61 protein-coding genes and 1 riboswitch (1 of these 62 running past the window's edge) are annotated in these 54,686 nt (G+C 75.5%); of the genes, 30 read left to right on the top strand and 31 right to left on the bottom strand.

What is annotated here, in order from left to right; genetic code table 11:
- The 3 genes in view from ACI797_RS16160 to ACI797_RS16150 are tightly spaced (at most 51 nt apart) and all read left to right on the top strand, a layout consistent with a single transcriptional unit that may run on beyond the window.
- Positions 1-898: the 3' portion of an acyl-CoA dehydrogenase family protein gene (locus ACI797_RS16160; RefSeq protein ID WP_456859744.1), read on the top strand. The gene continues 257 nt to the left of window position 1, outside the view; only the last 898 of its 1,155 coding nucleotides appear in the window; the start codon falls outside the window, past its left edge; its stop codon occupies positions 896-898.
- A complete protein-coding gene (locus ACI797_RS16155) occupies positions 891-1,586 on the top strand; it encodes a PaaI family thioesterase (protein WP_456859743.1) in 696 nt (231 codons plus the stop codon). Before ACI797_RS16160 ends, ACI797_RS16155 begins: the two co-directional genes overlap by 8 nt.
- Before the next feature lie 51 nt (positions 1,587-1,637).
- Positions 1,638-3,122 carry an AAA family ATPase gene (locus ACI797_RS16150; protein WP_456859741.1) on the top strand — a complete coding sequence of 495 codons (1,485 nt, stop codon included), beginning with the start codon at positions 1,638-1,640 and terminating at the stop codon, positions 3,120-3,122.
- Positions 3,123-3,128: 6 nt separating this feature from the next.
- Here ACI797_RS16150 and ACI797_RS16145 read toward each other — a convergent pair whose 3' ends face one another.
- The 8 genes from ACI797_RS16145 to ACI797_RS16110 are packed head-to-tail and all read right to left on the bottom strand — an operon-like array spanning position 3,129 to position 8,441.
- Positions 3,129-3,671: a DinB family protein gene (locus ACI797_RS16145; RefSeq protein ID WP_456859740.1), complete on the bottom strand. Its 543-nt coding sequence runs from the start codon at positions 3,669-3,671 to the stop codon at positions 3,129-3,131.
- Positions 3,672-3,704: 33 nt separating this feature from the next.
- Entirely contained in the window at positions 3,705-4,817 is a 1,113-nt protein-coding gene (locus tag ACI797_RS16140) for an NAD-dependent epimerase/dehydratase family protein (protein WP_456859738.1), read from the bottom strand.
- A 39-nt stretch (positions 4,818-4,856) separates the two neighbouring features.
- Positions 4,857-5,066 (bottom strand): hypothetical protein, encoded by a 210-nt coding sequence (locus tag ACI797_RS16135; RefSeq protein ID WP_456859737.1) that lies wholly within the window; start codon positions 5,064-5,066, stop codon positions 4,857-4,859.
- A 6-nt stretch (positions 5,067-5,072) separates the two neighbouring features.
- Positions 5,073-5,504, bottom strand: a complete 432-nt coding sequence (gene merB, locus ACI797_RS16130) for an organomercurial lyase (protein WP_456859736.1) — start codon at positions 5,502-5,504, stop codon at positions 5,073-5,075.
- Positions 5,505-5,508: 4 nt separating this feature from the next.
- Positions 5,509-5,841, bottom strand: a complete 333-nt coding sequence (locus tag ACI797_RS16125; RefSeq protein ID WP_456859735.1) for a cupin domain-containing protein — start codon at positions 5,839-5,841, stop codon at positions 5,509-5,511.
- A 41-nt stretch (positions 5,842-5,882) separates the two neighbouring features.
- The gene (locus tag ACI797_RS16120; RefSeq protein ID WP_456859733.1) at positions 5,883-6,272 is read right to left on the bottom strand and encodes an ester cyclase; all 390 of its coding nucleotides are present in this window, start codon (positions 6,270-6,272) and stop codon (positions 5,883-5,885) included.
- On the bottom strand, positions 6,269-7,588 hold the full coding sequence (locus tag ACI797_RS16115) for an MFS transporter (RefSeq protein WP_456859732.1): 1,320 nt from the start codon (positions 7,586-7,588) through the stop codon (positions 6,269-6,271). The genes ACI797_RS16120 and ACI797_RS16115 overlap by 4 nt, the downstream gene beginning before the upstream one ends.
- A 19-nt stretch (positions 7,589-7,607) precedes the next feature.
- The gene (locus ACI797_RS16110) at positions 7,608-8,441 is read right to left on the bottom strand and encodes an alpha/beta fold hydrolase (RefSeq protein ID WP_456859730.1); all 834 of its coding nucleotides are present in this window, start codon (positions 8,439-8,441) and stop codon (positions 7,608-7,610) included.
- A 113-nt stretch (positions 8,442-8,554) separates the two neighbouring features.
- On the opposite strand from ACI797_RS16110, the gene idi reads away from it, so the two are divergent.
- From idi to ACI797_RS16090, 4 genes are all read left to right on the top strand, one after another.
- Positions 8,555-9,085: an isopentenyl-diphosphate Delta-isomerase gene (gene idi / locus ACI797_RS16105; RefSeq protein WP_456859729.1), complete on the top strand. Its 531-nt coding sequence runs from the start codon at positions 8,555-8,557 to the stop codon at positions 9,083-9,085.
- 95 nt (positions 9,086-9,180) lie between these two features.
- On the top strand, positions 9,181-10,032 hold the full coding sequence (locus ACI797_RS16100; RefSeq protein WP_456859728.1) for a polysaccharide deacetylase family protein: 852 nt from the start codon (positions 9,181-9,183) through the stop codon (positions 10,030-10,032).
- Between the two features lie 73 nt (positions 10,033-10,105).
- The gene (locus ACI797_RS16095; RefSeq protein ID WP_456859727.1) at positions 10,106-10,885 is read left to right on the top strand and encodes an SDR family NAD(P)-dependent oxidoreductase; all 780 of its coding nucleotides are present in this window, start codon (positions 10,106-10,108) and stop codon (positions 10,883-10,885) included.
- A 10-nt stretch (positions 10,886-10,895) separates the two neighbouring features.
- On the top strand, positions 10,896-11,165 hold the full coding sequence (locus ACI797_RS16090; protein ID WP_456540110.1) for a hypothetical protein: 270 nt from the start codon (positions 10,896-10,898) through the stop codon (positions 11,163-11,165).
- 1 nt (position 11,166) lies between these two features.
- Here ACI797_RS16090 and ACI797_RS16085 read toward each other — a convergent pair whose 3' ends face one another.
- Together ACI797_RS16085 and ACI797_RS16080 are read right to left on the bottom strand one after the other, a co-directional pair.
- Positions 11,167-13,521: a SpoIIE family protein phosphatase gene (locus tag ACI797_RS16085; protein ID WP_456859726.1), complete on the bottom strand. Its 2,355-nt coding sequence runs from the start codon at positions 13,519-13,521 to the stop codon at positions 11,167-11,169.
- Positions 13,518-14,114 (bottom strand): biliverdin-producing heme oxygenase, encoded by a 597-nt coding sequence (locus tag ACI797_RS16080; protein ID WP_456859724.1) that lies wholly within the window; start codon positions 14,112-14,114, stop codon positions 13,518-13,520. Before ACI797_RS16080 ends, ACI797_RS16085 begins: the two co-directional genes overlap by 4 nt.
- Positions 14,115-14,224: 110 nt before the next feature.
- On the opposite strand from ACI797_RS16080, the gene ACI797_RS16075 reads away from it, so the two are divergent.
- The 3 genes from ACI797_RS16075 to ACI797_RS16065 are packed head-to-tail and all read left to right on the top strand — an operon-like array spanning position 14,225 to position 17,581.
- Positions 14,225-15,148 (top strand): proline dehydrogenase family protein, encoded by a 924-nt coding sequence (locus tag ACI797_RS16075; protein WP_456859722.1) that lies wholly within the window; start codon positions 14,225-14,227, stop codon positions 15,146-15,148.
- Between the two features lie 7 nt (positions 15,149-15,155).
- Positions 15,156-16,781 (top strand): L-glutamate gamma-semialdehyde dehydrogenase, encoded by a 1,626-nt coding sequence (gene pruA / locus ACI797_RS16070; protein ID WP_456859721.1) that lies wholly within the window; start codon positions 15,156-15,158, stop codon positions 16,779-16,781.
- The gene (locus ACI797_RS16065; protein ID WP_456859719.1) at positions 16,778-17,581 is read left to right on the top strand and encodes a PIG-L deacetylase family protein; all 804 of its coding nucleotides are present in this window, start codon (positions 16,778-16,780) and stop codon (positions 17,579-17,581) included. The genes pruA and ACI797_RS16065 overlap by 4 nt, the downstream gene beginning before the upstream one ends.
- Here the strand turns inward: ACI797_RS16065 and ACI797_RS16060 are convergent.
- Positions 17,578-18,099, bottom strand: a complete 522-nt coding sequence (locus ACI797_RS16060; RefSeq protein WP_456859718.1) for a DUF488 domain-containing protein — start codon at positions 18,097-18,099, stop codon at positions 17,578-17,580. The genes ACI797_RS16065 and ACI797_RS16060 overlap by 4 nt on opposite strands.
- Before the next feature lie 22 nt (positions 18,100-18,121).
- Here ACI797_RS16060 and ACI797_RS16055 point away from each other — a divergent pair, with 22 nt between their 5' ends.
- Positions 18,122-19,270 (top strand): MFS transporter, encoded by a 1,149-nt coding sequence (locus ACI797_RS16055; protein ID WP_456859716.1) that lies wholly within the window; start codon positions 18,122-18,124, stop codon positions 19,268-19,270.
- Between the two features lie 76 nt (positions 19,271-19,346).
- On the opposite strand, the gene ACI797_RS16050 is transcribed toward ACI797_RS16055, so the two are convergent.
- The 3 genes from ACI797_RS16050 to ACI797_RS16040 are packed head-to-tail and all read right to left on the bottom strand — an operon-like array spanning position 19,347 to position 23,157.
- Entirely contained in the window at positions 19,347-19,688 is a 342-nt protein-coding gene (locus ACI797_RS16050; protein ID WP_456859715.1) for a hypothetical protein, read from the bottom strand.
- A 17-nt stretch (positions 19,689-19,705) separates the two neighbouring features.
- Positions 19,706-20,764, bottom strand: a complete 1,059-nt coding sequence (locus ACI797_RS16045; RefSeq protein WP_456859713.1) for a substrate-binding domain-containing protein — start codon at positions 20,762-20,764, stop codon at positions 19,706-19,708.
- Positions 20,755-23,157 carry a beta-glucosidase gene (locus ACI797_RS16040; protein WP_456859712.1) on the bottom strand — a complete coding sequence of 801 codons (2,403 nt, stop codon included), beginning with the start codon at positions 23,155-23,157 and terminating at the stop codon, positions 20,755-20,757. Before ACI797_RS16040 ends, ACI797_RS16045 begins: the two co-directional genes overlap by 10 nt.
- 323 nt (positions 23,158-23,480) lie before the next feature.
- On the opposite strand from ACI797_RS16040, the gene ACI797_RS16035 reads away from it, so the two are divergent.
- The 8 genes from ACI797_RS16035 (at position 23,481) to ACI797_RS16000 (ending at position 30,520) form a co-directional block, all read left to right on the top strand.
- On the top strand, positions 23,481-24,809 hold the full coding sequence (locus tag ACI797_RS16035; protein WP_456859711.1) for a substrate-binding domain-containing protein: 1,329 nt from the start codon (positions 23,481-23,483) through the stop codon (positions 24,807-24,809).
- A complete protein-coding gene (locus ACI797_RS16030; protein WP_456859710.1) occupies positions 24,806-25,747 on the top strand; it encodes a carbohydrate ABC transporter permease in 942 nt (313 codons plus the stop codon). Before ACI797_RS16035 ends, ACI797_RS16030 begins: the two co-directional genes overlap by 4 nt.
- A 2-nt stretch (positions 25,748-25,749) precedes the next feature.
- Positions 25,750-26,655, top strand: coding sequence for a carbohydrate ABC transporter permease (locus tag ACI797_RS16025; RefSeq protein WP_456859709.1), 906 nt, complete (start codon positions 25,750-25,752; stop codon positions 26,653-26,655).
- A gap of 9 nt (positions 26,656-26,664) precedes the next feature.
- Positions 26,665-26,874 carry a twin-arginine translocase TatA/TatE family subunit gene (locus ACI797_RS16020; RefSeq protein ID WP_456542189.1) on the top strand — a complete coding sequence of 70 codons (210 nt, stop codon included), beginning with the start codon at positions 26,665-26,667 and terminating at the stop codon, positions 26,872-26,874.
- 22 nt (positions 26,875-26,896) lie between these two features.
- Positions 26,897-27,775, top strand: a complete 879-nt coding sequence (gene tatC, locus ACI797_RS16015) for a twin-arginine translocase subunit TatC (protein ID WP_456859707.1) — start codon at positions 26,897-26,899, stop codon at positions 27,773-27,775.
- 12 nt (positions 27,776-27,787) lie between these two features.
- Complete coding sequence (locus ACI797_RS16010) at positions 27,788-28,051, top strand: twin-arginine translocase TatA/TatE family subunit (RefSeq protein WP_456859706.1); 264 nt, start codon at positions 27,788-27,790, stop codon at positions 28,049-28,051.
- Positions 28,052-28,125: 74 nt separating this feature from the next.
- Positions 28,126-29,484 carry a GH1 family beta-glucosidase gene (locus ACI797_RS16005; RefSeq protein ID WP_456859704.1) on the top strand — a complete coding sequence of 453 codons (1,359 nt, stop codon included), beginning with the start codon at positions 28,126-28,128 and terminating at the stop codon, positions 29,482-29,484.
- A gap of 16 nt (positions 29,485-29,500) precedes the next feature.
- Positions 29,501-30,520: a LacI family DNA-binding transcriptional regulator gene (locus tag ACI797_RS16000; RefSeq protein ID WP_456859703.1), complete on the top strand. Its 1,020-nt coding sequence runs from the start codon at positions 29,501-29,503 to the stop codon at positions 30,518-30,520.
- Here ACI797_RS16000 and ACI797_RS15995 read toward each other — a convergent pair.
- From ACI797_RS15995 to ACI797_RS15955, 9 genes are all read right to left on the bottom strand, one after another.
- Entirely contained in the window at positions 30,517-30,747 is a 231-nt protein-coding gene (locus ACI797_RS15995; protein ID WP_456859702.1) for a hypothetical protein, read from the bottom strand. The genes ACI797_RS16000 and ACI797_RS15995 overlap by 4 nt on opposite strands.
- 71 nt (positions 30,748-30,818) lie before the next feature.
- Complete coding sequence (atzF, locus tag ACI797_RS15990) at positions 30,819-32,480, bottom strand: allophanate hydrolase (RefSeq protein ID WP_456859701.1); 1,662 nt, start codon at positions 32,478-32,480, stop codon at positions 30,819-30,821.
- Positions 32,477-34,480: a 5-oxoprolinase/urea amidolyase family protein gene (locus tag ACI797_RS15985; protein WP_456859700.1), complete on the bottom strand. Its 2,004-nt coding sequence runs from the start codon at positions 34,478-34,480 to the stop codon at positions 32,477-32,479. The genes atzF and ACI797_RS15985 overlap by 4 nt, the downstream gene beginning before the upstream one ends.
- Positions 34,477-35,124, bottom strand: coding sequence for an urea amidolyase associated protein UAAP2 (locus ACI797_RS15980; protein ID WP_456859699.1), 648 nt, complete (start codon positions 35,122-35,124; stop codon positions 34,477-34,479). Before ACI797_RS15980 ends, ACI797_RS15985 begins: the two co-directional genes overlap by 4 nt.
- Positions 35,121-35,828 carry a DUF1989 domain-containing protein gene (locus ACI797_RS15975; RefSeq protein ID WP_456859698.1) on the bottom strand — a complete coding sequence of 236 codons (708 nt, stop codon included), beginning with the start codon at positions 35,826-35,828 and terminating at the stop codon, positions 35,121-35,123. The genes ACI797_RS15980 and ACI797_RS15975 overlap by 4 nt, the downstream gene beginning before the upstream one ends.
- Positions 35,829-35,885: 57 nt before the next feature.
- Positions 35,886-36,000, bottom strand: a riboswitch (guanidine-I (ykkC/yxkD leader).
- A 26-nt stretch (positions 36,001-36,026) separates the two neighbouring features.
- A complete protein-coding gene (locus ACI797_RS15970; RefSeq protein ID WP_456859697.1) occupies positions 36,027-36,662 on the bottom strand; it encodes a hypothetical protein in 636 nt (211 codons plus the stop codon).
- A gap of 15 nt (positions 36,663-36,677) precedes the next feature.
- Entirely contained in the window at positions 36,678-36,872 is a 195-nt protein-coding gene (locus tag ACI797_RS15965; protein ID WP_456859696.1) for a hypothetical protein, read from the bottom strand.
- Positions 36,873-36,955: 83 nt separating this feature from the next.
- Positions 36,956-37,465 carry an RDD family protein gene (locus ACI797_RS15960; protein ID WP_456859695.1) on the bottom strand — a complete coding sequence of 170 codons (510 nt, stop codon included), beginning with the start codon at positions 37,463-37,465 and terminating at the stop codon, positions 36,956-36,958.
- Positions 37,452-38,366, bottom strand: coding sequence for a hypothetical protein (locus ACI797_RS15955; protein WP_456859694.1), 915 nt, complete (start codon positions 38,364-38,366; stop codon positions 37,452-37,454). The genes ACI797_RS15960 and ACI797_RS15955 overlap by 14 nt, the downstream gene beginning before the upstream one ends.
- Positions 38,367-38,652: 286 nt before the next feature.
- On the opposite strand from ACI797_RS15955, the gene ACI797_RS15950 reads away from it, so the two are divergent.
- From ACI797_RS15950 to ACI797_RS15935, 4 genes are all read left to right on the top strand, one after another.
- Positions 38,653-41,319 (top strand): LuxR C-terminal-related transcriptional regulator, encoded by a 2,667-nt coding sequence (locus ACI797_RS15950; RefSeq protein ID WP_456859693.1) that lies wholly within the window; start codon positions 38,653-38,655, stop codon positions 41,317-41,319.
- Positions 41,320-41,420: 101 nt separating this feature from the next.
- Positions 41,421-41,807 carry a hypothetical protein gene (locus tag ACI797_RS15945; protein ID WP_456859692.1) on the top strand — a complete coding sequence of 129 codons (387 nt, stop codon included), beginning with the start codon at positions 41,421-41,423 and terminating at the stop codon, positions 41,805-41,807.
- Positions 41,807-42,253 carry a DUF7144 family membrane protein gene (locus ACI797_RS15940; protein WP_456859691.1) on the top strand — a complete coding sequence of 149 codons (447 nt, stop codon included), beginning with the start codon at positions 41,807-41,809 and terminating at the stop codon, positions 42,251-42,253. Before ACI797_RS15945 ends, ACI797_RS15940 begins: the two co-directional genes overlap by 1 nt.
- Positions 42,254-42,401: 148 nt before the next feature.
- Positions 42,402-42,896 (top strand): DUF6325 family protein, encoded by a 495-nt coding sequence (locus ACI797_RS15935; RefSeq protein ID WP_456859690.1) that lies wholly within the window; start codon positions 42,402-42,404, stop codon positions 42,894-42,896.
- 4 nt (positions 42,897-42,900) lie between these two features.
- Here ACI797_RS15935 and ACI797_RS15930 read toward each other — a convergent pair whose 3' ends face one another.
- Positions 42,901-43,515, bottom strand: coding sequence for an Rv1733c family protein (locus ACI797_RS15930; protein WP_456859689.1), 615 nt, complete (start codon positions 43,513-43,515; stop codon positions 42,901-42,903).
- A 5-nt stretch (positions 43,516-43,520) separates the two neighbouring features.
- Positions 43,521-43,895, bottom strand: coding sequence for an SHOCT domain-containing protein (locus ACI797_RS15925; RefSeq protein WP_456859688.1), 375 nt, complete (start codon positions 43,893-43,895; stop codon positions 43,521-43,523).
- Between the two features lie 135 nt (positions 43,896-44,030).
- Here ACI797_RS15925 and ACI797_RS15920 point away from each other — a divergent pair, with 135 nt between their 5' ends.
- From ACI797_RS15920 to ACI797_RS15910, 3 genes are read left to right on the top strand one after another with little or no spacing between them, the layout of a single operon-like run.
- Positions 44,031-44,264: a hypothetical protein gene (locus ACI797_RS15920; RefSeq protein ID WP_456859687.1), complete on the top strand. Its 234-nt coding sequence runs from the start codon at positions 44,031-44,033 to the stop codon at positions 44,262-44,264.
- 16 nt (positions 44,265-44,280) lie between these two features.
- Entirely contained in the window at positions 44,281-44,727 is a 447-nt protein-coding gene (locus tag ACI797_RS15915; RefSeq protein ID WP_456859686.1) for a hypothetical protein, read from the top strand.
- 32 nt (positions 44,728-44,759) lie between these two features.
- On the top strand, positions 44,760-45,134 hold the full coding sequence (locus ACI797_RS15910) for an SHOCT domain-containing protein (protein WP_456859685.1): 375 nt from the start codon (positions 44,760-44,762) through the stop codon (positions 45,132-45,134).
- Between the two features lie 3 nt (positions 45,135-45,137).
- Here ACI797_RS15910 and ACI797_RS15905 read toward each other — a convergent pair whose 3' ends face one another.
- From ACI797_RS15905 to ACI797_RS15895, 3 genes are all read right to left on the bottom strand, one after another.
- Positions 45,138-46,544 (bottom strand): MFS transporter, encoded by a 1,407-nt coding sequence (locus ACI797_RS15905; RefSeq protein WP_456859684.1) that lies wholly within the window; start codon positions 46,542-46,544, stop codon positions 45,138-45,140.
- 43 nt (positions 46,545-46,587) lie between these two features.
- Positions 46,588-46,950, bottom strand: a complete 363-nt coding sequence (locus ACI797_RS15900) for a carboxymuconolactone decarboxylase family protein (protein ID WP_456859683.1) — start codon at positions 46,948-46,950, stop codon at positions 46,588-46,590.
- An 89-nt stretch (positions 46,951-47,039) separates the two neighbouring features.
- Complete coding sequence (locus tag ACI797_RS15895; RefSeq protein WP_456859682.1) at positions 47,040-48,887, bottom strand: glycoside hydrolase family 15 protein; 1,848 nt, start codon at positions 48,885-48,887, stop codon at positions 47,040-47,042.
- Between the two features lie 85 nt (positions 48,888-48,972).
- Here ACI797_RS15895 and ACI797_RS15890 point away from each other — a divergent pair, with 85 nt between their 5' ends.
- Entirely contained in the window at positions 48,973-50,487 is a 1,515-nt protein-coding gene (locus ACI797_RS15890; protein WP_456859680.1) for an SHOCT domain-containing protein, read from the top strand.
- Positions 50,488-50,491: 4 nt separating this feature from the next.
- On the opposite strand, the gene ACI797_RS15885 is transcribed toward ACI797_RS15890, so the two are convergent.
- The 3 genes from ACI797_RS15885 to ACI797_RS15875 are packed head-to-tail and all read right to left on the bottom strand — an operon-like array spanning position 50,492 to position 52,958.
- Positions 50,492-51,010: a potassium channel family protein gene (locus ACI797_RS15885; protein ID WP_456859679.1), complete on the bottom strand. Its 519-nt coding sequence runs from the start codon at positions 51,008-51,010 to the stop codon at positions 50,492-50,494.
- A 20-nt stretch (positions 51,011-51,030) separates the two neighbouring features.
- Complete coding sequence (locus ACI797_RS15880) at positions 51,031-52,455, bottom strand: DUF2252 domain-containing protein (protein WP_456859788.1); 1,425 nt, start codon at positions 52,453-52,455, stop codon at positions 51,031-51,033.
- A gap of 2 nt (positions 52,456-52,457) precedes the next feature.
- Positions 52,458-52,958 carry a hypothetical protein gene (locus ACI797_RS15875; protein WP_456859678.1) on the bottom strand — a complete coding sequence of 167 codons (501 nt, stop codon included), beginning with the start codon at positions 52,956-52,958 and terminating at the stop codon, positions 52,458-52,460.
- A 114-nt stretch (positions 52,959-53,072) separates the two neighbouring features.
- Here ACI797_RS15875 and ACI797_RS15870 point away from each other — a divergent pair, with 114 nt between their 5' ends.
- The 3 genes from ACI797_RS15870 to ACI797_RS15860 are packed head-to-tail and all read left to right on the top strand — an operon-like array spanning position 53,073 to position 54,545.
- On the top strand, positions 53,073-53,651 hold the full coding sequence (locus tag ACI797_RS15870; protein WP_456859677.1) for an HdeD family acid-resistance protein: 579 nt from the start codon (positions 53,073-53,075) through the stop codon (positions 53,649-53,651).
- Between the two features lie 53 nt (positions 53,652-53,704).
- Positions 53,705-53,989, top strand: a complete 285-nt coding sequence (locus ACI797_RS15865; protein ID WP_456859676.1) for an SHOCT domain-containing protein — start codon at positions 53,705-53,707, stop codon at positions 53,987-53,989.
- A gap of 46 nt (positions 53,990-54,035) precedes the next feature.
- The gene (locus tag ACI797_RS15860) at positions 54,036-54,545 is read left to right on the top strand and encodes a DUF1269 domain-containing protein (protein ID WP_456859675.1); all 510 of its coding nucleotides are present in this window, start codon (positions 54,036-54,038) and stop codon (positions 54,543-54,545) included.
- The last annotated feature ends 141 nt before the right edge of the window (positions 54,546-54,686 follow it).

Below are 54,686 nucleotides of genomic sequence, written 5' to 3'. Positions count from 1 at the left end.
CAACAACGGCATCGCCGGCCAGGTGATCGCCCGGTTCGGCAGCGAGGAGCAGAAGAAGGCCTACCTGCCCCGGCTGGCCGCCGGCGAGCTGATCGGCTCCTTCGCCCTCACCGAGGCCGAGGCCGGCTCCGACCCGGCCGGGCTGCGCACCACCGCCCGCCGCGAGGGCGACGGCTGGGTGGTCAACGGGTCCAAGCGCTACATCACCAACGCGCCGATCGCCGACGTCTTCATGGTGTTCGCGCGCACGAACCCCGAGGAGAAGGGCGGCCGCGGCATCTCGTCCTTCGTCGTCGACGCCGCGACACCCGGGGTCACCGTCGGCCCCAAGGACCGGAAGATGGGCCAGGCCGGCGCCTGGACCGCCGAGGTGTTCTTCGACGACGTGCACGTGCCGGCCGAGGCGCTGATCGGGGAGGAGGGGCGCGGCTACGCCAAGGCGCTCACCGTGCTCTCCCGCGGCCGGCTGCACATCGCCGCCCTCTGCGTCGGCATGGCCCAGCGCGTGCTCGACGAGTCGGTGGCCTACGCCGCGTCGGCGAAGCAGGGCGGGGCGCCGATCGGCCGGTTCCAGCTGGTGCAGGCGATGCTCGCCGACATGCACGCCGAGCTGCTGGCCGGCCGGAGCCTCGTGCTGGACGTCGCGGCGCGCTACGACTCCGGTGAGGACACCTCGGTCGGGCCGTCGTCGGCGAAGCTGTTCTGCACCGAGATGGTCGGCCGCGCCGTCGACCGGGCGGTGCAGGTGCACGGCGGCATGGGGTACCTGCGCACGACCCCGGTCGAGCGCTTCTACCGCGACGCCCGGCTCTTCCGCCTCTACGAGGGCACCAGCGAGGTGCAGCGGCTGATCATCGGCGGCGCGCTGCTGCGCGAGGCCGGCATGCCCCGTGGCTGACCGGCCGGAGCTCCCGCCGGAGCAGCGGGCCGCCCGCCGCGACGCGGTCGGCGCGCTGGGCGACGCCCTGCGCGGGCTCGTCGACGCCGCCGTCCGCACCGAGGTACCGGTGGCCGACCTCGAGGCGGCGACCCGCGCCGCCCGCGAGCTGACCGCCCTGCTCGGCGCCGACCTGCGCGAGGTGCACGAGATCGCCACCGTCGACGACCCGGAGACCGGGGAGCGCTGGTTCAGCCCGGTCTACGGGCCCGGCAGCCCGGTCGCGCCGCCGATGGTCGTCGAGGACTTCCCCGGCGCGGGGCGCTGCGTCGGCCGTGTGACCGTCGGCAAGGCGCACGAGGGACCGCCCGGGCTGGTGCACGGCGGCGTCGTCGCCACCCTGCTCGACCACGTCGTGGCCCGTGCGGCGCGCGCGGCCGGGCACGGCGGGCTGACCGCCTCGCTCACCGTCACCTACCGCCGCCCGGCGCAGCTGGGCGTCCCGCTCGTGGCCACCGGCGAGCTGGTCTCGGTCGAGGGCCGGCGGGCCCGGTCGACCGGGCGGCTGGTCGCCGCCGACGACCCCGGCACCACCCTCGCCGAGGCCGAGGGCGTGCTCGTCGCGCTGCGCGCCGAGCGGGCCGCGGAGGTCTTCGCCCGGTCCGGCCGGGCGGTGGGTGCCTGGTCGGAGCGGTCGTCGGACGCCTGACCAGCGGAAACCGGCTGACGAGCCGGGTCCGTCCCGCTACCGTCCGGCCTCGTGACGAAGCGCGCGTCCGCCGGGTGGGTCGCCTACGGTCCCGGGCCCGCCCCGCAGCCCGCCGGGCCCGACGCTGCCGTGCGGCCGGAGCTGGCCGACGTCGGCCGGCTGGTCCGCCGCGGGGTGCGCGCCGTGGTCGGCGCGGCCCGGGCGGACGAGCGGATCACGCTCACCCGCATCCTCACCGAGCACCTGGGGGACGGCGCCGACGAGCTGGAGGTCGTCCAGGAGAGCTGGCCCGGCTACGAGCACGTGAACGTGCAGGCGGGCCTCGACGCGTGGCTGGCCGATCCGAGGCGCCGCGCCGAGCTGGTCGGCATCGTCGGCTACCAGCACCGGCCGTTCGGGCTGGGCGAGCTGCTGACCGCGGCCGACGGCGGCGCCGCCGACCCGTTCGGCCCCCGGCCGGGCAACCCCTCGCGGGTCAACCGCGCCGCCGGCCCCGACGGCGAGGTGCGGGCGTGCGTGCGCTGCGGGCTCTACCTCGTCAGCGAGGGCGGCACCCGCCTGGCGGTCCTCGTCCGCGGCCCCGAGCCCGAGATCGGCATGCCGGTGACCACCCTGCACGTCGCCGGCACCGACCCCGAGGTCGCCCGCCGGGCGGCCGGCGAGATCCGGGCCGAGGCGCTGGCCCGCAACGTCTTCCGCGGCAAGGTGCTCTCCTTCGGCGGCGAGGTGTTCGGCCACGGGGAGGCGGTGCTGACCTTCCACCGGCGGCCCACCATGTCGGCCGACCAGCTGGTGCTCGACCCCGGCACGCTCGCCGAGGTCCGCCGCCAGGTGGTCGAGGTGGCCCGGCACAAGGAGCGGCTGCTCGCGGCCGGCCAGCACCTCAAGCGCGGCCTGCTGCTGTTCGGCCCGCCCGGGGTGGGCAAGACGCACACCGTCCGGTTCCTGGTCAGCCAGCTGGTCGGCACCACGGTGGTCCAGCTGACCGCCGACGCGCTGCACCTGATCGTCGAGGCGTGCTCGGTCGCCCGCACGCTGCAGCCGGCGATGGTCGTGGTCGAGGACGTCGACCTGATCGCCGAGGAGCGCGGCATGCATCCCGGCCAGCACCCGCTGCTGTTCCAGCTGCTCAACGAGATGGACGGCCTCGCCGAGGACGCCGACGTCGTCTTCGTGCTGACCACCAACCGGCCCGACCTGCTCGAGCCGGCGCTGGCCGCCCGCCCCGGCCGGGTCGACCAGGCGGTGGCGCTGGAGCTGCCGGACGCGGCGGCCCGGCGGGCGCTGTTCGAGCTCTACCGCGGCGACCTCGACGTCGACACGTCGGGCCTGGACGACGTCCTGGCCCGGACCGAGGGCGTCACCGCGTCGTTCCTCAAGGAGCTGCTGCGCCGTGCGGCGCTGCTGGCCGCCACGCGCACCCCCGGCGAGGCGGCGATTGCGGTCTCCGCCGAGGACCTCTCCGCCGCCCTCGACGAGCTGCTGGACACCCGCAACGCGATGACCCGGGCGCTGCTGGGCAGCGCGCCGTCCTGAGGCGGGCTACTCGCCGGTCGCGCCGTCGATCGTCTCGCGGATGAGGTCGGCGTGGCCGTTGTGCCGCGCGTACTCCTCGATCATGTGCACGAGCAGCCAGCGGAGGCCCGGGGCGCGGCCGTCGGGCCACGGGACGGCGAGCGGGCGGTCGAGACCGCCGTCGGCGAGCGCCTCGGCGACCCGCTCGCGGGAGCGCTCGACGGCGGCCCGCCACACCTCGCGGACCTCGTCAGGGGAGAGGTCCGCGGCGCGCTCCCAGTCCCAGTCGGGCTCGGCCTCCCAGTCCACGGCGTTCCAGGGCGCGCCCGGGTCGCGCTGCCACAGCCGCCAGGTGAACCAGCTGTCCTCCACCCAGGCCAGGTGGGTGAGCAGCCCGCCCAGGGTCATCGTCGAGGCGCCGACCCGGGCCCGGAAGCCGTCGGCGTCCAGCCCGTCGGTCTTCCAGACCAGCGTCGCCCGCTGGAACTCCAGGAAGCCCAGGAGGGTCGCCAGCTCGTCGCCGTCCGCCGGTGGTTCGGGCCGGCCCTGCTCGTCCAGGAGCGTCTCCACGCCCCCAGCCTGCACGAACGCGGGCCCGGAGCTCTAGTTGGCGCGGGGCCCGGGGGCGTTCTGCGGGTCGCCGTCGGGGTCGCGCTCCGGCCCGCCGGCGGGGTCGAGCAGCGGCCCGGGCGCCCCCTCGCCGCGGCCGAGGGCGGCGACGAACTGGGCGAGCACCTCGTCGCCGCGGTGGAACGGCGCCCAGTCGAGCAGCCGCCGGGCGCGGGTGGTGTCGAGCGCCGGCGCGTTCAGGCCGAGGTCCAGCCAGCCCGGCTCCGTGGGCACCAGGTGGGCGGCGAACGCGGTGCCGAGGGCGGCGCGCAGCACCGGTGCGGGCACCGGCACGCGGAACGTGCCCAGGGCCTTCGCGAGGTCGTCGGCGTCCATGGTCGGCTCGGCGGCCAGGTTGAAGGCGCCGGACGCGCGGCGGTCGAGGATGCGCTCGAGGGCGTCGGCGACGTCGTCGGCGTGGATGAAGCCGACCGTCACCTGCGGCAGGGGGAGCGGCAGCACCTTCGCCACCGGTTCGGGCAGCAGCCGCGCGGCGCCGTACAGCAGCGGGCCGAGGAAGTAGCGGCCGATCTCGCTGGCCGCCGCCGGCTGCAGCACCAGCGTGGGCCGCACGACGCTGAACGTGACGTCGGGGGAGCGGGTGCCGAGCTCGCGGACGGCGCGCTCGGCCTCGGCCTTGTCCCGGCTGTACTGCGAGCTCGGGATGCCGGTGGTCGGCCAGTCCTCGGTCACCTGCTGGCCGCGGGCGCCGGGCGCGTAGGCGCCCAGCGAGGACATGTGGACGACGTGGCGCACCCCGGCCGCGACCGCGGCCCGCACCACGCGGCGCGTGCCCTCGACGTTGACCCGGCGCAGCGCCTCGGGGTGCCGGCCGGGCTGCAGCGCCCACGCCAGGTGGACGACGGCGTCGGCGCCGTCGAGGAACTCCGGGAGCGCCTGCTCGCTGTCGGCCTCGCCGAGGTCGGCGAAGGTCCAGCGGACCCGGTCCCAGGGCGGCTGGTCGGGCGGCTCGCGGCGGGCGAGCCCGCGCACCTCGGCCGCGCCGCTGCCGGTCAGCCGTCGCAGCAGCGCCGTCCCGACGTTGCCGCTCGCACCGGTGACCGCGACGGTCAGGCCCTCCAGGTGGCCGCGCTCGAGCTTCGCCATGGCCTGCCGCTACCCAGCGCGGCCGGGCAGAACCTCGCGCTAGCCGAGCCGCCAGAACTCGCCGACGAGCCCGAGCCCGTCGAGGACCGCCTGGTTCTGCGCGAGGGTGTGCGGCACCCAGTCCGGGGCCAGCCGGTCGCCCCACCACGCGTGGGCCAGCGCGCTCAGCGTGCCGACGGCGAGGGTCGCACCCGGCGTCCGCGCGCCGAGCCAGCGCTGCACGTGCTCTCCCGACCGGAAGAGGTTCATCGTGCTCTAGGTGAAGACGATGTCGTCCCACCACCGCCGGGCCGGCACCAGGCAGTGGAAGACCAGCGAGCCGTCGTCGGGCTCGCGGTCGCGGACCGCGACCCGCAGCGGCTCGCCGCAGTCGGGGCAGGAGGCCTCGATCCGGCCGTCGACATGCAGCGCGGCGCAGATCCCGAAGGCGTCCCAGGCGCAGTTCGCGTACCACCACCGGCCGCCGGCCCGCACCCGGTAGGCGGTGGGGACGGCGGAGAACGGGTTGGCCATCCGGATCTCGTCGCCGGCGCGGGTCAGCACCAGCGCGTGGGCGTCGTGCAGCCGGCGCCAGCCCGCGACCACGTCGTCCCGGTCGCCGCCCACCTCCTCGGGGGTGGGCGCGCGGCCGAGCTCGACGAACCGCCGGTAGGTGGTGTTGCGCAGCGCGACGTCGGCGGCGTCCACGGCGTCAGTCCGGGCCGAGGTAGCGGCCGGTGCTCCCGCCGCCGTCCTTGAGCTCGACGAACAGCACGCGGGTCGGGGTGTCGCCGATGTTCTCGCCGTGGTGCCGCTGGGCGGGGAGCCAGCCGGTCAGGCCGGCCGGCATCTCGACGTCGCGGTGCTGGTCCCCGGAGACGAGCCGGCGGCGGAACGCCGAGAGCGTGTGCATCACGCTGTCGGGGTGCTCGTGCGGCGTGGTGCGGTCGCCCGGGCGGTCGGTGTACTCCAGCACGCGCACCCGGTCGTTCTCGAAGACCACCTTGTAGTGGTCCGGGTTGGTCTCCACGGGGTCGAGGCTCATGGCGGCACAGCGTGGCCCGGCGCCGACGCCGTGGCCAGCCCCTACGGCGCCCTGAGCTGCTCGAGGACGCCGAGGTCGTCCGCCGTCACCCACACCTCGGCTATCCGGCCGCCCGCCCAGCGGTAGAACGCGAACTCGCGCGCGGTGACCCGCCGGCCGGTCGCCGGCACCCCGAGCCACTCCCCGCGGTGGGTGCCGGTGTCGGTGAAGTGGGCGGCCACCACGTCGCCGTCCACCAGCAGGTGCTCGATCTCCCACCGGTAGTCGGGGAACGCCCGGACGACGGCCCGCAGCCCCTCGGCGTAGTCGGCGAGCGCGCTCCGCTCGCCGTTGACCACGAGCTCGTCGTGCACGAACTCGCCCAGCTCGTCGAAGCGGTGGGCGTTGCAGGCGGCGTTGTAGCGGCGGTAGGTCCCGGCCAGGGAGCTCACTCGAGTGCCCGCCCGCGCAGCTCGGGCAGCCCCCAGGTGGCGAGCGCGCCGACCGTGAAGAAGAACGCGAAGACGCCGAAGACCAGGCCGCTGCCGCCCTGGGCGAGCAGCGGCGGCACCGACAGCGGCGCCAGGATCGAGGCGATCCGGCCGAAGCCCGCCGCCGCGCCCGCGCCGCTCGCCCGCAGCGCCGTCGGGTAGACCTCGGGCGTCACCGCGTACAGCGCGCCCCACGCGCCGAGGTTGAAGAACGACAGCACCATGCCGGTGACCAGGACCGCGGTCTCGCCGTCGGCGGTGGCGAACAGCGCGGCGCCGACCGCCGAGCCCACCAGGAAGACGGCGAGGGTCGGTCGCCGTCCCCACTTCTCGACGAGGAACGCGGCCGCGGCGTACCCGGGCAGCTGGGCGAGCGTGATGACCAGCGTGTAGCCGAACGAGCGGACCAGGGAGAAACCCGCCTCGACCAGCAGGGTGGGCAGCCAGATGAACGCGCCGTAGTAGGCGAAGTTGATGCTGAACCAGACCACCCAGAGGGCCGCCGTCCGCACGCGGGTGCCGGCGGCCCACAGCCCGCGCACCCGCTGCGCCGCCGGCGGTGCGGCCGGGGGGGAGGAGCGGGGCGCGACCCCGGCGGCGGCCTCGAACCGCCGCACCGCCGCCTCGGCCTCCTCGGTGCGGCCGCGCAGCTCGAGGAAGCGCACCGACTCGGGCAGGCCCCGCCGGACGACGACCGCGTAGAGGGCCGGCACCGCGCCGATGGCGAGCGCCCACCGCCAGCCGGCGTCGCTGCGCGGGACGACGAGGTAGCCGATCAGCGCGGCCAGCACCCAGCCGACCGCCCAGAACGCCTCCAGCGCGACGACCACGCGCCCCCGCACCCGGGCCGGGGCGAACTCGCTGACCAGCGTCGAGGCCACCGGCAGCTCGGCGCCGAGACCGAGGCCGATGAGGAAGCGGAAGACGAGCAGCGCGCCCACCGACCAGGCCAGCGCCGCCGCGCCGGTGGCGACGCCGAAGACGAGGAGGGTGAGCGCGAAGACCTGGCGGCGGCCGCAGCGGTCGGCCAGCAGCCCGCCGAGGGCGGCGCCGAGGGCCATGCCGACGAAGCCGATCGAGCCGATCCACGACAGCTCGGTGGCCGACAGCGACCACTGCGCGGCCAGCGCGGCCATGACGAACGAGATGAGCCCGACGTCCATCGCGTCGAGCGCCCAGCCCAGCCCGGAGCCGACGACGAGGCGGCCGTGCTCGCGGGTGAAGGGCAGCCCGTCGAGGCGCTCGGCGCGGGTCGGCGACGCGGACACGGTCGTCATGCCCGGCGGCCGTACCCGGCTACGGCGCCGTCTTCACGTGGGCGGTGATCAGCTCCGCGGTCCGGTCGGGGGCGAGCTCCGGGATCCAGTGCGGGAGGTCGTCGAGCACCACCAGCTGGTACGGGGCGTCGACGTGCTTCGCCGTCGCCTCGGTCGCGGTGCGGCCGAGGAAGGTGTCGCCCGTGCTCCAGACGTGCAGCGTCGGGACGCGCACGGTGCCGACCCGGTCCCTGCCGCTCCACGGCACCGCCCGGTACCAGTTGAGCGCCGCGGACAGGCAGTCGGGCTCGCGCATCCGGCGGACGTAGTGCTCGGCCCGGTGCGGGGGCAGGTCGCCGAGGTGCAGGATCCGGCGCAGCACGGCACCCCTGCCCGCGAGCAGCACCGCCTCGGGCAGCAGGGGCAGCTGGAAGAGGCCCATGTAGACCGAGCGCAGCGCCTGGTCGCTCTTCAGCAGGGCCTCCTGCATCGCCGCCGGGTGCGGAGTGGAGAGGGCGGTGAGCGTGCGGACGCGGTCGGCGTGCCAGTCCGCGAGGGCCCAGGCCACGGCGCCGCCCCAGTCGTGCCCCACCACGTGCGCGTCCTCGAGCTCGGCGGCGTCCAGCAGCGCCAGGACGTCGTCCGCCGCCTCCCGCACGCGGTACTGCGGGCGCCCCACCGGCCGGGCGCCGGGGGAGTAGCCGCGCTGGTCGACGGCGAGCGTGCGCAGCCCGGCCGAGTGCAGCGCCGGCGCCAGCAGGTCGAAGGCGGTGCGGTCCTGCGGGAAGCCGTGCAGCAGGACGACCGCCTCGCCGTCGGGCGGGCCGCCGTCGGTGACGTCGAAGACCATGTCGCCGCGCCGGAAGCTGTCCACCCCGTCCACTCTGCCGCCCGCTCCCCGACCCCGCCGGGTGGCCGGGCACGCCGCGAGGGGGAGAGGTGATCACGGCGCGGCGACCGCGGGCGGCACCTGGGACGATGGGCGGCGTGACCGAGTTGATCGTCCTCGTGGACGAGGCGGGGACGGCGATCGGCACGATGCCCAAGCCGCTGGTGCACCACGGCGAGACGCCGCTGCACCGCGCCTTCTCCGCCTACCTGTTCGACGACGCCGGCCGGCTGCTGGTCACCCGCCGCGCGGAGGACAAGCAGACCTTCCCGGGCATGTGGACCAACACCGTCTGCGGCCACCCCGGCCCGGACGAGGACGACGAGGCCGCCATCGCCCGCCGTGCCGGCTTCGAGCTCGGCCTCGAGGTCGCCGCGATCCGGCCGGCGCTGCCCGGCTACCGGTACCGCGCCGAGTTCCGGGGCGTCGTGGAGAACGAGGTGTGCCCGGTGTACCTCGGCCGGTACAGCGGCACCCCCGCGCCCGACCCGACCGAGGTCGCCGACTGGGAGCTGCTCGACTGGGCGGCCTTCCGGCAGCGGCAGGAGGTCGAGGGCGACGCGTGGTCGCCCTGGTGCCGCGAGCAGGCGCGGCTCATCGAGGAGGCCGGGCTCGTCCCGATCCGGTGACCCTGCGTGGGCCCGCCCTGACGGTACGAACCGGTCCGGCGCGTCCCCCGCGACCTCCCCGGCCGTCGTCCCACCCGTCACTACCGTCCCGCGCCATGGACCGCCGGAGGTTCTTGCTCTTCCTCGCCGCCGGGCTCGCCGGAGCCGCGGTGGCCAACGGTGCCGACCAGCTCGGCGCCCCGCCCGAGGCGGCCGCCGCCGACCCGCCCGCGCCCCCGCCGGCCGCCGCGCCGTCCGCCGAGCCGACGCCGGCGGCCCCGACCGGGCCGGTCGCGGTCGACCCGCCGACCGGTGTCGTCTGGGCCCTGCCGGGCGAGGGCAACGCGCTGGCGCTCACCATCGACGACGGCACGAACGCCGAGGTCGTCGCCGCGTACACGAAGCTGGCGGAGGACACCGGCATCCGGCTGACCTTCTTCCCGAACGGCTGCTACCGGTCGTGGGAGGACAGCGCGCGGGCGCTGCGGCCGATGATCGAGTCGGGCCAGGTGGCCATCGGCAACCACACCTGGTCGCACCCCGACCTCACCACCCTCGGCGACGCCGAGGTCGCCGAGGAGATCGGCCGCAACCGCGAGTTCATGCGCCGCACCCTCGGGGTCGCCGACAGCCCCTTCTTCCGGCCGCCGTTCGGCGCCCACGACGAGCGGATCGACCGCATCTCCGCCGACCAGGGCCACCCGACGATCGCCATGTGGGAGGGCACCCTGGGCGACCACACGGTGCTCTCCGGCCCGGAGCTGGTCGCCCACGCCCGCGAGTGGTTCACCGCCCAGAAGATCGTCATCGGGCACGCCAACCACCCGGCGGTGACGACGGTCTACGGCGAGCTGCTCGACCTCATCCGGGAGCGCGACCTGCGCACGGTGACGCTGGCCGACGTGTGGGCCACGCGGGAGCAGCGGCTCAGCGGCGCCTCCGGGACGGCGAGCGCCCCCACCCGCTGAGCTCGACCTGCGACCCGGGCGGTTCTCCGCGAGAGTGATCACGGCAGCACGGATCACGGGAACGGAGCACCGCATGGATGTCACCGGGTCGCTCAAGGGGCGCGTCGCGCTGGTCACGGGTGGGGCGAGCGGGCTGGGCCGCGCGACGTGCGTCGCGCTCGCCGAGGCCGGCGCGCACGTGGTCGTCGCCGACATCGACGCCGCGGGCAGCGAGGAGACCCGGTCGCTGGTGGCCGACGGCGGCGGCTCGGCGGAGGTCGTCGCGCTCGACGTCACCGACGACGCCAGCCGGCGCGACGTCGTCCAGGCGCTGTTCGACCGGCACGGCGACGCCTTCGACGTCCTGGTCAACGTCGCCGGCATCGACCGGCCGGGCTACGTCACCGACATCGACCTCGAGGACTTCCGCCGGGTGCAGGGGGTCAACTTCGAGGGGCCGGTCTTCCTGACCAGCGAGTTCGTGAAGCGGGTGCAGCACCTGCCGGAGGGCCGCACCGCCGACGTCGTGCACATCGTGTCGCTGTCGGCGATCACCTCGGGCAGCGGCGCCATCGCCTACAACGGCTCCAAGGCCGGGTTCCTCAACGCCACCCGCTGCATCCAGCGCGAGCTGCGCGAGAAGGCGGTCCGCCTGCCCGACGGCAGCGAGCGGCCGTTCCCCTGCCGTGTGCAGAGCGTCATCCCCGCGGCGATGGACACCCCGATGATGGAGCAGTGGGGCATCCCGTCCCACCTGATGATGCCGCCCTCGGCCGTGGCCGAGGCGGTGCGCACCCTCCTGCTGCTGCACCCGTCGGCGTTCGTGCCGGAGATGCAGATCGTCCCCCGGCTCGAACCGAACTTCCCCCGCTGAGGAGCAGCCCGTGGACAGAGAGGAACTCCCGGACAGCGCCCTGCCGGACAGCGGCATGGCCTCCGGCTCCGACGCCGGCGAGCCGGGGGAGCACCTCGGCCCGTCCGACCTGCGCCCGGACGAGCAGCGGCTGCTCCAGGCGCTCGAGCGCGACGTCGACGGCGTCCCGCAGGACGACCTGGCGGCCGAGGCGGCGGAGGACGAGGCGCCGCTGCCCGACGTGGGCGGCGCCCAGGACGACGGGCTGAGCCCGCGGTTCTCCAACCCGGAGACCGACTAGGTCAGCCTCGCAGCCGGACGGCGACCAGCGCGACGTCGTCCTCGGCGCGCTCCTCGGGCAGCAGCCGGGCCAGCAGCGCGTCGCTGAGCTGCTCGACGGGGCGCCCCCGCAGGTCGACGAGGGCCTCGCGCAGCTGCGCGATGCCGTCGTCGAAGACCTGGTCGCGGCGCTCGACCAGGCCGTCGGTGTAGAGCAGCACGGTCGCGCCCGGGGCCAGCACGTGCTCGCGGTCGGTGCGGGTCGCGGTGGGGTCGACGCCGAGCATCAGCCCCGTGCCGGTGAGCACCTCCTGCGCGCCGTCGGGCCCGACGACCACCGGCGGCAGGTGGCCGGCGCTGGACCAGCGCAGCCGGGTGCGGCCGTCGTCCTCGGCGGCGCACATCCGGCCGACCAGGACGGTCGCCATGGCGCCCAGTTGCAGGCCCTCGATCGCGGCGTCGAGCCGGTCGAGCACCTCCGCCGGCCCGGCGGCGCTGTCGTAGGCGATGCCGCGCAGCAGGCCGCGCAGCTGCGCCATGGTGGCCGCCGCCTGGGTGTCGTGGCCGGCGACGTCGCCGATGACCAGCACCGTCGACCCGTCGGGCTGGGAGAAGACGTCGTACCAGTCGCCGCCCACCTGCGCCTCGCGCGCGGCCGGCACGTAGCGCACCGCCACCTCGAGGTGGTCGGGCTGCGGCGGGTCGGTGAGCAGGCTGCGCTGCAGGCTCTCCGCGGCGCGCACGATGCTGCGCGAGCGGGCGTAGAGCGCCTCGAGCAGGTGGGTGCGCAGCTCGGTGGCCTCGGCGACCTCGTGGCCGGTCCACGGCTCGGAGCGGCCGCGCACCGTCTCCCGCCACCGGTCGAAGGACTTGCGCGGCGAGAGCCGGACCTCGTCGCCCTCCTGCCGGGCGATCGCCTTGTTGCGCGGGTCGCCGCCCCAGTCGACGTGCCGCACGTGCTCGCCGCGGAACCAGACGATGTACTGCCCCTCGGGCAGCGGGACGGCGAGCACGCCGCAGGCGGTGTCCAGCGGCGCCGCCAGCTCCGGCGCCAGCCGCGGCAGCGCGTCGGTGCTGACCACGTCGGCGCCGCGGGTGGTCGCCCAGTCGGCGACCACCTCGGCCAGGCCCTCGGGCAGCGGCGCGCCCCGGGCGCCGGAGTGGCCCTGCAGCCGGACGGCGACGCTGTCGGCGGGCAGCAGGTCGAGCAGGTCCGGGTCGCCGAGCAGGGTGTCGGCCAGCGGGCGGTCCTCGTCGAGGGTGGCCGCGGTGAGCCAGGCCAGCGTCGAGCGGACCCGCAGCGCCCGCTGCGTCTCCTCCTCCAGCGCCCGGTCGACCAGCCGCAGCGACAGCGTCGAGCCGAGGAACTCCGCCGCGGCCCGGGTCGCGTACGGCGGGGCGTGCGGGCCCTCGTAGTGGTGGCAGGCGATGAGGCCCCACAGCTTGTCGTCGCGCAGCAGCGAGATCGACATCGAGGCGCGCACGCCCATGTTCGCGAGGTACTCGAGGTGGATGGGGGAGACGCTGCGCAGCGTCGAGTACGTCAGGTCCAGCGGCCGGCCGTGGCCGGGGTGGTCGGGCGGGGTCAGCGGCGACGGCACGTAGCTGACGTCGGAGATCAGCCGGATCCAGTTCTTCTCGTACAGCGCCCGAGCCTGCGCCGGGATGTCGCTGGCCGGGTAGTGCAGCCCGAGGAAGGAGTTGAGGTGCTCGGCCTTGGCCTCGGCGACGACCTCGCCGTTGTAGTCGGCGTCGTAGCGGTAGACCATCACCCGGTCGAAGCCGGTGAGGGTGCGCACCGCCTGGGCGGTGATGTCGTAGAGCTCCTGCAGCGAGCTCGCCCGGTTCAGCTCGCCGACCGTGCCCCGCACCGCCTGGTAGGTGTTCGGGAAGGAGAACGGCCGCGGCCCGCGGGCCGGCTCGAGCTCGACGACCAGGCTGGACACGGCCTCGGCGCCGGCCCCGCTCACCGGCGGGCCCGGCTGACCCGGCAGGGGCGGGTCGCCCGGCCGGATCACCGCGCGGTGCAGGATCGCGTCGACCGGCACCGGGCTGCCGTCGACGTCGAGGGTCAGCTCGACCGGGTTGCGCTCGCGCAGGTCGCCGAAGGCGCTGGCCGAGCGCGCAACCAGGTCGGCGCAGGCCACGCCGAGGACGTCGGCGAGCGGTCGGCCCAGCGCGTCGGCCGGGGCGACCCCGGTCAGCGACGCGAGGTTCTGCGACACCTGCTGGACGACGAGGTGCGGCTCGCTGACGGCCAGCAGGACGCCGCGGGGCTGGATGCTGCCCGGGACGTGGATCGGCTCGCGCTCGCAGTTGGTCAGGTCCACCGGCGTGCCGGGGGCGAGGAACTCGACCTCCGGCACCTGCCCGGTCACGCCGCCACCGGCGCGCACCACTCGGCGAGGGCGCGGAACGTCGCCGACGCCGCGCCGACCACGCGGTCGGCGTCCTCGGTGCGGCGGCGCGTGAAGCTGCGGAAGGCGTGCCACATGGCGCCGGTGTCCTCGCCGTAGGGGGAGAAGGCGCCCACCCGGACCCCGAGCCCGGGCAGCGCGGCCAGGTGGCGGTCGATGAACGTGCCGCCGAGAGTCGAGCCCTCGAGCACGTACATCCGGCCCAGCGCCTCGTCGGTGCTGCCGACCCCCGGCAGCTCGGGCAGCTCGGCGGAGGCGGCGGCCCCCAGGGCGGCGAGGTCGGCGGCGAACAGCGCCGACCGCCGGCGGCGGCCCCAGTCGAGGGCCGCGGCGTCGTCGGGTGCGTGCTCGGCCCACCGGTCGAGCCCGGCCTCGGCCGCCCGCCAGAAGGCGTGCATCCGAGTGAGGACGTCGGCCAGCCGCTCGCGGTCGAGCTCCGGGCTCATCAGGTCGAGCGCGCTCTCGACCTGCTCGTGCTCGCGCGCGGTCGCCGTCCGCAGGGTCCGCAGGACGTCGGCGCCGTCGCGAGGCGGTGCCTCTCGTCCTGCAGCCATTGGACCAAGTTTAGGTGAGCAACGATCTCCTCGCTCTCGCTCTGGCAGGTGATCCCCGCGATGCCTAGCGTCGGGGGTGGACGTCGTCCCCGCGGAGGTGGCCGGTGCTGATGCAGAGAGCGTTGCTGGCGGCCTCGCGCCGCCCGGCGCTGCGCCGCCTGGTGCTGCGGACCCCGGCCACCCGGCGGGTCGTCGACCGGTTCGTGGCCGGGGAGACGCTGGAGGACGCGCTGGCCGCCGTCCGGGCGCTGGCCGCCGACGGGATCACGGTCACCCTCGACCACCTGGGCGAGGACGTCACCGACCGGGCCGAGGCCAAGCGCTCCCGCGACGCCTACCTGGCCGCGCTCGACGCGCTGGCCCCCCTGCGGCTGGGCCCGGCCGCCGAGGTGTCGGTCAAGCTGTCGGCGTTCGGCCAGGCGCTGCCGGGCGGGGAGGACCTGTCGCTGGAGCTGGTGCGCCCGGTCGTCGAGGCCGCGACGGCGATGGGCACCACGGTCACCCTCGACATGGAGCACTCGAGCACCGTCGACGCCACCCTCGCCGCCCTGGGCGAGCTGCGCCGCGACCACCCGTGGACCGGCGCGGTCCTGCAGGCGATGCTGCGCCGCACCGAGGACGACGCCCGCGCCCTGGCCGACGCCGGTTCGCGGGTGCGGCTGGTCAAGGGCGCCTACCGGGAGGCGCCGGAGGTCGCGTTCCAGACGCGGCGGGAGGTCGACGCCGCCTACGCCCGCAGCCTCGGCGTCCTGATGCGCGGTGCGGGCTACCCGATGGTCGGCTCGCACGACCCCCGGCTGGTCGAGCTGGCGCAGCGGCTGGCCGCCGCGTACGGGCGCCGGCCCGATTCGTGGGAGGTGCAGATGCTCTACGGCATCCGCCCCGACGAGCAGCACCGGCTGGCCGCCGCCGGCGTCCGGGTGCGCGCCTACGTGCCGTACGGCGTCGACTGGTACGGCTACTTCATGCGGCGGCTGGCCGAGCGCCCCGCCAACCTGCGCTTCTTCCTCCGGTCCCTCGCGACGAAAGGCTGAGCACGCCATGGACGCCGTCACCCGCGTACCGCCGCCGCGCAACGAGCCGGTGCTCTCCTACGCCCCGGGCTCGCCCGAGCGGGCGGCGCTGGAGCTGCGGCTCGCCGAGCTGGCAGACGCGCCGTTCGACCTGACCATGACCGTCGGCGGGCAGGAGCGGATGCCCGGCGGGCCCGAGTTCGAGGTGGTCCAGCCGCACCGGCACGGCGCCGTCCTGGGCCGGTCGGCGCACGCCACGCACGCCGACGCGGAGGCCGCCGTGCGCGCGGCCGAGGACGCCGCCCCGGCGTGGCGCGACCTCTCGTTCGACGACCGGGCCGCGGTCTTCCTCAAGGCCGCCGACCTGCTGGCCGGGCCGTGGCGGCAGACGCTCAACGCCGCGACGATGCTCGGCCAGAGCAAGACCGCCTACCAGGCCGAGATCGACAGCGCCTGCGAGCTCATAGACTTCTGGCGCTGGAACGTGCACTTCGCGCGGGAGGTGCTCGAGGAGCAGCCGGTCTCGTCGGCCGGGGTCTGGAACCGCGTCGACCACCGCCCGCTGGAGGGGTTCGTCTACGCGATCACCCCGTTCAACTTCACCGCGATCGCCGGCAACCTGCCGACGGCGCCGGCGCTGATGGGCAACACCGTCGTCTGGAAGCCCTCGCCCACCCAGCAGCTCGCGGCGCACTTCACGATGCGGCTGCTCGAGGCGGCCGGGCTGCCGCCCGGCGTGGTCAACCTGCTGCCCGGCGACGGGATCGCCGTCTCCGACGTCGTCCTCGCCGACCCCGACCTGGCCGGGATCCACTTCACCGGGTCCACCGCCGTCTTCCAGCACCTGTGGCGGACCGTGGGGGAGAACATCGCCGGCTACCGCACCTACCCGCGGGTGGTGGGGGAGACCGGCGGCAAGGACTTCGTCGTCGCCCACCCGTCGGCCGACGTCGACGTGCTGCGCACCGCGCTGATCCGCGGCGCCTTCGAGTACCAGGGGCAGAAGTGCTCGGCGGCCTCGCGGGCCTACGTGCCGCGCAGCGTCTGGGCGCGGCTGCGCGACGACCTGGTCGCCGAGACCGAGGCGCTGCCCATGGGCGACGTCACCGACCTCTCGAACTTCATGGGCGCGGTGATCGACCGGCGCGCCTTCGACAAGCTGGCGCGGGTGCTCGACGCGGCCAAGAACGACCCGGCGCTGACCGTCGCCGCCGGCGGCACGGTCGACGACAGCGAGGGGTTCTTCGTGCGGCCGACGATCGTCGAGGGCACCGACCCCGGGCACCAGGTGTTCACCACCGAGTACTTCGGGCCGGTGCTGGCGGTGCACGTCTACGACGACGCCGACTACGACACGGTGCTCGCGCAGATGGAGTCGGTGGCCCCGTACGCGCTCACCGGTTCGGTCATCGCCCAGGACCGTGCGGCGATCGCGCACGCGCAGCGGTTCCTGCGGTTCGCGGCCGGCAACTTCTACGTCAACGACAAGCCCACCGGCGCCGTCGTCGGGCAGCAGCCCTTCGGCGGCGGCCGGGCCTCGGGCACCAACGACAAGGCCGGGGCCGCGCAGAACCTGCTGCGGTGGACGTCGACGAGGTCGATCAAGGAGACGTTCGTGCCGCCCACCGACCACCGCTACCCGCACATGGGATGAGCGGCGTGCCCGGCGGTCGCACGCTCGCCTGCGTGTTCGCCCACCCCGACGACGACGCCTACGGGGTGGGCGGCAGCGTGGCCCTGCACGCGGACGAGCCCGGGTTCCGCTTCGTGCTCGTGCACGCCACCGACGGCGGCCAGGGGCAGATCCCGCCCGGCTTCCCAGCCACCCGGGAGACCCTCGGCGCCGTCCGCCGGGAGGAGTGCGCGGCCGCCTGGCGGGCCCACGGGCGGGTGCCCGACCGGCACGAGTGGCTGGGCTTCGCGGACGGCGAGGTCGGCGACGTGCCCTTCTCCCGGCTGGTGGACTCCGTCGCCGACGTCCTCGAGGAGGAGTGCCCGGACGTCGTCGTCACCTTCGGGCCGGACGGCGTCTTCGGGCACCCCGACCACATCGCCGTCGGCGCGGCCACGGACGCCGCCTTCCTCCGCTTCGCCGGGACCGGGCGGCCCGGCTTCCGGCGGCTGGTGCACGGCGCGGTGCCGCAGTCGGTGTTCGAGCGGTGGAACCGCCAGCGGGCGGAGCTGGGGCTGTTCGTCTTCGACCCCACGCGGACCTACCACATGCGCGGCGTGCCGGACGAGCAGATCGGCATCGAGGTGGACAGCCGCGCGGTCGCCGGCCGCGTCGTCGCGGGGCTGCGCGAGCACCGCAGCCAGCTCCCCGTCATGTCGGACGACGCCGACGACACCGAGACCTGGCAGCGCCGGGTGGGCCGCGAGTGGTGGGTCCTCGCGTGGCCGCCGCGGCCGGCGGGAGCGCCGCGGCTGCGCGACCTGTTCGAGGGCCTGCCCTAAGGCCAGCGGACCAGGCCGTCGTCGCCGAGCACCGCGCCCTCCGACGGGCGGTGCTCGGCGTGCCGGCCGTCGGGCATCAGGTGGGTCACCGGCACGCCCCGGGCGAGGACGGCGACGTCGGCGACCAGCCGCCGGTGGCACCGCCACCACACGCTCTCGCTGCACATCCCCGCGACCGCGGCGGCCGACGCCTCGCCGAGCACCTCCTCCAGCGCCGCGCCGAACTCCGGCGTGCGGGTGTGGGCGGCGTACGCGGCGAACGCGGCGTCGGTCCACCAGCCGTCGGCGACCGGCTCGTCGCGGGGCAGCCGCCGGCGCCCGCCGAGCCGCTCCTCCCAGCGGTAGCCGACGCCGGCCCGCGGCAGCCACTCCGCCAGCGCCTCGCGGCGGACGTCGGGGTTGCTCCGGCTGCCCGGGAAGCGCCGCACGTCGACCACCAGCCCGACGCCGGCCGAGGTCAGCCGTCCGCCGAGACGGGTGCGGTCGTCCGGGCCGTGGCCGATGGTCAGCAGGGGCACCGCCCCTGCATACCGTGTGCCCGTGGTCGGGGGAGAGACGCGGACGTCGCTGTGGCGGTCGCCGGCGCTGCGGGCGCTGATCGCGGCGACGGCGCTGGGCTTCCTCAGCTTCTGCCTGACGCTGGCCTCGCTGCCGGCCTACGCCGTCGCGGGCGGGGCGTCGGTCACCTCCGCCGGCCTGGTCACCACGGTGTTCCTGCTGGTCACCATCGCGCTGCAGCTGGCGGTGCCGCCGCTGACCGCGCGCTTCGGTCTCGGACCGGTGCTCTGCGCCGGGCTCATCGCCCTCGGGGCGCCGTCGCCGCTGTACGCGGCGGGCGACTCGCTGGCCTGGCTGGCCGGCATCTCGGCGGTCCGCGGCGCGGGCTTCGCCGTCCTGACCGTGCTCGGGTCGACGCTGGCCGGGCTGCTGGTCCCGCCCGAGCGGCGGGGGGAGTCGATCGGGCTGTACGGCCTGGCGATCGCCGTCCCGCAGCTGATCGCCGTCCCGCTCGGGGTGGCGCTGGTGCTCGGCGGGCACGCCGGCTGGCTGGCCTGGCTGGCCGCCGCCCCGGTGCTGGCCCTGCCCCTCGTCCCGCGCCTGGTCCGCGCCGCACCGGCGCCGGCACGCGCGACCGGCTCACCCGGTGCCGCCCGCCGGGCGGTGCTCGTGCCCTCGCTGCTGCTGTTCGCGGTCACCGCCGCGGGGGGCGCGGTGGTCACCTTCCTGCCCATCGAGCGGCCGGACGCGCTGATCGCCACCGGCGCGCTGCTGCTGATGAACCTCACCGCCGCGGTCAGCCGGTGGCGGGCGGGGCTGCTCGCCGACCGGATCGGCGCGCGCGGGCTGCTGCCCCTGTCGGTGCTGCTCTCCGCGGTCGGCATCGTCGTGCTCGCGCTCGGCGTGGAAGAAGGGACGGCGACGGTGCTGGCCGGCGCCACCGTGTTCGGCCTCGGCTACGGCGCCGCGCAGAACCTGACCCTGCTGGCCGCCTTCCGGCGGGCCGGTGACGACGGCGCGACGACGGCGAGCGCGTTCTGGAACGCGGCGTTCGACGGCGGCACCGGGGTCGGGGCCCTGCTGCCCGGCGTGATCGCGGCCGGCATCGGCCTGCCGTGGACCTACGCGCTGCTCGGCGGGCTGCTGGTGGCCGGCCTGCCGCTGGCCCGCGCCGCCACCCGCGGCACCTAGCGCGGCGCCGCGGCTCGACCCGCGCGGCCGTCCCCCGAGCCGCGCCGTGACGCGGCTCAGGGGGCGGTCGTCCGGCTCAACCCGCCGCGCGGTCGGCGGCGGCGCGCAGCGAGCGGAGGAACAGCACCTCCTCGCCGGCCCGCCGCAGCCAGACGCGCAGGCCGTCGGGGTCGCCGCGGTTGGCGTCGCGCACCTGGCCCAGCTTCAGCTGCCGGGTGCTGGCCTGGGCGCGCTGCGCCGGGGGCAGCGCGCGGCCGAGGGCGCGGGCGACGGCGGTCAGCCCGGCGCCGAGGAAGACCAGCTCGCGCACCTCGGTCAGGCCGGCCAGCAGCTCGTCGGCGGCGGGCCCGTCGGCGGACAGCAGGCGGAGGTACTCGTCGGCGCGGGCGCGGCCGACCTCGGCGGGGGAGGTGCTCACGCCCCCACCGTGCCACCTCAGGCCGGGGCGGGGGCGGCCGACTGCCGGACGACCAGCTCGGTGGCCAGCTCCACGTGGTGCGAGGCGATCGGCTGGCCGTCGGCGAGCTGCAGCGCGGTCCGCAGCGCGACCGTGCCCATCTCCTGCAGCGGCTGGCGCACGGTGGTCAGCGCGGGCGAGGACAGCCGAGCGACCTCGGTGTCGTCGAAGCCCACCACGCTGAGGTCCTCGGGGATGCGCAGCCCCCGCGCCCGTGCCGCCTCCAGCACGCCCACCGCGGTCTCGTCGGCGCCGGCGAACACCGCGGTCGGCGGCTCGGGCAGGTCGAGCAGCGCGCCGCCCTGCGCCAGCCCGTCGGCGTGCCGGAAGTCGCCGAAGCGCACGTACTCCGGCGGCACGGGCGCGCCGGCGGCGTCCATCGCGGCCCGGTAGCCGTGCAGCCGGGCCTGGTTGCAGGCCGAGGTGACCGGGCCGCCGACGTAGGCGATCCGGCGGTGCCCGAGGTCGAGCAGGTGCTGGGTGGCCGACAGCCCGCCGGTGAAGTTGGTCGAGCCGACGCTGGGGACGTCGGCGTGCGGCAGGTTCACCGGGTCGATCACCACCAGCGGGAGGCGGGCCCGGGACAGCGCGGTCAGGTCCGCCGTCGTCAGCTCGTCGACGACGGCGATGACCGCCCGCCGCCCGGCCGCCGCCAGCTCGCCGGCCCATGCGGCCGGCCGGCCGGACTCCGACCGGCGCTGCCCCGGCGTGCGGATGCTGACGACCACCGCGACGCCCATCGCCCCCGCGGCGCCGAGCACGCCCTGCAGCACCTCGGTGGAGTAGGCGTTGAGGCCGTCGCCGGCGTAGACCAGCTCGACCGTAGGACGCACGGTGGGGACGGCCCGGCGCACCGAGTCGGCGGCGCGGCCGACGTAGTCGTACTCGACCAGCAGGTTCTGCACGAGCCCGCGGGTGGCCGGGGCGACGTCGCTGCGGCCGTTGAGCACCTTGGAGACCGTCGCGACCGACACCCCCGCCGCGGCCGCGACCGTGGCGAGGGTGGCCCGCCCCTCGCGGGCGGTGGTCACGGGCACGCCCGCACGGTCACCGGCGTGACCAGCCGCCGGTCGGCTCCCACCTCGCGGACCGGGCCGGCGAGCCGCACGGTGCCGCGGCAGGGCAGCGCCGCCGAGGAGGTGCCCACGAGCACCTCGACGTCGCCGGGCTCGACGATCCGGCGCAGGTCGCGGCCCGAGAAGGCGGTCCGGTCGGCGTGCACCTCGAACGCCACGTCCACCGCCTCGCCCGGGGCCAGGGAGACGCGGCGGAACCCGGTCAGCTGCTTCACCGGGCGGACCACCGAGGCGACCACGTCGGAAAGGTACAGCTGCACCACCTCGTCGCCCGGCCGGTCGCCGCTGTTGCGCAGCCGCACGGTCGCGGTGAAGGCGCCGTCGGTGGGCGCCTCCTCGGCCGACAGGCGCAGGTCGCTCACCTCGAAGGAGGTGTAGGAGGCGCCGAAGCCGAAGGGGAACAGCGGCGTGGAGTCGACGCTGCTGATGCCCGCGCTCTCCGCCCCGCCCAGCGGCGGCTGCAGGTAGGTGCCGGGCTGGCCGCCCGGGCGGTGCGGGATCTGCACGGGCAGCTTCCCGCCCGGCTGCACGCGGCCGGAGAGGACGCCGGCCACCGCGCCGCCGCCCTCCTCGCCCGGCATGAACGCCTGCACCAGACCGGCCACCCGGCCGTGCACGCCGCCCAGCGCGTACGGCCGGCCGGAGACGACGACCACGACCACCGGGGTGCCCGTGTCGAGCAGCGCGTCGAGCAGGTCGGCCTGCACGCCCGGCAGGCGGAGGTCGTCGGCGTCGCAGCCCTCGCCCGAGGTGCCGTGGCCGAACAGCCCGGCGAGGTCGCCGACCACGGCGACGCAGAGGTCTGCGCCGCGCGCGGCCTCGACCGCCGCGGCGAAGCCCGACCGGTCCTCGGCCTGCACCGGGCAGCCGGCCTCGTGGACGACCTCCACCCCCGGCAGCTCCTCGCGCAGCGCCTGCAGGACCGTCGGCACCTCGATGCCGAGGCCGGCGCCCGGGTGGCGGGGGAGGACGTGGTTGGGAAAGGCGTAGCAGCCCATCATCGTGCGGCCGTCGTCGGCGCACGGCCCCACGACGGCGACCCGGCGCAGCGGCGGGCGCCCGTCGCCGAGCAGCGGCAGCGCGGTGCCCGCGTCGAGCAGCACGATCGACCGCTCGGCCATCTCACGGGCCAGCGCGCGGTTGGCGGGGCTGTCCAGGTCGACGGCGTCGGCACCGGCGACCGACCCCTCCGGCGTCCAGCCCGGGTCCAGCAGGCCCAGCTCGACCTTCTGCAGCAGTGCCCGCCGGGCGGCGCGGTCGACGAGCTCCTCGGGCACCTCGCCCCGGCGCACCGCGTCGACCAGCCCGGCGCCGTAGCCGAGGGTGTCGGGCAGCTCGACGTCGATGCCGGCCGCGAGCGCGAGCGCACCGGCGCCCGCGGCGTCGGCGGCCACCCGGTGCATGGTCGCGAGGAAGGGCACCGACCAGTAGTCGGAGACGACGGTGCCGGTGAAGCCCCAGGCGCCGCGCAGCACGTCGGTGAGCAGCCACGGGTCGGCGCCGGCGGGGACGCCGTCGACGTCGGAGTAGGAGTTCATGACCGAGCCGACCCGTCCGAGGGTCACCGCGGCCTCGAACGGGGGCAGGACGACGTCGAGCAGCTCCCGCCGGCCCATCGACACCGGCCCGTGGTTGCGGCCGGCGCGCGAGGCCGAGTACCCGGCGAAGTGCTTGAGCGTGGCGAGCACGCCGGCGTCCTGCAGGCCCCGGACGTAGGCGGTGCCCAGCACCGACACCAGGTGCGGGTCCTCACCCATCGTCTCCTCGACCCGGCCCCACCGGTAGTCGCGGACGACGTCGAGGACGGGGGACAGGCCCTGGTGCACGCCGAGCGCGGCCATGTCGCGGCCGATCGCGGCGGCCATCCGCTCCACCAGCTCGGGGTCGAAGGTGGCGCCCCAGGCGATCGCGGCCGGGTAGACCGTCGCCCGGAAGGCGGTGAACCCGGTCAGGCACTCCTCGTGCACCAGCGCGGGGATGCCCAGGCGGGAGTTCGCCAGGACGACGTGCTGCTGGCGGACCAGCTCGGCCGCGCCCTCGGCGGCGGTCACCGGAACGCTGCCGTACACGCGGGTCAGGTGGCCGAGCCCGTGCCGGCTCGCCTCCTCCAGCGGGGTCGTGCCCGAGGCGGCGAAGACGTCCTGCATGGGGGCGACGTTGAGCACCTCGCCCTCGACCTCGGGCGCCGGCTCGTCCTGCATGTCGTTGCCGACCCACCGGCTGCCGAGCTGGGCCACCTTCTCCTCGAGCGTCAGCTGCGCGAGCAGCAGCTCGGCCCGCCGGGCAGCCGGCAGGGCCGTGTCGTGCCACGGGGCGACCGGTGCAGCGGTGTCGGGGTGGTCCGTGGCCGTCACGTGAGTCCTCCGCAAATCACAGTTCGGTAACGTTCGACTTTTCGGGCACGAATCTGCCCTTTCGACAGGCAGGGCGGAGCGCATCACGCAGGCACGGGCCGCGAAGTGTGCTCACTGTGGCCTACTGTGACCGATAGCACAACACCCCGTTGACATCCCCCCGCGCCGAAAAGTAGCGTCCGCGCCGCAGTCCTCTCCGAGTGGTGGGGGTCACACTAGTACGTCGGTGGGAGCGCTTCCACCACCTCGGGGCTCGAACGGCACACGAAGGCGACGATCGCCGCGGCGCAGGGCTGTCGCGGCCTCTGGACACGGAGACCAGCGTGGATCTCGGACAATTCTCCCTCTCCCGGCGGAACTTCCTCGGCCTGTCGGCGGCCACCGCCGGCGCGCTGGCGCTCAGCGCCTGCGGCAGCTCGGGCCCCGGCCAGGCCAGTGACGGCGGGGCGAGCTACTGGTTCCTCAGCGGCCAGCCGCAGGAGGACATCCGCCAGGGGGCGGTCGACCGCTTCAACGAGGCGAACTCGGACACCCAGATCGCCTCGACCACGTTCCAGAACGACGCGTACAAGACCCGCATCCGCACGGCGCTCGGCGCCGGCGAGGGCCCGACCATCATCTGGGGCTGGGGCGGTGGTGGCCTCAAGAGCTGGGTCGACGCCGGTCAGGTCGAGGACCTCACGTCGTGGTTCGACGAGAACTCCGACGTCCGCGACCGGCTCTTCCCCTCGTCCTTCGGCCCGGCGACCATCGACGGCAAGATCTACGCCATGCCGGCCGAGACCGTGCAGCCGATCGTGCTCTTCTGGAACAAGCGGCTCTTCGACCAGGTCGGCGTGCAGCCGCCGCAGACCTGGGGCGACATCATGGACCTGGTCCCGAAGTTCAACGCCGCCGGCATCGCGCCGTTCTCCCTGGCCGGCCAGTCGCGCTGGACCAACATGATGTGGCTCGAGTTCGCCTTCGACCGCGTCGGCGGCTCGGAGGTCTTCCAGGCCGTGTTCGACGGGGAGCCCGACGCCTGGTCCAACCCGGCGGCGATCCAGGGCCTGACCATGGTCCAGGACCTGATCCGGGCCAACGGCTTCATCGAGGGCTTCGCCTCCATCGTCGCCGACCAGAACGCCGACCAGGCGCTGCTCTACACCGACAAGGCCGCGATGATGCTCCACGGCTCGTGGACCTACGCGAGCATGAAGACCGACGGCGGTGACTTCGTGACCGGCGGCAACCTCGGCTGGATGAACTTCCCGCCCGTCGACGGCGGCACCGGCGACCCCACCGACACCGTGGGCAACCCGGGGCAGTACCTGTCGATCAACGCGGCCGCCAGCGAGGAGCAGAAGGAGCTCGCCAAGAAGTTCTTCACCGAGGGCGTGCTCCAGGACGAAGAGGTCGGCGAGTGGATCGCCACCGGTGGCGTGCCGATCGTCAACGGCGCCGACAGCCAGCTCAGCGACAGCGAGGACGCCGAGTTCCTCGGCTTCGTCTACGACACGGCCAGCAACGCCAGCGTCTTCGCCCAGTCCTGGGACCAGGCGCTCTCGCCGACGGCCGCGGAGACGCTGCTGGACAACATCTCCGGCCTGTTCCAGCTCAGCACCTCGCCGCAGCAGTTCGCCGACAACATGAACGCGGTCATCGGCAAGTGACCGTCACCGCCCCACCGGCAGCACCACCCGCCGGGCCGGCGACGCGGACCCGCCGGTCCGCGTCGTCGGCGGGCGGCCACGGCCGGGTGGGCTGGCTGGTGCTGCCGGCGCTGCTCATGTTCGTGGGGTTCGGCGTCGTCCCGCTGCTGGGCGTCCTCGGCCTCAGCTTCACCACCTGGGACGGCCTCGGCGCGATCGTCCCGAGCGGGTTCGACAGCTGGACGGCGGTGCTCACCGACCCCGGCCTGCCGCACGCGCTGTGGGTGACCTTCGAGATCATGGCGCTGTCCTGGCTGTTCCAGACGCCGCTGTCCATCCTGCTCGGCGTCTTCCTTGCCGGTCGCCAGCGCTACCGCGAGTTCCTGGCGGTGCTGTTCTTCGTCCCGCTGCTGCTCTCGGCGGCCGCGATCGCGATCACCTACAAGGCCCTGCTCGACCCCAACTTCGGCCTCGGCGCGGGCCTGGGCGCACCGCTGCTGCAGCAGGACTGGCTGGGCAAGGACGGCCTGGCCCTCAGCGTCGTCGTCTTCGTCGTCTCCTGGCAGTTCATCCCGTTCCACACGCTGATCTACCAGGGCGCGGTGCGGCAGATCCCGCAGTCGATGTACGAGGCGGCGCAGCTCGACGGCGCCGGGCGCGTGCGGCAGTTCTTCAGCATCACGCTGCCCCAGCTGAAGTACACGATCATCACGTCGTCGACGCTCATGGTCGTCGGGTCGCTGACCTTCTTCGACCTCATCTGGGTGCTCACCGGCGGCGGCCCCGGCGACGCGACGCGGTCGCTGGCCCTCGAGATGTACCGGACCGGGTTCCAGGCCAGCCTCATGGGCCCGGCCAGCGCCATCGCCGTGGTCCTCGTCCTCCTCGGCCTGCTCATCGCCCTGCTGCTGCGGCGGCTCGGCGGGCGCGGTGACGAGAGCCAGCTGGAAGGAGCCTGACGATGGCCACCGTGACAGCACCCCAGGCGGGCGCGGCCCCGGACCTCGTCGAGCACCCCCGGGCGCGCGGCGGCCGCCGGCGGACCGGCAACCGCGAGCGACCCAACTGGCTCGGCGGCGGGCTCGCCTGGCTGTGGCTGCTCGTCGTGATCGTGCCGATCTACTGGATCGTCGTCACGAGCTTCAAGACCCGGTCCAACTACTTCACGAGCAACCCGTTCCTGCCGGCCTCGCCGACGCTGGAGAACTACCGGTTCGTCATCGAGGCCGACTTCGCCCGGTACTTCGTCAACAGCGCGATCGTCACGCTGGGCGCCACCATCCCGGCGGTGGCGATCTCGTTCATGGCCGCCTACGCGATCGTCCGCGGCACCGGCCGGCGGTTCCTGCGGTGGAGCAACTCGCTGTTCCTCATGGGTCTGGCCATCCCGCTGCAGGCGGTGATCATCCCGATCTACCTGATCATCATCCGGCTGCAGATGTACGACACCCTGCTGGCGATCATCCTGCCGTCGATCGCCTTCGCCATCCCGCTGTCGGTGCTGGTGCTGGGCAACTTCATCCGCGACGTCCCACGCGAGCTGTTCGAGTCCATGCGCATGGACGGCGCGGGGGAGTGGACCATGCTCTGGCGCCTCGCCTTCCCGCTGACCAAGCCGGCGCTGGTGACGGTGGGCATCTACCAGGGCCTCACGGTCTGGAACAACTTCCTGCTGCCGCTGATCCTGATCCAGAGCCCGTCCCAGCGGCCGCTGCCGCTGGCGCTGGCCAACTTCCAGGGGCAGTACGGCGTGAACGTGCCGGCCGTCGCGGCCTCCGTCGTCCTCACCACCCTGCCCATCGCCGTCCTCTACGCGTTCGGCCGCCGGCAGCTGCTCAGCGGCCTCACCGCCGGTTTCGGCAAGTAAGGAGTCCCCGTGAACCTCGGTCCCGTCGAGATCGGCCTGATCGTGCTGGCCGTCCTCCTGCTGTTCGGCTACAAGAAGCTGCCCGACGCCTCCCGCGCCCTCGGCCGCTCGCTGCGGATCTTCAAGGGCGAGCTGAAGGGCATGAAGGACGACGCCCGCGCGCCCGCCCCCGGTCCGGTGGTGGTCGGCGAGGTCGTCGAGCCCGACCGCGCCCGCTGACCGCTCCCCGGGACGGACGGCGGTGAGGACGGGCCGGCGGCGGGTCGAGCGCGACCCCGCCGCGACCATGACGCTGATCGCGCACCTCGAGGAGCTGCGCAACCGCATCGCCAAGGCGCTGCTGGCGCTGCTCGTGGCCGGCGCCGTCGCCTTCTGGTGGTACTCGCACGGGCTCGGTGACTTCATCCGGGCGCCGTACTGCGGGCTGCCCGACGAGCTCCGGTACGGCGACGCCGGCGGGGAGTGCGGGCTGCTGATCACCGACGTGTTCGGCGGGGTGTTCATCCGGCTGAAGGTGAGCCTGCTGGCCGGCGCCGTGCTGTCCGCGCCGTTCTGGCTCTACCAGGTGTGGGCGTTCGTCACCCCGGGCCTGAAGAGCAACGAGAAGCGCTACGGCATCGGCTTCGTCGCCGTCTCCAGCCTGCTGTTCGCCCTGGGCGCGGTGCTCGCCTACATCTCCCTGTCCGCCGGCCTCGAGCTGCTGCTGAGCCTGGCCGGGGACGGCGTGGTGGTCGCGCTGACCGCGCAGGACTACATCGGGTTCGTGCTGTCGCTGCTGGTCGCCTTCGGGATCAGCTTCGAGGTGCCGCTGCTCGCCGTGGCGCTGAACCTGGTCGGCGTCCTGTCCTACGCGGTGCTGAAGAAGAGCCGGCGGTGGATCTTCTTCCTCACCATCGTGTTCGCCGCGTTCATCACGCCGACGCAGGACCCGTTCACGATGCTGCTGATGGCGCTGCCGATGTGCGTGCTGTTCGAGGTGGCCATCCAGATCGCCCGCGTCGTCGACAGGCGCCGCGCCCGCCGCGACGCCGCCGAGCACTTCCACGACCTGTCCGACGACGAGGCCTCGCCGCTGGACGCCACCCCCTCGCGGCTCGACGAGCCGGCCGGGCACCGCTGAGGAGGCGCCGACGTGTTCGACTCGATCGGCTGGGGCGAGATCGTCGTACTGGCCCTGGCCGCGCTGTTCATCTTCGGCCCCGAGCGGCTGCCCACGCTGGCCCGCGAGGCCGCCGCCGGGCTGCGCAAGGTGCGCGAGGCGCTGACCGACGTCCGCGGCCAGGTGGACGAGACCCTCGGCGACGAGTTCGCCGGCCTGAAGACCCTGGACGTCCGCCGCTACACCCCGAAGAACCTCATCCGCGACCACCTCCTGCGGGACGACGTCCCGCGCTGATCCGCCGACCGATGACGACCGGCGCTCCCTCCGCCAGGCGCGGGAGCGCTCCCCACCGCCCCGAGGAGACCCCGGTGCCCGCTTCCCCACGCCCCGACCCCGCCGGCTTCCCCGCCGACTTCCTCTGGGGGGCGGCGACCGCGGCCTACCAGATCGAGGGCGCCGCGGAGGAGGACGGCCGGGGCCGCTCGATCTGGGACACGTACAGCCACACGCCCGGCCGGGTGCGCGACGGCGACACCGGCGACGTCGCCGCCGACCACTACCACCGGTGGCGGGACGACGTCGCGCTGATGGCCGACCTCGGCCTCGGGTCCTACCGCTTCTCGATCTCCTGGCCGCGGGTGCAGCCGGGCGGTCGCGGCCCGGTCAACCAGAAGGGGCTGGACTTCTACTCCGGCCTCGTCGACGAGCTGCTCGAGCGCGGCATCGAGCCCTGGATCACGCTGTACCACTGGGACCTGCCGCAGGAGCTGGAGGACGCCGGCGGCTGGCCGGTGCGCGACACCGCGCACCGCTTCGCCGAGTACGCCGACCTGGTCGTCGGCGCCCTCGGCGACCGCGTGCGCTTCTGGACCACGCTCAACGAGCCCTGGTGCTCGTCGTTCCTCGGCTACGCCAGCGGCGCGCACGCCCCCGGCCGGCACGAGCACGACGCGGCCGTGGCCGCGGTGCACCACCTGCTGCTCGGGCACGGGCTCGGCGTGCAGGCCCTGCGCGCCCGCGGCGCCGAGCAGGTCGGCATCACGCTGAACCTGGCCCCGATGACCCCCGTCGACGACCACCCGGCGGTGCTCGACGCGGTCCGGCGGGCCGACGGCTGGCAGAACCGGGTCTTCCTCGACCCGCTGCTGCGCGGGGGCTACCCGGACGACGTCCGCGCCGACCTGGCGGGGGTCAGCGACTTCTCCTTCGAGCGGGACGGTGACGCCGCGACGATCGCCGCGCCGCTGGACCTGCTGGGCGTGAACTACTACCAGACCCAGATGGTGAGCACGTCCCCGATGCCGGGCACCAACCTCGCCGCGCTCGGCCCGACCGAGACCCCGCTGACGGCGATGGGCTGGGGGGTGGACCCCGAGGGGCTCGGGGACCTGCTGCGCCGGCTGCACCGCGAGTACGGCGACATCCCGCTCTACGTGACCGAGAACGGCTCGGCCTACGACGACGTCGTCGGCCCCGACGACGCCGTGCACGACCCGGAGCGGACGGCGTTCCTGGCCCGGCACCTCGAGGCGGCGGCCGGCGCCATCGCCGACGGCGTCCCGCTCAAGGGCTACTTCGTCTGGTCGCTGATGGACAACTTCGAGTGGGCACACGGCTACAGCAAGCGGTTCGGCATCGTGCACGTCGACTACGAGACCCAGCAGCGCCGGGTGAAGGACAGCGGCCGCTTCTACGCCGACCTCATCCGCGCGCACCGCGCGGGCTGACCGGGATACTGGCGCGGTGACCGCGACCGGTGAGCGCCCGACCCTCGACCAGGTCGCCGAGCGGGCGGGGGTCGGGCGCGGCACCGCGTCGCGGGTCATCAACGGCTCGCCGCAGGTCTCCGAGCGCACCCGCCTGCTGGTCGAGGCGGCGGTCGCCGAGCTCGGGTATGTGCCCAACCTGGCCGCCCGGGCCCTGGTGACCCGCCGCACCGGCGCCGTCGCGCTGGTCATCTCCGAGAGCGAGGACCGGGTCTTCACCGAGCCGTTCTTCGCCGGGCTCGTCCGGGGGATCAGCGCCGGGGTCTCGGTGGCCGGTCGGCAGCTCGTGCTCGCCCTGTCGGCCGGGCCCGGGCGGCCGCTGGAGCACTACCTGACCCCGCAGCACGTCGACGGCGTGCTCATGGCGTCGCTGCACGGCGACGACCCGCTACCGCAGCAGCTGCAGGTGCGGGGCCTGCCGGTGGTGCTCGGCGGGCGGCCGCCGGCGGGGTTCGGCGGCGCCTACGTCGACGTCGACAACGTCGGCGGGTCACGCGCCGGGGTGGCGCACCTGCTCGGGCGCGGGCGCCGGCGGGTGGCCACGATCACCGGCCCGCACGACATGGGTGCCGGGCAGGACCGGCTCGCCGGCTACCGCGCGGCGCTGGCGGCCGCGGGCGTGCCCGAGGACCCGGCGCTGGTGGTGGAGGGCGACTTCAGCGAGGCCAGCGGCGTGCGGGCGATGCGCGCGCTGCTCGAGCGCGCGCCCGACCTCGACGCCGTCTTCGCGGCCAACGACCTCATGGCGATCGGCGCGCTGCGGGTGCTGCGCGAGGCCGGCCGGCGGGTGCCCGACGACGTCGCCGTCGTCGGCTTCGACGACTCGCCGCTGTCGCGGGTGACCGATCCGCCGCTGTCGTCGGTGCGCCAGCCGGTGGAGCAGATGGGCCGCGAGATGGCCGAGCTGCTCATCCGCCTGATCAGCGACCCCGACTCGGCCGACGGGCAGGACCCCGCCGTGCTGCCCACCGAGCTGGTGGTCCGCGCCTCTTCCTAGAGGGACTCCCAGGTGCCGGCGCTGATCCGCTCGGCGGCCGCGTCGATCCACGGCTGCCGGTCGTCGAGGCCCTCGGCCTGGGCCACCGCCCGCAGGGTCGCCGCGGTGACCTCGACCGGGGCGCCGGCCGACCGGTCGGCCGCCAGCTCGTAGGCCAGCAGGGCGCGCAGCCGCTCGGCGAGGGGAAGCCCGTCGAGCTGGGTGCGCCAGTCGATCGTCGCCGTCATGGGACGACGGATTCCCGCGAACCGCCGGGGGCACACGGCCCCCGGCGTGTCCGCACCGCCCGGGCGCGTCGTCAGCGCGCGGCGAGGAATGCCCGCCAGCCGCCGTGCGCGGTGATCTCGGCCGCCGAGTCCACTCCGCTCGGGTCGGTGAGGAAGCCGGGGACGACGGTGCCGTCGTCCAGCTCGACCGGTCCGAGCGCGAGGGGCGCGGCGACCGACGCCAGCAGCTCGCCGACGCCGGCCGGCGGCAGGTTCCAGACCTCCACCTCGAGGCCGTCCGCGGGCCCGCCGGCGTCGCGGACAAGGCCGGGGCGGGGGAGCGGGCCGGGCACCCGGTACATCCGGTAGCCGGCGGCGGTGCGGGCGCGGGCGTGCAGCCGGCCGCCGAGCTCGACCAGCTGCGGGTTGAGCGGCTGCCCGGAGAGGTGCGCGCCGGCCACGGCCAGCAGGCCCCGGGTGGCCGGCGGGTCCACCGGCTCGCCCAGCCACCGGGCGGCGAGGTCGAGCAGCGGCCCGTCGGCGAAGGCGGGGGCGAGCAGCTGGACGCCGAACGGCAGGCCGTCGTCCCGCCGCCCGGCCGGCACGGCGACGGCGCAGAGGTCGAGCAGGTTGACCATGTTCGTGTACGTGCCGAGCCGGGCGTTCACGCCGACCGGGTTGGCCGCCACCTCGGCCAGGGTCGGGTGGTCGGGGGTGACCGGCAGCAGCAGCGCGTCGGCGCCGACGAAGGCCGGCATCGCCGCGGCGCGCAGCTCGGCGAGCCGCTGCTGCCCGCGGAAGACGTCGGCACCGGTGATCCCCGCGGCGCCGAGGACGATCCGCCGCACGGTCGGGTCGAGGTGCGGGCCGTCGGGCTCGAGGAGGGCGCCGAAGGCGGCCAGCCGCTCGGCGAGGAACGGCCCCCCGTAGAGCAGCCGCGCGGCCTCGAGGAACGCCGACACGTCGACCGGCACCAGCCGGGCCACCGTCGCGGCGTGCGCCAGCGCCCGTTCCCAGGCGGCGGCGTGCGCGGGGGCGAGGTCCAGCGGCCCGGCGGGGGCGGCGACCACGCGCATCGTGCGCGCCACGCCCGGCGGCAGCCCGGCCGGCGCCGGCCGCGACCACGGGTCGTCCGGGTCGGGGCCGGCGAGCACGCCGAGCGCCGTCCGGGCCAGGGCGACGTCGCGGGTGAGCGTCGTGACGCAGTCCAGCGAGGGGCAGGCCGGCAGCACCCCGCGGGTGGGCACCAGGCCGCGGGTGGGCTTCACGCCGACCAGCCCGTTGAAGGCGGCCGGCACCCGGCCGCTGCCGGCGGTGTCGGTGCCCAGCGCCAGCGGGACGACGCCGGCCGCCACGGCCACCGCGCTGCCGGAGCTGCTGCCGCCGCTGACGTGCGCGGCCGAGGCGACGCTCGCGCAGGCGCCGTAGGGGGATCGGGTGCCGACCAGGCCGGTGGCGAACTGGTCGAGGTTGGTCTTGGCCACCGGGACGGCGCCGGCGTCGAGCAGCCGCCGCACCACGGTCGCCGACGTCGCGGCGGGGGTGGTCAGCGCCGGGCAGGCGGCGGTCGTCGGGACGCCGGCCACGTCGATGTTGTCCTTGACCGCGACCGGGACGCCGGCCAGCGGCCCGCCGGCGGCCGGCGCCAGCGCCCGGATCTCGTCGGGGTCGAGGACGTGCACGAACGCGGGCCGGCCGAGGGCCCGGGCGGCCTCGGACGCGGCGGTCACGGGGGTCGTGCGGGTGGCGGTCACGCGGTGCTCCAGCGGGCTCGTTCGGCGTCGAAGGCGGCGCGGCGCCGGGAACGGAAGGCGGCGATCTCGCCGGCGTGCGCGGCCTCGAGTGCGCGCACCTCGGCGAGGGAGAAGGTGGCGGGGCGCGTCTCGAGGTCGGCCGTGCCGGCCGCGATCGCGGCCCGCTGCCCGGCGAGCTCGTCGGCGGTCACCGGGCGGAACCGCAGCCGGTCGAACGGGCGCAGCAGCCACGGCGGGTCGGCCGAGCCGGGCACGTGCCGCCAGACCGGCACGGTGCGGCCGACGAGCTGGTAGCCGCCGGGGCCCTCCATCCCGTAGACGCAGAGGTAGACCCCGCCGATGCCGACGGCGTTCTGCGGCGTCCAGGTGCGGGCCGGGTCGTACTTCGTCGTCACCAGCCGGTGCCTGGGGTCGACGGGGACGGCGACCGGCGCGCCCAGGTAGACGTCGCCGAGCCCGACCACCAGGTAGGTGGCCGCGGTGACCACGTCGAAGACGTCGTCGCGGTGCTCCAGGTCGTTGATCCGGCGGATGAACTCCACGTTGTCGGGGCACCAGGGCGCATCCGGCCGCACCGAGCGGGCGTAGCGGGCCATCGCCTCGTGCGCCGCGGGGTGGTCCAGCGCCAGCGGCAGCGTGACCTCCCGGACGGCCAGGGTCACCGTCTCCGGGTCGGGCACGTCGGCGGCCAGGTCGACCAGCAGACCGGCCAGGGCCGGCAGCGGCAGTGCGCGCTCGTCGACCTGCACCAGCACCGAGCGCACGCCCTCGACCAGCTCGCGGACCGCGCCGAGCCGCAGCGCCCGCAGCCGCTCGGCCAGCAGGTGGACCCAGACCCGCACGGACAGGTCGAGCTCGGCCGGCCCGGCCTCCAGCAGCAGGTGCGAGTCGCCGGCGGCGCGCACGACGACGTCCGGGCGGGCGCCCGCCCCGGCGAGGGCGGCCAGCACGACCGGCCGGGGCACGCGCACCGGGACCGCCGGCTGCACCGCCGCGGGGCGCTCGACGGCGGCCGCCGGGTGCGCGAGCAGCGCGGCGCGCAGCGCGTTGGCCCGGTCGGCGTCGGCGGCCGCGACCGGCTGCAGCCGCACCGCGTCGCCGGGCCGCAGCTGGGCCAGCTTCCACCGGTCGGCCGCGACGACGACGCAGGGGACGATGAAGCCGCCCAGGCTGGGTCCGTCCGGCCCCACGATCACCGGGGTGTCGCCGGAGAGCATGATCCCGCCGACCGGGTAGGCGCTGTCGTGGATGTTCGACGGGTGCAGGCCGGCCTCGCCGCCGTCGGTGCGGGCCCACCCCGGCGCCGGCCCGACCAGGCGGATGCCGGTGCGGTCGGCCCGGTGGTCGACGGCCCAGGTCGCGGCGAACAGCGCCGCGGCGCCGTCCTCGGTGAGGTGCTCCGGCGCGCCGTGCGGACCGGGCAGCACGCGCAGCGTCCAGTCGCCGGTCAGCTCGGGCAGCAGGCCGTCGACGTCCAGCGGGGCGTCGCAGTTCTCCAGCCGGCCGAGCGGCAGCTCGTCGCCGGCGGCCAGGGCGCGGCCGTCGAGGCCGCCGAAGCCGCCGAGCAGGAACGTCGAGCGGCTGCCCAGCACCTGCGGCACCGCGATGCCCCCGGCGACCGCGAGGTAGCCGCGCATCCCGGGCGCCCCGCAGGGCCCCATGTCGAGCACGGTGCCGGGACGCACGACGGTGACGACGCCGGGCCGCACCGGCCGGCCGTCGAGGGTGGCGTGCGGGACGGCGCCGGCCAGGCAGATCAGCGTGCGCCCGGCGAAGCGCAGCACGGGGCCGGTCAGCACCGCCTCGAGCCCGGCCGCGGTCGGCGGGTTGCCCACCGCCCGGTTGGCCAGCCCGAACGACAGGTCGTCCCACGCGCCCGAGGGCGGCACCCCGACGTCCCACAGCCCGCGGCGGCCCGCGAGGTCCTGCACGCTGGTCTGGACCCCGGGGGAGAGGACCTCGACGGTGGCGGTGCGGACGTCCGGGTGGACGAGCGTCACGCGGGGTCCCAGCCGAGCAGCCGGATCGGCGTGGGGTTCCAGCCGTTGCAGGGGTTGTTGAGCTGGGGGCAGTTGCTGATCAGCACCAGGGTGTCGCGGTCGGCACGCACCTCGACGTACCGGCCGGGCGCGGAGAGGCCGTCGGCGAAGGTCAGGCCGCCGTCGCCGGTGAGCGGCACGTTCATGAAGAAGTTGACGTTGTGCCCGAGCTCGCGCGGGCCGATGCCGACGGTCGCGCCGTAGCGCAGGAACGTCTCGCGGCAGGCGTGCTGGTGCCGGGTGTGCATGCCGTAGCGGACGACGTTGGACTCCTGCGCGCAGGCGCCGCCGAGGGTGTCGTGCCGGCCGACGGTGTCGGCGGTGATCGTCACCAGCGGGTCGAGGCCCACCGACAGGAGCCGCGAGCCGGTCGTGAGGTAGGCGCCGCCCTGCTCGCGGATGGTGTCCACCGCGCTGTACCGGTTGGCCAGGTCGTGCGCGTCGTAGAAGAGGGTGTCGGCGGCCTGGTTGCCCTCGAGGTCGACGATCCGGAACGACCCGCCGGCCCGGACGACGCCGGCGAAGCCGTCCCCGGCGGCCACGGTCACGTCGAGGACGGCGTCGTCCTCGCGCAGGTCGCTGCCGACCAGCTGCACGGCGGTCATGCCAGCACCGCCCGGGCGTTCGCCAGCGCGCGGGCGCTCTCGGCGCGGAAGGTCACCGAGGGGTCGTCCTCCCCGTAGGGCGCACCCGGCTCCACGACGGCCCGGACGGCGCCGGGGGCCCAGGTCGTGCTCAGCGGGTGCGGCGCCGTCGAGGCGACCAGCAGCAGGTCCTGCTCGGCGCGCAGGGTGACCCAGTCGCCGGCCCGGGCGTGGTCGGGCACGTGGGTGAAGCCGCCGTCCGCGCCGATGGCGACCTTGGCGAGGAAGTTGACCGTGGCGTGCAGGTCGGCCGGGCCGCGGCCGTGCTTGCGCAGCTCGGCCAGCAGGCCGGCCCGGGCCGAGCGGCGCCAGTTGTTGCGGTCGGTGCCGTAGGAGCTCGGGCCGGACGCGGCGACGTGGGCGTCGAGGGAGTGCCCGGTCAGGCAGTCGTGCCAGTCCAGGGACGAGCCGGTGACCGAGGCGAGCGCGGTGCCGCGGTCGCTCATGAGCACCATGGGCGGGGCGATGCGGGCGCTCATCTGCGCCTTGAGCGTGTCCGGGACGTTGAGCCGGTCGACCGGGTGCCGGTGGGCGTACAGCAGCACCGAGCAGACGGCGCCGTCGTCCAGGGCGGTCAGCCGCAGCACCCGGCCGGCGCGCAGCTCCAGCGACCACGCCGACGCGGCGGGGATGTCGTGTTCGAGGATCGGGTCTGTCGCGAGCACGGTCGTGCCGGCCTCCCCACAACGGGTCCGGGCACACCACGGCCCGGGCCAGTGCTGGCCTCCCGGGCTTTTGTCCCGCCGTGGGGCGATCCGGCGCCGGTGCGCGGCCCGCCTGCATCTCTCGGACCAGGCCCGCCTGCGCGCAGGCGGCGGAACCCTAGATGCGCCCCGCAGCCGATCTGCGGGTCGACTCCGGACTCAACCGTTCCGCGGTGTCGCGAGCGGGTCGCCGTCGTCAAGAACGTGTGTCGGGACCGGCACCCGTGTTGCGGGGAGGTGACCGAGCTCGGCCAGGGCCTCCTCGTAGCAGGTGTGGAGCAGGTCGAGGCGCGCGACCAGCCGGCGGACGTAGTCCTCGGAGCGGCCGAGCGCGGTCGGGTGGTCCATGGCGTCCCAGAACAGCCACGAGACGTCCTCGCCGCCGCCGGCCCACAGCCCGGTGGCCTCGCAGGCGGGGAGCCTGACCGCCGCGGCGAACCGCGCCGTGACGGCCCGGTGCAGCCGTGCGGTCTCCGCGCGGTGGCGGGCCAGCTCCTCCCGGCGCCGCCGCCGCTCCGCGGCCGGCCGGCCCCAGCCCGGGCGGGGCGGTCGGGGCCCGAGCCCCAGGCCGATCGCCCGGCCCAGCATCGGGACGAGCTTCGGGCGGTCGGCGTCGGACAGCCGGTCGTTGGCGCCGCGCAGGACGGTGGCCAGTTCCGGGTCCACGCACCGCGGGTGGTCGCTGAACGACTCACCGGCCAGCAGCGCGGTGTACTCCATGAAGCACGCGCCGCGGTCGGGGCTGCGGTGGTGCCCCCGGCCCAGCACCGGCAGGGCGGACGGCAGTTCGGGCATGGTGGCCTCCTCCGGTCAGCGGTGGCGGACGGCGTGCCGGTAGTCCAGCAGCGCGTCGAGGTGCTCCTCCGCGCGCGCCTGGCGCTCCAGGTTCCGGCGGGTCGGTGCGGCCGCGGTGACGACCCGGGCGGCCCGCAGCGTCTGGAGCGCCGCGGAGATGAGCCGGTCGAGGACCGTGAGGTCGTCCCGGGGCGGGGCGGGTGCGGTCATGGTCACCTCCCGCGGGAGTGGGGTGGCTCCAGCGTGCCGCGCGCGGGGGCGGGCCGGCATCGTCCCGTGCAGACGACGCGGGATCAGTCGTAGACCACCGAGGTGCGCAGCACCAGGTCCTGCACCGACCGGTTCTCCGCGCTGACCAGGACCCAGAGCAGCCCGACGGGGAAGACCACGCAGACCACCGCCCGGACCGCGCACCGTGCCCAGCCGAGCCGTTCCCCGCGGTCGTCGGTGACCCGCAGGCCGAGCAACCGGTCGCCGTAGGTCCCACCGACCACGGCCCACGTGACGGCGAAGTACACCGCGTGCACGCCGAGGCCGATCAGGAGCAGGGTGGCCGGGGACGCCACCGGGAACGCGAACCGGGTCGGGCCGAGCAGGTAGCGGGCCGCGGCCACCGCCAGGTACCCGACGCCCACGACGAGCGCCACGACGACGAGGTCGGCGACGTTGGCCAGCGCGCGGGTGACCAGCCCGGCGCGGGTGCCGCGGACGGCCGCCCGCGGGCCCGCGGCGAGCACCACCGGGGGAGCCGCGTCGTGCCAGGGGTGGGCGCCGTCCCGGCGCCGCTCGTCAGCGGCGGTCACCGTCGGCCTCCGGGCCGGCGGTCGCAGTGCGCCGGCCGGAGCGGTGCAGCAGCCGGTCGACGACCCGTTCCACGGCGCGGTCGGCGTCGGCCCCCTGGTCGCGCACCCCGCGCACCATCTCGGCGGTCACCGAGCCGGTCGAGGCGCGCAGCAGTCCGGGCAGGTCGATCTCCTGGACCACGTACCGGGCCACGCCCGCGAGGTCGGTGCGCTCCAGCACGCGGTCGACGTCCACCCGGTCGACGACCGCGTCGACGTCCACCCGGCCGACGACCGCGTCGAGGTCGACCCGTTCCACGGCCCGGTCCAGGTCGACCCGTTCCACGGCCCGGTCCAGGTCGACCCGGGCCACGACCGCGTCGAGGTCGACGCGGTCGACGACGCGGGAGACGTCGACCTTGTCCACCAGTGCGTCCAGGTCGAGCCGTGCGATGACGGCGTCGAGGTCCAGGCGGGCGGCCACGCGGTCGATGTCCACCCGCGCCACGACGGCGTCGAGGTCGACACGGTCGACGACGGCACCCACGTCCAGGGCGGCGGCCAGCCGGTCCAGGTCGACGAACTCCCGGACCAGCGAGGTGAGGTCCAGGCGGGAGAGGACGGCCCGCGTCACCTCGGGCACGGCGACGTCCGCGACCGCCGAGAGCGCCCGGACGGCAGCCGACGCCGGGTGGGCCAGCACCCGACCAAGCGGCCCACGTCCTGGCGGGCGCACGGCCGGGAGCCGGGGGAACAGCGCGCGCCGGCGCCGCTCGGCGACCTCCGCGGCGTAGCGCACGAGCGCCGCGGCGACGGCGAGGACGGCCAGGGCGCCGTCGACGGCGGTCGGCTCCCGGTCTCGGCTCGCCCCGCGCGCGGGGCCGAGGGGCCGGACCCGCGGCTCCTCCGGGATCACGGCCACGGCGGACCCCATCGCGCTGGCAGGTGCATCCGGGCCTCCCGATCGGTCGCCACCGGTCAGGATCGGGGTGGGCGCGCCGCGCTCCCTCATCCGCTGCGGGTGAGTCGGCCGGGGCCGCGCACCGCCATGCTCCCCGAGGGGGCCGTCCGTCCCGGAGACCATCGGCACCGGCCGGGGACCTTCGCCTCTGACCTGGGAGCGACGTGCTCGGGAGGGTGTCCACGGAAACCGGAGAGTTCCGCGAGGTCCGAAGAGGCGCGGGGGAAGCGACCCTGGAGGGCACCTCATGACCAGGCTGTCGGCGGTGGGGCCGCTCACCGCCCGCGAGACCGCGCGGGCCTGGCAGGGCCTGGCGACCAAGCTCGAGCCGGCCGACCTGGCACACGCGACGGTGGCGCGCGAGCGCCTGCTCGCGGTGCTCACCCGCGCGGTCCAGCACACCCCGCTGACGCTGCTCAGCGGCCCGGCCGGCTCGGGCAAGACCGCCCTCGCCGCGTCGTGGCTGCGGGCCGGCCGGGCCGGGGGCTCGGTGGGCTGGATCACCCTCGACGACTACGACGACGACCCCGCCACCTTCTGGGGCTACGTCCTGCGCGCCCTGGCCGGCGCCGGCATCCCGCTGTCCCGGGCCCCCGAGCTCGTCCCCGGCGAGCCGCCCCCGGCCTGGCTGGTCCCCCAGCTGGCGGCCGACCTCGTCGCCGCCGGGCAGCCGGTGGTCCTCGTCCTGGACAACGCCGACCACCTGACCGACCGGTCCATAGCCGCCGGCCTCGACCTGCTGCTCCAGCACGCCGGTGGCCGGCTGCGGCTGGTGCTCTGCGCCCGGGCCGACCCGCCGCTCCCGCTGCACCTGTACCGGCTGGCCGGCACGCTGTCGGAGATCCGCGGCGACCAGCTGGCCTTCACCCCGGCGGAGACCTGCGAGCTCCTGCAGGCCATGGGCGTCCCGGTGGACATCGGGGCGGCACGGGCGCTGTGCGCGGAGACGCAGGGCTGGGCGGTCGGTCTGCGGCTCGCCGCCGCGCCGCTCAAGCAGGGGCTGCCCGCCGAGCGTCTGGTGACGTCGCTGGCCCGCGACGACGGCAGCGTGGCCCAGTACCTGTTCGCGGAGGTGCTCGAGCGGCAGCCCGCCGGCGTGCGACGCTTCCTCCTGCGCATCAGCGTGACCGCCGAGCTCACGCCGGAGCTGGTGGACCGGCTCGGGGGGCGGCCCAACGGCCGGCGCATCCTGGCGGGGCTGGCCCACGCGAACGCCTTCGTCGAGCAGTCGACGGACGCGCCCGGCGTCTACCGCATCCACCCGCTCTTCCGCGAGATGCTCCAGGCGCAGCTGGCCTACGAGCGCCCGGGCGACGTCGCCGGCCTGCACCGCGTGTGCGCGGCCGCGTACGCCGAGGCCGGTCGGCCCGCGGAGGCGATCGGGCACGCGATCGCGGCGGGGGACTGGACCTTCGTCGTCCGCCTCCTGGTCGACGACCTGCTGGTGACGCGCGTGCTGGTGCACGGGAGCGACCCGGCGCTGCGCGGCCTGCAAGCCCTGCCGGCCGACGTCCCCGGGCCGGAGGCCGCCGTCATCCGGACCGCCGGCGCGCTCGCGGCCGGGCAGGCGCCCGCGCCCGACGACCTGCGGGCCACGGCCGCCGCGCGCGACGGCGGCGACCGGCCGGCGCTGCGGGTGTCGGCGGCGCTGACCTGCCTGGTCGCCGACGGGGACGGGGATGCCGACCCCGCGGCCGTGGTGGCGCAGGCCGACGCGGTGGCGGCGCTGGTCACCCGGCTGCCCGACGCCGACCGCCGGGAGCGCCGGGAGTGCACGGCGCTGGTCAGCAGCCAGCGCGCGTTCGCGGCGCTGCGCACCGACGCGCCGGTCGAGGACCTCGTCGCCGGGCTGCGCGCCGCGGCGGCCGCGGCGACGACCGCGTCGGCCCGGCGGCTGCGCTGCCGGGCTCTGGCGCACGTCGCGCTGCTCGAGGCGCTGCAGGGACACCTCGAGCGCGCCGCCCGGGTGGCCGCCGAGGCCGATGCGCTCGCCGCCGAGGAGGGCCGGGACGAGCCACACCGCGAGGCGGCCGTGGCGACGGCGCTGGCGTGGGTGCACCTGCGCCGCTACGCGCTCGTGGAGGCCCGCGAGTGGTCCGCCCGAGCACGGGCCCGGGCCCGGGCGGCCGACCGGGAGCCGGTGGGGACGGAGCCGTTGCTCGCCGTCCTGCAGTGCCAGCTCCTGCGGCTGCGGCACGAGTACGACCCGGCCGCGCAGTGCCTGTCCCCGCACCTGCGGGGGCCGCGGCTGCCGCGGTGGGTGGCCGAGCAGGTGGTCACCGAGGTCGTCCGGCTCGCCGTCGCCCGGGGACACGTCGACGAGGGCCTGCGGATCCTCGGCGACACGGCCGGCGACGAGCCCTGGGGACACCGGGTGCGGGCGACCGCGCAGCTGCTCGCGGGGGAGACGACCGGAGCGCCGGCGGCGGAGGACCTCTCGGGCTCGCTGGCCGCGGTGGTCGACTCCCTCGTCGTCCGGGCGTGCCAGCTCATGGAGGCGGGGTCGGCGACGGCCGCGGCCGAGGAGCTCGCCGCCGCGCTCGACCTGGCCCGACCGGAGCTGCTCCGGTGGCCCTTCCTCGACACCCCGCCCCAGGTGCGGGTCCTGCTCCGCTCGCACCCGCGCCTGCACGGGCTCGGCGAGTGGCTCAGCCCCACCGCCGACGTGGCGGCCCGCCGGGCGGAGGTGGTCCGGGCGCGCCGCGAGGTCCCCGACGTCGTCCAGGAGCTCAGCGAGCGCGAGCTCGAGGTGCTGCGCTACCTGGCGGAGATGCTCTCGACCGCCGAGATCGCGGCGACGATGTTCATCTCCGTGAACACCGTCCGGACGCACATCCGCAGCATCCTGCGCAAGCTCGCGGTGACCCGGCGCAACCAGGCCGTGCGACGGGCGCGGGAGCGCGGCCTCCTCTGAGCCCGGCCGCTCCCTCATGCACTCCGGGTGAGGCGGCCGGCGCCGCCGCTCGGGAACCGTGTGCCGGATCCACAGCTGAGGACGACAGAGGGGGCGCGCCGATGGCCAGAGCCCGGGTGCGGTACGAGCTGAGGATCGAGACGGTGGTCAGCGCGGCCGCTCTCGCCACGTTCCGGGTGCCGGTCCAACCCACCGCCGTGCCGCGCCGGACCGTCTACCGGCTGCGCGTCCCGGCCGACCGGGACCTCAGCGAGGTGGTCGACCGCTTGACCGCGCGGGACGTCGAGCTGCTGGAGATCCGCCGCTGCGACGAGGCGGCCCCACCCCGCCGTCCGCGGGACGAGCCCCCGGAACCGGAGGCGACCACCGGGCGGGTCGTCCCGCTGCACCGCGCCGATCATGCGCGGCGGACGATGCCGGGCCCCCGACCCCCGCAGCACAGTGCGGACCACCACACGGGCACCGGTCCGTTCGAGGAGGAGAGCTGATGACAGACACCTCGCGCCGCAGCGACACGGACGTCGAGGCCCCCTACGGTCCGGCCCCCACGGCCTGGGCCGGCTGGGTGGTCTTCGCCGGCGTCATGCTGATCATGCTCGGCGCCTTCCAGATCATCCAGGGGCTCGTCGCCGTGTTCGACGAGGGCTTCTACCTGGTCGGCCGCGAAGGGCTCGTGGTCAACGTGGACTACAACACGTGGGGGTGGGTCCACGTGGTGATCGGCGTCGTCGGCGTCCTCGCCGGGCTGGGCCTGCTGGCCGGCAACATGGTCGCCCGCGTCGTCGGCGTCATCGTGGCCTGCCTGAGCGCGCTGGTGAACATCGCGTTCATCGCCGCGTACCCCGTCTGGTCGGTCATCATGATCACGATCGACGTCGTGGTGATCTACGCGATCATCGTCCACGGGCGGGAGCTCAAGGGTTACTACCGCTGATCGCACGCCGCACGGTGCCCGTCCCCGGCCGCGGGGGCGGGCACCGTCGCGCGGAGGGGCGCCCGCGATCGTCCGCACCGGGTGACGTGCGCCGGGACGGCGGCGCGGAACGGTGGGCCCGGACCGTCGCCGCGCCCCTGGAGGAGACATGACCGCAGACCTCGAGCACGCCCCGGACCTCGACGAACTGGGACCGGTCGACTACATCGTCCTGGCCTTCCCCACCGACCGGATGACCGGCGAGGCGTTCCCGCTGCTCCTCGACCTGGTGGACCGCGGCATCATCCGCATCCTCGACCTGGCCTTCCTGCGCAAGGACGAGGACGGGACGGTCACCACGCTCAGCCACGTCGACCTCGAGCGCATGCAGCTCCTGGAAGCCGCGCTCTTTGACGGGGCGGCCTCCGGGCTGGTGGGCCCCGACGACATCGCCGAGGCCGCCGCCGCGCTGGACCCCGGCACCGCGGCCGCCGTCCTGGTCTACGAGAACGCCTGGGCCACGCCGCTCGCGGCCGCCCTGCGCCGCTCGGGCGGGCAGCTCGTCGGCGCCGGGCACATCCCCGTGCAGGCGCTCGTGGCCGCGCTGGACGCGCTCGAGGCGGAGGAGGCGGCGGCTGCGCAGACCGCTCCGGCCGGCAGCTGACCGGTCAGAGCAGGCGCTCGGCCCAGCCGGGCCCGACGGCCGCCCACCCCTGCGCCCACCGGCGCTGCCGGTGGGCGTCCAGGGCCGCGCACAGCAGGCCGTAGAGGGCGCCGGCCGCGGCCGGCACCGCGACGAGGACGCCGGCGCCGATCGCGCCGGCCGCGCCGGAGACGTCGTGGGTGGTGAGCGGCGGCGGGACGAGGTCCCCGCCGAGGTCCACCCACACCGGCACGGAGCTACCGGCCGGGGAGCCCGACGGCGCCGGCACGCGGCCCTCCCGCACCGTGCCGTCCGGTGCGAGCCAGGTGGCCGCCGCCGACGCCGTGCGCGGCGGCGTGAAGGAGTCGTACCCGGGCTCGCGGGACGCCGCGGGGGCGTCCTCGACCAGGACGGCGTCGGTGCGGCTCCGCTCGGCCGCCTGCTCCTCGGCGACGGCGGTGAGCCGGTCGGTGACGGTGGTCGCCGCGGCCACGGCGACGAGCGGTGCGGCGAGGACGGCCAGGACGACGAGCACCCGGCCGGCCTCCTGCAGCCGGTCGCTGCCGCGCTTGAGCGGGCCGGTGCCCAGCGTGAACCGCCGCGCGGACCGGCGCAGCCAGGTGTCCTCCGCCCCGGTCATCGGCGTCAGGCGAGCACGCGCCGCTTGAGCTGGACGAACTCCTCCTCGGTGAGGGCGCCGCGGTCGAGCAGCTCCTTCGCCCGGGCGATCTCGTCGACCGCGTCGCGGCGCGGGGTCGCGATCGCGCGCAGGCGCTCGGCCCGCCGGTTCTCGCGGTCGACCATGGCGCGGCCCTGGCCGAGCAGGTAGGCGACGGCGCCGATCACCGGCAGCACGAGGACGAGCAGGACCCAGGCGGCCTTGGCCCAGCCGGACAGGTCGTGCCGGCGGAACAGGTCGGCGAGCACGGTCAGCAGCAGCCAGAACCAGACGATCAGGGCGGACAGCAGGATGAAGGTCCACAGCACGTCGACCAGCGGGTAGTCGTCGGCAGCGATCATGGTCGTCAGCGTCGCGGCAGTGCCCGGAGGTCACATCATCCGCCGTGGGGGAGGCACCGGGACCGGCCCGGACGACAGGCTCGGCACCGAAGCGACGCCCCCGCGAACGGTGTCCCGGCGGAAGGAGCACCCGCGATGGGACGACAGGTGTACGAGCTCCGCGTGCGCGGGCCCGTCCCCGCCGAACTCCTCGAGGAGATCGGTGCGGAGGACCTCGGCGAGGAACCGCCGCTCACCATCCTCCGCACCGGACCGACCGACCAGCCGGGGTTGCACGGGATGCTCCAGCGGCTGCGCAGTCTCGGTCTCGACCTGCTCGAGGTCCGGACGACGACGGGGCCCGGCACGTACGACGACGTCCCCACCTGACGCCTCGCCCGCGCCCATGTCCGCCCTGCTGCCGGCCGCCGCGGCCGTGCTCCTCGTGGTGGCGACCGTCGCCGTCCTGACCGCGTGGGGCCGGCACCGCACCCGGCAGCTGCCCTGGTTCCGCTGCCGCCTGCGCGCGACGAGCGGGCGGCGCAGCCACCGCTGGCAGCTCCGGAGTACCCGGGCCGCGTGGGTCGCGGACGTGCTCGTGGTCCGCACCGGCGTCCTGCGGCTGTGGCTCACACCGCTGGCGGTGCAGCCGGACCCCGACTCCGAGCGGCGGGCCCTGGCGCCGCGCGAGGTGCGGGGCCTCGGGCCGCGCCCGGTCGTCCTCCGGCTGCTCGTCCCCGGCCGCGGCGCCCTGGACGTCGCGGTGGCCGCCGTGGATGCCGAGCGGGTGGTGGGCCCGTTCCTGACCGCGGCGCTCGCCGGCCTGCCCGAGGCGCCGCGCGGACGGGGATGACCCGCCCGCCGACCCCCGACCGAGGAGGAACCGTGCCGCTGCTCGACCTGTTCTGGACCATGCTGCTCGTCTTCAGCTGGGTGCTGTGGTTCTGGCTGCTGTTCCGCGTCTACGGCGACCTGTTCGCGCGCGACGACATCGGCGGCTGGGCCAAGACCGGGTGGGTCCTCGCCACCCTGCTGCTGCCGTTCCTCGGCGTCTTCACGTACCTGGTGTCGCAGGGCCGGGCCATGGAGGAGCGCGCTGCCCGCCGGCTGCGCCCGCCGCCGGACCTGGTCGACCCCTCTCCGCGGCTCTGGGGTACCGGCGGGGACGTCGACGAGCAGGCCCGGGCGCGCGAGCTCCTGCAGCGCGGCGCCCTCACCGAGGAGGAGTACCGGCGGCTGGTCCCGTCCCCGCGCCCGTAGCCGTCAGGCGGCCCGGTGCTCCCGGGGTGCGTGGGGGAGCAGGAAGGCGGCGATCCAGCCGACGAGGGCGAACCCGCCGATCACCACGAGCGCGACGGCGTACGGCGTGCCCCCGGCGGCGACGACGAGCACCGAGCCGGCGACGGCCACGCCCAGGGACGAGCCGAGGTTGCTCACGCTGCGGGAGACCCCGGAGATGTCGCCCTGGACCTCTTCGGGCCAGGCGGACTGCACCACGTTGACCGACGCGGTGAGCATGGCGCCCACGCCGAAGCCCATGAGGAACAGGCCGGGCCAGAACGTCCAGTTGGCCGAGTCCTCGCGCGACAGGAGGAGCAGCAGGCCGAGGCCGACGACGGTGAGCGTGAACCCCGCCCGGATCAGCAGCCGCTGCGGGTGCCGGCTGGCCATCCGCTGCGCCATGGCCGACGACAGGAGGATGCCGATCGTGGCCGGGATGAGCATGAGTCCGGTCTCGATCGCCGAGTAGCCCCGCTCCTGCTGCAGGAACACGGAGATCACGAAGAACGCACCCTGCAGGACCAGCCACTGCACGTTCTGGGTGAGCAGGCCCAGGTTCGACGTGCGGTTGCGGAAGAGCGACGGCGACACCAGCGGTGTGCGGCCGCGCCGCTCGCGGGTCTGCACGTAGAGGAAGAACAGGCCGAGCACCAGGCCGCCGGAGGCGACCAGGATCCACACCCGGGCCGAGGACCACCCCTCGGTGCCGGTCTGCAGGATGCCGTAGACGACCAGGAACAGGCCGGCTGCCGACAGCACGGCGCCGACGAGGTCGAAGCGGGGCCGCTGCGCGGGCAGCGGCGGGTCGTCGATCCGCCGGGCGAGCAGCGCGATCGCGGCCACGACGAGGACCTGCAGCAGGAACGACGCCCGCCAGCTGACGTAGCTGGTGATCAGACCGCCGATCAGCGGGCCGGCGGCCGAGCCGAGCCCCGCGGCGCCGCTGACGACGCCGAACCACTTGGCCCGGGTCTTCACGTCGTCGAACACGACGGTGATCAGGATGTAGATGGGCGGGATCAGCAGCGCGGACCCGATGCCCTCGAGCAGCGAGTAGCCGATCGTCAGCATCCCCAGGCCCTGGGCCAGCGCGGCGAGCAGCGCACCGGCGCCGTAGACCACCAGGCCGAGGATGAAGCAGAACTTGCGGCCCCAGATGTCCGTCAGCTTGCTGCCCGGGATCATCAGCGCGGCCATCGTCAGCGTGAACAGCGTGATCGTGGTCTGGATCCCGGCGACGTCGGTGCCGAGGTCGTCGGCGATCGTGCTGATCGCGACGTTCATGTTCGACGCCGCGTAGCTGGCGATGAACTGCGCGAGGGCGAGCGGCAGGACGATCGCGCCCGCCGTCGCCACGGCCGCGCCGCTGCCGGCGCCGGTCCTGGTCATGGGTGGTCCTCCCTGCGCGGATCGGCGCCGACGGCGGTCGGCGTCAGGACGTGCGCTGCTCGGGGATGGCCTCGGCCAGCGCCTCCACGCCCAGCAGGGCGCGCAGGATGTTGCCGGCCGCCGCGGTGACGCGCGGGGTGCCGACCAGCGGGGCGATGGCGACGAGCACCGACTGCGCCTGCTCGACGGTGATGCCGGCCTCGGCGGCGGCGCCCAGGCTGACCGCGTAGGAGGCGGGCGGGGCGTCGAGCGCGACCAGCACGGCCAGGCGCACGAGCAGGTACGTCTCGGGGTCCAGGCCGGAACGTTCCAGCGCGTCGAGGTTCATCGCGAGCACGGTCTCGATCACCGGGGCGTCGCCCTGGGCGATCGGGCCGAGCGCGTTGTCGGGGGCGGTCTGGGTCATGGCTCCTCCTGACTGCGGGACGGACGGCGACCAGCGTCGTGAGCCGGCCGCCGTCCGTCGTCACCCACCGCGGACGAGGGGTGCCGCCGTCACCGCGGCGGGCGGCCGTCGAGCGCGGCGTCGAGGGTGACCGCGGCGTCGATGAGGGCCAGGTGGGTGAACGCCTGCGGGAAGTTGCCGATCTGCTCGCCGGTGAGCGCGATCTCCTCGGAGTACAGCCCCACGTGGTTGCCGTAGGTGAGCATCTTCTCGAAGGCGGTGCGGGCGTCGTCGAGCCGCCCGGCGCGGGTCAGCGCGTCCACGTAGGCGAACGTGCACAGGGAGAAGGTCCCCTCCGAGCCGCGCAGGCCGTCCGGCGAGGCCTCCGGGTCGTAGCGGTAGACCAGGCTGTCGGTCACCAGCTCGCCGTCCATCGCCCGCAGCGTCGACTCCCACAGCGGGTCGCGGCCGTCGACGAAGCCGACGGTGGGCATCCGCAGCAGGGCGGCGTCGAGCACGTCGGTGTCGTAGTGCTGGACGAAGGCCCTGCGGCTGTCGTGGAACCCCTTCTCCATGACCTGCCGGTAGATCTGGTCCCGCTCGCCGGTCCACCGCTCCAGCCGCGCCGGCCGGCCGTGCTCGATGGCCAGCCGGACGCCCCGGTCGAAGGCCACCCAGCTCATCACCCGCCCGTACGTGAACGGCTGCCGGCCGCCGCGGGTCTCCCAGATGCCCTCCTCCGGCTGGTCCCAGTTGTCGGCGAGCCAGTCGAGGACGTGGCCGATGGCCGACCACCCCTGGTACGGCAGCGGCAGGCCGGCCCGGACGGCGGCGTACATGCTGTCGAGCGCCTCGCCGTAGATGTCGAGCTGCAGCTGCTCGGCGGCGCCGTTGCCGATCCGCACCGGCGCCGAGCCCCGGTAGCCGCGCCAGTGCTCGAGCACGTCCTCCTTGAGGTCGGAGGAGCCGTCGATGCGGTACATGATGTTCAGCGGCCCGCTGTCGCTGTGCAGCCGCTCGCGGATCCGGTCGCCCATCCACCGGCCGAGCTGCGCGGCCTCCTCGACGAACCCGAGCCGCAGCAGGGCGTGCACCGAGAACGACGCGTCGCGCACCCAGGTGTAGCGGTAGTCCCAGTTGCGCTCGCCGCCGACCTGCTCGGGCAGCGCGGCCGTCGGCGCGGCCACGATCCCGCCGGTCGGCGCGTAGGTCATCAGCTTGAGCGTGATCGCCGAGCGCTGGACGTCCTCGCGCCAGCGTCCGGCGTAGGTGGACCGGCCCACCCAGGACCGCCAGAAGGCGACGGTGCGGTCGAACAGCTCCTTCACCTCGGCGAAGCGGATCTCGCGCGGTGGGCCGTCGGCGGCCGACTCGAGCACGACGCCGCGGGACTGGCCCGCGGTGAGCTCCACGCGCAGGTGCGCGTCGCCGTCGGTCAGCTGCCCCGTGGCCACCCGCGGGTCGTCGGGCTCGCGGACGACGTGGAACGTCAGCCGCTGGCCGTCGGCCTCGAACACCGCGCCGTGCTCGGTGACGTCGACCGTGTGCCGGCGCCGGCCGTAATCGAACCGGGGGGCGAGCTCGACGTCGAAGGTGATCCGGCCGCGGACGCAGTCGAGGAGGCGCACGATCCGGTGGCGGTCGGTCGCGGTGCCGCCGGCCGGTGGCATGAAGTCGACGACCTGCCCCATGCCCTCCGGGGTGAAGTACCGGGTGACGACGACGGCGGTGTCGGGGAGGTACATCTGCTTGGACGTGTACGAGGTGTCGGCCGGGCGGATCCGGAACCGCCCGCCGCGCTCGTCGTCGAGCAGGGCGCCGAACACGCTGGGGGAGTCGAAGCGGGGGCAGCAGAACCAGTCGATCGACCCGTCGGTGGTGACGAGCGCGGCGGTCTGGAGGTCGCCGATCAGGCCGTGCTCGGCGATCGCGGTTTCCTGGCGGACGGTCTGGGTCATGCGCGCACGCTGGTGGCGGACGGCGGCGGACACCTCATCCCCGCCGGGTGATGAGAACGCGCCGCGCGGCGGCGACCGTGGCCGCATGCGCCGATTCGGAGTCGGGGTGCTCGTCCTGGTGAGCGCGCTCGCCGTCCTCCTGGCGAGCACGTCCCTGTGGACGCGCCGGAACGTGATCAACACGCAGGTCTTCGTCTCGAACGTGGAGACGACGATCGACCTGCCGGCCGTCGAGGCCCGGATCACCGAGCAGGTGACCACGACCGTGATGGGCAACCAGGACGTGCAGGACGCCATCGACGACGCCGTCGCGGCGCTGCCCGAGCGCCTCCAGCGGTTCCAGGGAACCGTGGAGGAGGGGATCCGGTCGCTGGTCTCGACGGGGGTGCGCCGGCTGCTCGCCGAGGACCCGTTCCGCCCGCTCACCGAGGCGGCGTTGACCTCGGCCCAGTCGCAGCTGGTGAACGGGCAGCCGGTCCGGTTCACCCTGGGCCAGGCCAAGGACCGGGTGCCGGCTTCGGCTCAGGACGGCATCGCCGGCCAGATCCTCGACCTGCTGCCCGACGACGTCGGCATCACGCTGCTGACCCCCGCCGGCGCCCCCGAGGTCTACAACGCCGTCGACCTGCTGGAGTCGGTCTGGTGGTGGCTCGGGCTGCTCGCGCTGGTCACCCTCGCCGCCGCGCTGTGGGTCTCCCGGCACCGGCGCGGCACGCTGCGCGCCTGGGCGGTCACCACGACCGTCCTGCTGCTGCTCCTGCTCATCACCCTGCGCGTGGCGCGCGGGCGGGTGGTCGTCGCCGCGCGGCCGGAGAACCGCGACGCCGTCGGGGCCGTCTACGACGTGTTCGCCGGGAGCCTGCGGTCGTGGACCCTCTGGCTGCTCGGCGCCGTCCTGCTCGTGTTCGTGCTGACCCTGGTGTGGGGCCGGCTCGGGATCGTCGCCGGCATCCGGCGCGGCAGCGCGGCGGCGCGCGCGCAGCTGCAGCGCCGCCGGGAGGAGCGCCGGCTGGCGCAGGCGGCCGCCGAGGGTGCCGAACCCGGCACCGCGCCTGCGGCCCCGGTCGCCGACGAGCCGTGGACGCGCCGTGTCGCCGCGTGGACGACGGCCTTCACCGCCGGGCTGGAGCTCCCCGCGCGGACCGAGCGCCTGGGCGGCTACGCGCGCGACCACGAGAAGCAGGCGCGGTGGCTCGGCATCGTCGTCGGCGCCGTCGTCCTGCTGTTCTGGCCCGCGCCCACCCTGTCGGTGCTCATCTGGATCGCGGCGCTGGTCGCCCTCTACCTCGGTGCGCTCGCGTGGCTGGTCGGTCGCGCGGCCGAGCCGGCGCCGGCCGAGCCCGCGGAGCCGGCCGGGCCGCCGCCGGCGGTGCCGGTGCCCCGGCCGGCCGCCAACGGCGTGCTGGTCGGCGCGGCGGTCGGCGCCCGGCAGGCGGCGCCGGAACCGGAGCCGCTGGTGCCGGCCGCGCTCACCCCGGAGGCGATCTCGACCCTCAACGGCCGGCTGGAGCTGCTCGTCCGGCTCGGCGCGGCCCGCGACGCGGGCGTCCTGACCGACGAGGAGTTCGGGCGCGAGAAGGCCCGCCTGCTGGGGGTGTGAGGACTCAGGGGGCGGGCTCGGTGCGCCCCTGCCGTGCGCGGTCCACGGCGGCCAGGAAGACCTTGAGCACCAGGCCGATGAGCACGAGGTCGCCGACCATCTGCAGGGTCGTCAGCACTCGTGCCAGCTGGCTCACGGGAGCGATGTCCCCGAACCCCACCGTGGCGAAGACCGTGACCACGAAGTACAGGCCGTCGAACCGGTCCAGCGGCTCGGTGAAGGCGTCCGGGTCGGTGCCGTCGAGCACCACGTACGCGGCGGCGAACAGGAGGAGGAACAGCGGCAGCGACAGCGCCGTCGCCTCCACCGCGCGCAGCGCCGGGTGCTGCGACCGGAGGATCGCCCGCGCCTGCCAGCCGACCAGCAGGCCGAGGACGACCACGCCCCCCACCAGCACCACCAGGGTGCCGGCGGTGAACGGGCGGTCGAGCGGCAGGACGGCGTAGAGCACGAGGAGCCCGGCGACCGTGAGCCCCGCCCGGCCGAGGCCGAGGAGCAGCTGGTGCCGTGCCGGTCCGTCCACGGTCGGCCGCCCCGGCGGCCTCAGAGGTCGGACCGGGCCTGCACCCGGCCCGCGGCGGCCGCGTCGGCGAGCTGGCGGTGATCGCCGTCGTTGACGTCGGCGTAGGCCTCGCCGAACTCCGCCACCGCGCGCTCGAACGCCGGCGAGCTGCCGAGGTAGCCGGCGATCGCGATCCGGTCACCGGAGCGGGCGTGCGCCCGGGCCAGGCACCAGCCGCACAGCTCCCCGTAGCGCAGGAGTCCCTCCGGGCGCAGCTCCTCGATCTCGATGGAGCCCTTCCAGTCCCGCAGCTGCCGGACGTAGAAGTCGCGCTCGACCCCGTCGATGCCGGTGGTGCGCTGCCAGCCGAGGAAGATGTCGCTGGCCTGCTGCATGAGGCGCTGCCCGGCCACCACGCGCTGTCCCTGGTTGGCGTAGCGGCTCCGGCCCACGAACTCGGCGTGCACCGACCGGTTGGCCTCCTTGACCTGCAGCAGCAGCGGGTCGTCGGCGTCCCGGCCGACGAGCAGGATGATCCAGCACCGGGTGCCGACGCTGCCCACGCCGACGACCTTGCGGGCCATGTCGACGAAGGAGTACCGCTCGAGCAGCGTGCGCCGGTCGGCCTGCAGCGAGCCGCGGTACTGCCGGATCAGGTCCTGGAACGACTCGGCGAAGCGCTCGAACTCGGCGTCGGCGACCAGGTCGCGCAGCGGCACGACCAGCGGTGCCTCGGTACGGATCCGCGTCCGGCCGTCGACGACCTCGGTGAGCTTGCCGAACGCCTGCAGGGTGTCGCGCGTGCGGGCCTTGTCCAGCGCCCGCGCCAGCCGCTTGCGGGGGCCGGGGTCCAGCTCCGCGGACAGCTGGCCGAAGAGCTCGTCGGCGTCGATCCGCGAGTACCAGACGTCGATCTCCCGCGCCGCGGCGAACTCAGCCATCGCGGTGCGGTAGCGCGCGCCGGCCGCCAGGGCGATCGCCCGCCGCTGCTTCTTCCCGAGGCCCTTCTGCCGGGCGGCGACCACCAGGCTGGCGACCAGCCGCTTGACGTCGTGCTCGAACGGGCCGGGCAGCGTCTCGTCGAAGTCGTTGGCGTCGAAGACCAGCCGGCGCTCGGGGGAGCCGAAGAGGCCGAAGTTCGACACGTGCGCGTCACCGCACATCTGCACCGTCAGCCCCGACCGCGGCGCACCGGCGAGGTCGGCGGCCATCACCCGGGCGGCACCGCGGTAGTAGGCGAAGGGCGTCTGCAGCATCCGGCCGTAGCGGATCGGCCCGAGTTCGGGCAGCCGGTCGGCGGCCTGCTCCTCGAGCAGCGCGAGCGCGTCGCGCCCCGCCGTGCGCCCGGTCTCGCCGTGCGCCTCGAGCGGGACGGCGCCGCGCAGGGCCTTGCCCGCGGCGTGCCGTTCCGCCGGGGTCGGGCGGGAGCCGGGGGCGGTGCGCGGTGCGGGGATGCCCGGGGTCATGGTCAGCACGTCGAGCCCACCTCGTCCACGAGAGCGTCGGCCTTCTGGAGGAAGGTGCCGATGGCGGTGGCCACGGCACCGAGCGACTCGGCCGACGGGTCCGAACCGGCGGCGGAGATCGCCGACTGCACGGCGTCGGCGTCGGACTGGACGGCGTCGACGTCGGAGGAGAACTCGTCCCCGAGGGCGTCCTTCAGGTCCGTCCAGCTGTCCTCGACCGTCGTCCACGCCGACTGCACCGAGCTGATCCCGTTCTGCACGACCTGCACGTCGCCGAGGGCCGCGAGGGAGGACCGCAGCGAGTCGGCGGCGGCGCAGACGTCGGCGGACGAGGAGGACGACGCGGAGGCCGAGCCCGAGGACGACGCGGCCGAGGACGACGTCGTCGTGCCCCCCGCCGAGCCGCCGTCGTCCGAACCCGACGAGCAGGCGGCCGGGCCGAGGAGCACGAGGGCGAGCGCGGTGGCGGTGGTGGCGATGCGCAGCGGACGCGGCCGGCTCATGCCACTGACCGTGTCGGCACCGCCCGCCGGACGCGTCATCCGCAGGGGATGAGGTCGCCGGTCGGCCGGGCGGCGAGTCTCGATCGTGGAAGCCCCTTCCGCGAGAGGACCCCCATGACTGCGAACGTCTCCAGCCCCACCGCGGGCGCGGCGCCGACCCGGCACACGGGCGTGCGCGTCGTGGTCGGGCTGCTGGGCCTGGCGGCGCTGGTCTTCGGCGTCGTCCTGCTCTTCTCCCCGACGGCCGCGGCGCGCACGCTCGCCCTGCTGGTCGGGCTCTCCTTCGTCGTCGGCGGCCTGCTGGAGATCGCGGTCGGCTGGGAGGACGGCCGGCGCGTCTCCTCGCTGGTCCTGGGAGCGGTGCTGGTCGTCGGCGGCCTGGTCGCCGTGTTCTGGCCCGGCATCACCCTCTTCGCGCTGGCCGTGATCACCGGTGTCTCGCTGATCCTGCACGGGGCGGTGCGGATCGGCACGGCCCTGGCCGTCCGGCACGAGACGCGCAGCTGGATCTGGCTCGCCCTCGCCGGGGCGGTCAACCTCCTCCTCGGCGTCGTCGCCGTCGCCTGGCCGGAGGCGACCGTCCTGGTGCTCTCGCTGGTCCTCGGCGCCCAGATCGCCCTCTTCGGCCTGCTGCTCCTCGTCGCCGCCTTCGCGCACCCCGGCCCCCGCCAGGGCGCGACGGTGGCGGGCTGACCGCACGTCCTCCGCCGGTCCGCCCGGACCGGCCCGACCCCCAGGGACCGCACATGCCCGGACTGCTCCGCGGGATGGCCCGCACCGCCGTCGTCGCCGGGACGGCCAGTGCCGTCTCCGGTCGCGTCCGCCGCCGCCAGGCCAACCGGTGGGCCGAGCAGGACGCCCGCCGGTACGCCCAGCCCGAGCCGGCCTACGCCGAGCCGGCGCCGGCGCCGGCGCGCACCGACACCAACACCAAGCTCGCGCAGCTGCGCGAGCTGGGGCAGCTCCACGACTCGGGGGTCCTCGACGACGCGGAGTTCGAACTGCAGAAGAGCCAGATCCTCAACTCCTGAGACCCCGGGCCACCCGGCCCGGCCGAGCACACCCGAGGAGAAGTCCATGGCCACCATGACCGTCTGGAAGTTCCCGACCGCCAACGGCGCCGAGATCGCCGAGATGACGCTCAAGGAACTGCAGCGGCAGGAGCTGATCCAGATCCACGACGCGGCGCTGGTCACCTACCCGGAGGGTGCGCGCAAGCCCAAGACCAAGCAGCTGACGGGCCTGGCCGGCGCCGGTGCGCTCGGCGGTGCGTTCTGGGGGTTCCTGTTCGGGCTGATCTTCTTCATCCCGCTGCTGGGCATGGCGATCGGCGCCGGCATCGGGGCGCTGACCGGCAGCCTGACCGACGTCGGCATCGACGACTCGTTCATCAAGCGGGTCCGCGACGAGATCCAGCCGGGCACGTCGGCGCTGTTCGTGCTGTCCTCCGGCGCGGTCGTCGACCGGGTCAAGGAGGCCTTCGAGGGCCAGCACATGGTGCTGGTCGAGAGCAACCTCAGCCGGGAGCAGGAGGACAAGCTGCGCGACGTGTTCTCCGACGAGCCGGCCACCGCTTCCGCGGGCTGACCGCACACCCGCGGGGGGGGGGGGGGGGGGGGGGGGGGGGGGGGGGGGGGGGGGGGGGGGGGGGGGGGGGGGGGGGGGGGGGGGGGGGGGGGGGGGGGGGGGCGGGCCCCCGCCCCCCCGCCGCCGCGCGCGGGCGGGGGC

This window comes from Geodermatophilus sp. SYSU D00691 (genome assembly GCF_054050275.1).
Note: the sequence above shows the minus strand (reverse complement) of the source record. Positions and strands in the feature narration are given on the sequence as shown.

Bases quoted from the DNA above. Each gene is read 5' to 3' on its own strand.
- ACI797_RS16075 (WP_456859722.1), top strand. From the start codon at position 14,225: ATGCAGAGAGCGTTGCTGGCGGCCTCGCGCCGCCCGGCGCTGCGCCGC.
- ACI797_RS15870 (WP_456859677.1), top strand. From the start codon at position 53,073: ATGACTGCGAACGTCTCCAGCCCCACCGCGGGCGCGGCGCCGACCCGG.
- ACI797_RS15875 (WP_456859678.1), bottom strand. From the start codon at position 52,958: ATGAGCCGGCCGCGTCCGCTGCGCATCGCCACCACCGCCACCGCGCTC.
- ACI797_RS15890 (WP_456859680.1), top strand. From the start codon at position 48,973: ATGCGCCGATTCGGAGTCGGGGTGCTCGTCCTGGTGAGCGCGCTCGCC.
- ACI797_RS15950 (WP_456859693.1), top strand. From the start codon at position 38,653: ATGACCAGGCTGTCGGCGGTGGGGCCGCTCACCGCCCGCGAGACCGCG.
- ACI797_RS16125 (WP_456859735.1), bottom strand. From the start codon at position 5,841: ATGAGCCTCGACCCCGTGGAGACCAACCCGGACCACTACAAGGTGGTC.
- ACI797_RS15980 (WP_456859699.1), bottom strand. From the start codon at position 35,124: ATGACCGCCGTGCAGCTGGTCGGCAGCGACCTGCGCGAGGACGACGCC.
- ACI797_RS15995 (WP_456859702.1), bottom strand. From the start codon at position 30,747: ATGACGGCGACGATCGACTGGCGCACCCAGCTCGACGGGCTTCCCCTC.
- ACI797_RS16080 (WP_456859724.1), bottom strand. From the start codon at position 14,114: ATGGCTGCAGGACGAGAGGCACCGCCTCGCGACGGCGCCGACGTCCTG.
- ACI797_RS15935 (WP_456859690.1), top strand. From the start codon at position 42,402: ATGACCGCAGACCTCGAGCACGCCCCGGACCTCGACGAACTGGGACCG.
- ACI797_RS15940 (WP_456859691.1), top strand. From the start codon at position 41,807: ATGACAGACACCTCGCGCCGCAGCGACACGGACGTCGAGGCCCCCTAC.
- ACI797_RS16100 (WP_456859728.1), top strand. From the start codon at position 9,181: ATGGACCGCCGGAGGTTCTTGCTCTTCCTCGCCGCCGGGCTCGCCGGA.
- ACI797_RS16025 (WP_456859709.1), top strand. From the start codon at position 25,750: ATGGCCACCGTGACAGCACCCCAGGCGGGCGCGGCCCCGGACCTCGTC.
- pruA (WP_456859721.1), top strand. From the start codon at position 15,156: ATGGACGCCGTCACCCGCGTACCGCCGCCGCGCAACGAGCCGGTGCTC.
- ACI797_RS15900 (WP_456859683.1), bottom strand. From the start codon at position 46,950: ATGACCCAGACCGCCCCCGACAACGCGCTCGGCCCGATCGCCCAGGGC.
- ACI797_RS16140 (WP_456859738.1), bottom strand. From the start codon at position 4,817: ATGGCGAAGCTCGAGCGCGGCCACCTGGAGGGCCTGACCGTCGCGGTC.
- ACI797_RS15945 (WP_456859692.1), top strand. From the start codon at position 41,421: ATGGCCAGAGCCCGGGTGCGGTACGAGCTGAGGATCGAGACGGTGGTC.
- ACI797_RS15930 (WP_456859689.1), bottom strand. From the start codon at position 43,515: ATGACCGGGGCGGAGGACACCTGGCTGCGCCGGTCCGCGCGGCGGTTC.
- ACI797_RS16135 (WP_456859737.1), bottom strand. From the start codon at position 5,066: ATGAACCTCTTCCGGTCGGGAGAGCACGTGCAGCGCTGGCTCGGCGCG.
- ACI797_RS16095 (WP_456859727.1), top strand. From the start codon at position 10,106: ATGGATGTCACCGGGTCGCTCAAGGGGCGCGTCGCGCTGGTCACGGGT.
- ACI797_RS15895 (WP_456859682.1), bottom strand. From the start codon at position 48,887: ATGACCCAGACCGTCCGCCAGGAAACCGCGATCGCCGAGCACGGCCTG.
- ACI797_RS15865 (WP_456859676.1), top strand. From the start codon at position 53,705: ATGCCCGGACTGCTCCGCGGGATGGCCCGCACCGCCGTCGTCGCCGGG.
- ACI797_RS16115 (WP_456859732.1), bottom strand. From the start codon at position 7,588: ATGACGACCGTGTCCGCGTCGCCGACCCGCGCCGAGCGCCTCGACGGG.
- ACI797_RS15925 (WP_456859688.1), bottom strand. From the start codon at position 43,895: ATGATCGCTGCCGACGACTACCCGCTGGTCGACGTGCTGTGGACCTTC.
- ACI797_RS15915 (WP_456859686.1), top strand. From the start codon at position 44,281: ATGTCCGCCCTGCTGCCGGCCGCCGCGGCCGTGCTCCTCGTGGTGGCG.
- ACI797_RS15905 (WP_456859684.1), bottom strand. From the start codon at position 46,544: ATGACCAGGACCGGCGCCGGCAGCGGCGCGGCCGTGGCGACGGCGGGC.
- ACI797_RS15970 (WP_456859697.1), bottom strand. From the start codon at position 36,662: ATGCCCGAACTGCCGTCCGCCCTGCCGGTGCTGGGCCGGGGGCACCAC.
- ACI797_RS15860 (WP_456859675.1), top strand. From the start codon at position 54,036: ATGGCCACCATGACCGTCTGGAAGTTCCCGACCGCCAACGGCGCCGAG.
- ACI797_RS16065 (WP_456859719.1), top strand. From the start codon at position 16,778: ATGAGCGGCGTGCCCGGCGGTCGCACGCTCGCCTGCGTGTTCGCCCAC.
- ACI797_RS15880 (WP_456859788.1), bottom strand. From the start codon at position 52,455: ATGACCCCGGGCATCCCCGCACCGCGCACCGCCCCCGGCTCCCGCCCG.
- ACI797_RS15965 (WP_456859696.1), bottom strand. From the start codon at position 36,872: ATGACCGCACCCGCCCCGCCCCGGGACGACCTCACGGTCCTCGACCGG.
- ACI797_RS15920 (WP_456859687.1), top strand. From the start codon at position 44,031: ATGGGACGACAGGTGTACGAGCTCCGCGTGCGCGGGCCCGTCCCCGCC.